Consider the following 57,671-nt stretch of genomic DNA (forward strand, 5'->3'; position numbering starts at 1 on the left):
GGTTGATTGCTTAATGTGTGTTTGGGGTGTTTTTTTATCAAAAGTTAGGGGTATAGCTCAGTTGGTAGAGCGGCGGTCTCCAAAACCGCAGGTCGCGGGTTCAAGCCCTGCTGCCCCTGCCATGTATGTGTTAAGTTTTGAGGTGATTTTTAGATTGCCTTCGTTTCTTTTTTGTATAGGGCTTGTTTTTTTGTTTATGAATCGGTATTGAATAAAGAGTAGAAAAGTTGCGTAAAGCTAAGGGGTAGCTTTTTGCGTTTTTTCTATATTTATTTGTTGTGTAAATTGCACAGAGTTAGAAAGAATATAGTGTAACTGATGGCGTCTAGAACCAATCCAATAACCTTTTTGAAGCAGGTTTGTGCAGAAACAGCTAAAGTGAAATGGCCTACGCGTCGTGAGACAATGATATCTACTGTTATGGTGTTGGTGATGACAGTAGTGGCGTCGGTTTTCTTTTTTGTTGTAGATCAGGTTATAAATTTTGGTGTGTGGGGGGGGATTGATCTCCTTAAATATCTTTTTGGTTGATGGTGCAAGGAAGTGTGACTGTGGCTACTCGTTGGTATATTGTTCAAGCGTATTCAAACTTTGAAAAGAAGGTAGTGGAAGCTATTAACAAGGAAGCGAAACAAAAAGGATTGGATCGTTTTATTGAAAAGATTTTTGTTCCAACAGAGCGAGTTGTTGAAGTTCGTCGTGGTCGTAGAGTTGATTCTGAGCGTAAATTTTTTCCTGGTTATGTTCTTATCCGTGCTGAGTTGACAGATGAGGTTTACCATCTCATTAAAAATACGCCTAAAGTGACAGGTTTTTTGGGTTCAGATGCGCGGCCTGTTCCTATTTCTGATGTGGAGGCTGAGCAGATTCTCCAACAGGTTCGGGAGGGCGTTGAGTCTCCGAAATCTTCTGTAATGTTTGAGGTTGGTGAGCAAGTTCGGGTGGCTGATGGACCTTTTGTATCATTTAATGGCATTGTTCAAGAGGTTGAAGAAGAACGCTCTCGTCTTAAGGTTGAAGTGCTAATTTTTGGGCGTTCGACGCCTGTTGATTTGGAATTCGGTCAGGTTGAGAAGCTCTGATTCGGTTTGAAGTGATTTTAAATCACTTTAATGATATTGTGGAAGGTGATTTTATGGCTTTTGCCGACATGATGAGCCGTACCACAAAACGGGAACGGGTGTTTAGCATGATGAATTGCTAGTATGTTCGTACCAGCAAAAGGCAGGTTATTATGGCAAAAAAAAGTATAGGTCAGTTAAAATTGCAAGTTCCAGCAGGGTCTGCTACTCCCTCTCCTCCAATTGGTCCCGCTCTTGGGCAGCGTGGTATTAATATCATGGAGTTCTGTAAAGCATTTAATGCGGCTACACAGGAGATGGAGAAGGGTGCACCGATACCTGTAGTCATCACTTATTATCAAGATAAATCTTTTACATTTTCTCTGAAGACCCCTCCAGTATCATTTTTCTTGAAGAAGGAAGCTAATTTGAAGTCTGGTTCAAAGGAGCCTGGTAAGGTATCTGTTGGGGGTATTTCTCGCGATAAAATTCGTTTGATTGCGGGAGCAAAGATGAAAGATCTTAATGCAAATGACATTGAAGCGGCGATGCGTATGGTTGAGGGTTCTGCTCGCTCTATGGGTTTAGAAGTGGTGGACTAATGTTATGGTAAGAGTAGTAAAGAGAATAAAGAAAATCCGTGAAGGTGTTGATTTCAATGAACTCCATGCCTTAACGAATGCTGTTTCGATGGTTAAAGAACGTGCGGTTGCTAAGTTTGATGAAACGATTGAAATTTCGATGAATTTAGGTGTTGATCCGCGTCATGCGGATCAGATGGTTCGCGGTGTTGCTCATTTGCCTAATGGAACAGGACGAAATGTTCGTGTTGCTGTTTTTGCGCGTGGTGAGAAGGCGGAGGAGGCTAGGGCTGCTGGTGCGGATATTGTAGGTGCTGAAGATTTGTTTGAGAGCATTAACGGTGGATCGATTGATTTTGATCGCTGTATCGCAACGCCAGACATGATGCCTCTTGTTGGCCGTCTTGGTAAGATTCTTGGTCCGCGGAGTTTGATGCCTAATCCGAAAGTTGGTACTGTGACGCTTGATGTTGCTGGTGCTGTTAGGGCGTCTAAAGGTGGTGCTGTTGAATTCCGTGTTGAAAAAGCCGGTATTGTACACGCTGGTATTGGTAAGGCTTCTTTTGGTGTTGAGAAGATAGTAGAAAATATAAAAGCTTTTGCTGATGCAGTCATTAAAGCCAAACCGCAGGGTGCAAAAGGTGAATATATTAAGCGTGTAGCAGTTTCTTCAACGATGGGAGTTGGAATCAAAATTGATCCTGCAACGGTTCGTCCAGAGTAGGTCGGTTGAACTTATGATTTTTCAAGGGTGTGTGAATATTGCAGTTGTATTTTGGGTGTCGGTTTTTTGTCGGCACCAGTTATCTGAGCTTTATTAAGCTCGGGTCATGCCGGAAGAGATTCCGGAATGTCCTGTCCGAGATTGTGGGTGATGCCTTTGGTGTCTTAATCAGAAGAAAACCTACATGAGACTGGGGTGAAGACTTTGAAAGTTAATAAAACTTGAAGAGTTTAGACCAGGGTTACTTTTGATCGTTTGTGCGTGAAGAAGGGGACAGGATCCTCGTCGATGGTGTGGAGAGTTTTCATACTATCAAAGGTAACCGATAGGTTTGTTTAAAATGAGCCTGTTAAATGGAGAAAAAGCGTGAATAGAGCGGAAAAACGCGAATTTGTCGCATGGCTTAATGAGGCTTTTCAAAAGTCTGGTTCTGTCGTTGTAGCACATTATTCCGGTTTGACAGTTTCACAGATGAACGATCTTCGTTCAAAGATGGGTGAAGCTGGTGGTGCTGTTAAGGTTGCCAAAAACCGTCTTGCTAAAATCGCTCTTCAGGGTACGGAATCTGAATCAATAGCAAATCTGTTTACTGGGCAGACGCTTATTGCGTATTCAGAAGATCCGATTACAGCACCAAAAGTTGCTGTTGATTTTGCAAAAACCAATGGAAAATTGGTGATTCTTGGTGGTGCAATGGGTGCAACAAGTTTGAATGTTGATGCTGTGAAGTCATTGGCTTCATTGCCTTCATTAAACGAGTTGCGAGCAAAGCTTGTGGGTATGATTTCTACCCCTGCAACCCGTATCGCTCAGGTCGCTAATGCACCTGCAGGTCAGGTTGCACGTGTTATTGGTGCATATGCTCAGAAGGGCGAGGCAGCTTAGGGCTGTTTTGTATTTATTTTGCGGAAAGGCTTTACTGCTTTTCTGTTTTTTAGATAAGTTTTAAACAATAATTTAAACTTTTCAATTGAAGGAATTTTAAAATGGCTGATCTAGCAAAGATCGTAGAAGACCTTTCTAACCTTACTGTTTTAGAAGCGGCAGAGCTTTCAAAGTTGCTTGAAGAAAAATGGGGTGTTTCGGCTGCTGCTCCTGTAGCAGTTGCTGCCGTTGGTGCTGTTGCTGCTCCAGCTGCTGAAGAGAAGACAGAATTTGATGTGGTTCTTGTTGATGGTGGTGCTCAGAAAATCAATGTCATTAAAGAGGTTCGTGCTCTTACGGGTCTTGGTCTTAAAGAAGCCAAGGATTTGGTTGAAGGCGCGCCTAAGCCTATTAAAGAAGGTGCTTCTAAAGATGAAGCAGAAAAAATTAAAACTCAACTTGAAGCAGCTGGTGCTAAAGTTGAGCTTAAGTAAGTTTGATTTTATCGGCGGATGTTTTCGTTCGCCGATTTTTCTCTTCTTAAAAGAGGAGGTGTGCTGATAAAACTCTTTTTCTAGCAGTTTCAATAACTGTAAGGAAGTGGGTTTATGTCGCAATTTTCTGACAATAGAGCCAAAAGAATGAATGGTTGATTGTTGAGTATATGGAAGTAAGTGATGCTTACTAATGGTATTAAATAAACTGGTCTGCATGTGCAGGTTAATGGCATAAAGCTTTCAAGGTTTAAACTGCCTTGAGTAGTAAAAGTCGAGGAGAGACGATGGCTCAAACTCAAACGATGATGTCTCAATTCAATGGTCGCAAGCGCGTACGTAAGTTTTGTGGTAAGATTCCTGAAGTGGCAGAAATGCCGAATCTTATTGAGGTTCAGAAGGCGTCATACGATCAATTCCTCATGGTTGAGGAGCCGAAAGGTGGACGTCCAGATAAAGGATTGCAAGCTGTTTTTAAGTCGGTGTTTCCTATTTCGGATTTTTCCGGTACGGCTATGCTCGAATTTGTTCGTTACGAATTTGATTTACCAAAATTTGATGTTGAGGAATGTCGTCAGCGCGATTTGACTTATGCAGCACCATTAAAGGTAATATTACGTTTAATTGTGTTTGATGTTGATGAAGATACCGGTTCAAAAGATATCAAAGATATTAAAGAACAAGGTGTTTATATGGGCGATATGCCCTTAATGACGAGTAATGGTACTTTTGTTATTAATGGTACTGAGCGTGTTATCGTTTCACAGATGCATCGTTCTCCAGGTGTCTTTTTTGATCATGATAAAGGAAAATCTCACTCATCTGGAAAGTTGCTTTTTGCTGCTCGTGTGATTCCCTATCGTGGTTCGTGGCTTGATATTGAATTTGATGCTAAAGATATTATTTACGTTCGTATTGATCGGCGACGTAAAATTCCGGTTACCAGTCTTTTGATGGCATTGGGTATGGATGCATCAGATATTTTGTCGACTTTTTATAATAAGGTTACTTATGTACGATCTGGGAATAGATGGCGTATTCCTTATTCAGTCGATCGCTTTAAGGGAATGAAGCTGGTTTCTGATCTTGTTGATGCAGATAGTGGTGAAGTGGTTCTTGAATCTGGTAAAAAGCTAACGGTTCGTCTTGCAAAGCTTTTGGCGGAAAAAGGTCTAAAAGCGATTAGAGTGAATGAAGATGATCTTTTGGGATCTTATCTAGCGGAAGATATCGTTAATTACCAAACAGGTGAGATTTATCTTGAAGCTGGTGATGAAATTGACGAAAAGACACTGCAGATTTTATTTGATGTTAATGCGGATCAAATTGATATTCTTGATATTGATCACATGAATATTGGTGCATATATTCGCAATACTTTAAAAGTGGATAAGAATGAAAGTCGACAGGATGCATTGTTTGATATTTATCGGGTGATGCGCCCAGGTGAGCCGCCGACAATGGATACAGCGGAAGCAATGTTTCATTCATTGTTTTTTGATCCAGAGCGTTATGATCTTTCAGCCGTTGGCCGTGTTAAAATGAATTTACGGATGGATTTTGATTGTCCAGATACAGTTCGTATTTTGCGTCAGGAAGACATTATTGGCGTTATTAAAATGCTCGTTGAATTGCGTGATGGTCGCGGTGAAATTGATGATATTGATAATCTTGGCAATCGTCGTGTTCGATCGGTTGGGGAATTGATGGAAAATCAGTATCGCATTGGTTTGCTTCGTATGGAGCGTGCAATAAAAGAACGCATGTCATCGGTGGAAATTGATACAGTTATGCCACAGGATTTGATTAATGCGAAGCCTGCAGCAGCAGCGGTTCGAGAGTTTTTTGGGTCTTCACAATTGTCGCAATTTATGGATCAAACCAATCCGCTGTCTGAGATTACTCATAAACGCCGTCTTTCTGCTCTTGGGCCGGGGGGGTTGACCCGTGAGCGCGCAGGCTTTGAAGTGCGCGATGTGCATCCTACGCATTATGGCCGTATTTGTCCGATTGAAACGCCGGAGGGTCCAAATATTGGTCTGATTAATTCGTTAGCGACATTCGCGCGGGTTAATAAATATGGTTTTATTGAAAGTCCATATCGCAAGATTATTGATAATAAAGTGACGACAGAAGTTATTTATCTTTCTGCTATGGAAGAATCTAAACATTATGTAGCTCAGGCCAATTCTTCATTAGATGAGGAGGGGCGTTTTACGGAAGAGTTTGTAGTTTGTCGTCACGCGGGTGAAGTTTTGATGGCGCCACGTGATCATGTGGATTTAATGGATGTTTCGCCAAAACAGTTAGTTTCAGTCGCTGCGGCTCTTATACCATTTTTGGAGAATGATGATGCAAACCGTGCGTTAATGGGATCAAATATGCAGCGTCAAGCGGTTCCACTTGTGCGTGCTGAGGCACCTTTTGTTGGAACGGGTATGGAAGCAATAGTTGCTCGCGATTCAGGTGCTGCTATTGTTGCAAAACGTGGTGGTGTTGTTGATCAGGTTGATGCGACCCGTATTGTTATTCGTGCGACAGAAGATTTGGATCCTTCGAAATCAGGTGTTGATATTTATCGTTTGCAAAAATTTCAGCGCTCTAATCAATCGACGTGTATCAATCAGCGTCCTCTTGTGCATGTTGGAGATCGGATAGATAAAGGCGATATCATTGCGGATGGTCCATCTACTGACCTTGGTGATTTAGCTCTTGGGCGGAATGTTCTTGTGGCGTTTATGCCGTGGAATGGTTACAACTACGAAGATTCTATTCTGCTTTCAGAGCGTATTGTTGCTGATGATGTGTTTACTTCGATTCATATTGAAGAATTTGAGGTTGCTGCACGTGATACGAAGCTTGGGCCAGAAGAAATTACCCGTGATATTCCTAATGTTGCGGAAGAGGCATTAAGGAATCTTGATGAAGCCGGTATTATTTATATCGGTGCTGAGGTTCAACCTGGTGATATTTTGGTTGGTAAGATTACGCCAAAAGGTGAAAGTCCAATGACGCCAGAAGAAAAGCTTTTGCGCGCAATTTTTGGTGAAAAGGCATCAGATGTTCGTGACACTTCTATGCGAATGCCTCCCGGAACTTTTGGTACTGTTGTTGAGGTTCGTGTTTTTAATCGTCATGGCGTGGAAAAAGATGAACGTGCTATGGCAATTGAACGTGAAGAAATTGAACGTTTAGCTAAAGATCGTGATGATGAGCAGTCAATTCTTGATCGAAATGTTTATGCACGACTTGCGGATATGTTGAAAGACAAATTTGCAGTAGACGGTCCAAAAGGGTTTTCAAAAGGTAAGAAGCTTGACCATTCAGTAATGAGTCATTATCCGCGGTCACAGTGGTGGCTATTTTCTGTTGATGATGAAAAGCTTCAGAATGAAATTGAGGCTCTGCACAAACAGTATAATGAATCGAAAGAGGCGTTGCAGCGTCGCTTTATGGATAAAGTTGAAAAAATTCAAAGGGGCGATGAGATGCCGCCCGGTGTCATGAAGATGGTCAAGGTTTTCGTAGCTGTAAAACGCAAAATTCAACCTGGCGATAAAATGGCAGGGCGTCATGGTAACAAAGGTGTTGTATCGCGTATTCTTCCAGTGGAAGATATGCCGTTTCTTGAAGATGGGACGCATGCTGATATCGTCTTGAATCCATTGGGCGTTCCGAGTCGTATGAATGTTGGTCAAATTCTTGAGACACACCTTGGATGGGCCTGCGCAGGTATGGGCAGAAAAATTGGCGATTTATTGGATTTGTATCAAGAGACTGGGGATATACTTCCTTTGCGGCAGCGTATCGAAAATCTTATTCCTGATAATGACCATAATGAACCAGTGCGTCAGTATGATAATGAAAGTCTTTTTAAATTGGCGCTTCAGATGAGGAAAGGTGTTTCGATTGCGACGCCTGTTTTCGATGGAGCTCATGAAGCCGATATCAACATGATGTTGGAAGATGCTGGTTTGGATAGTTCAGGGCAGGTTACGCTTTATGATGGTCGTACTGGTGAGCCTTTCGATCGTCCAGTGACGGTTGGCTATATTTATATGCTTAAATTGCACCACCTTGTTGATGATAAGATACATGCACGTTCGATTGGTCCTTATTCGCTTGTTACGCAGCAACCATTAGGTGGTAAAGCGCAATTTGGGGGGCAGCGTTTTGGTGAAATGGAGGTCTGGGCGCTTGAAGCATATGGTGCTGCATATACATTGCAAGAAATGCTAACAGTTAAATCAGATGATGTAGCTGGGCGAACGAAAGTCTATGAGGCGATTGTGCGCGGTGACGATACATTTGAGGCGGGTATACCTGAAAGTTTTAATGTGCTTGTTAAGGAAATGCGCTCTCTTGGTCTTAATGTTGAGCTTGGAGATGCTCGCTCACTTATTTCACAGCAATTATTAACTGATACAGCAGAATAATTAATTGAAGAGCACACTGTTTCCAGTGTGCTCTTATTGTCATGATAGGCGACAATAAAGAAGTTTCTATTGAGATAGCACTGCAGTTTTAAAAGTAGAGTTTTCGAGTAAAACTGCGGTATAAAAAAGAGCTATTACAATAGCTTTAGGAATCTTTGAAGGAGAACGGCATGAACCACGAGGTCATGAATCTTTTCAATACTCAGGTACCAGCGCAGACATTTGACTCTATTCGTATTTCAATTGCGAGTCCTGAGAAGATTCTGTCTTGGTCGTATGGTGAGATCAAAAAACCAGAGACGATTAACTATCGAACGTTTAAGCCAGAGCGTGATGGTCTTTTTTGTGCGCGTATATTTGGTCCTATTAAAGACTATGAATGCTTATGTGGCAAATATAAACGCATGAAATATAAGGGTATTATTTGTGAAAAATGCAATGTAGAGGTTACTCTTTCGCGTGTACGTCGTGAGCGTATGGGGCATATTGAACTTGCCGCACCAGTAGCGCATATTTGGTTTCTCAAATCGTTGCCCGGGCGTATTTCTACTCTTCTGGATTTAACTTTGAAGGATATCGAAAGAGTTCTGTATTTTGAAAATTATATTGTAACGGAACCGGGTTTAACATCTCTTAAGCTTCATCAGCTTTTGTCTGAAGAGGAGTATATGCTCGCTGTTGATGAGTTTGGGGAAGATCAATTTTCAGCTATGATTGGTGCTGAAGCTATTTATGAGCTTCTAGCTGGGATGGAGTTAGATAAAATAGCAGGTGGTTTGCGTGCTGAATTGGCTGAGACAACTTCGGAATTGAAACAGAAAAAACTGATTAAACGGCTCAAGATTGTTGAAAACTTTCTTGAATCTGGCAATAAGCCAGAATGGATGATCATGAAAACGATCCCAGTTATCCCGCCTGATCTGCGCCCATTGGTTCCACTTGATGGGGGGCGTTTTGCGACGTCAGATTTGAATGATCTTTATCGACGTGTTATAAACCGAAATAATCGTTTAAAACGACTGATAGAGTTGCGTGCTCCTGGAATTATTGTGCGCAATGAAAAGCGTATGGTGCAGGAGGCCGTTGATGCGCTATTTGACAATGGACGCCGTGGTCGTGTGATTACTGGAGCGAATAAGCGTCCACTAAAGTCACTTTCAGATATGCTTAAAGGTAAACAGGGGCGTTTTCGTCAGAACTTGCTTGGGAAACGTGTCGATTATTCGGGTCGTTCCGTTATTGTGACAGGTCCTGAATTAAAATTGCATCAATGTGGTCTTCCAAAAAAAATGGCTCTCGAATTATTTAAGCCATTCATTTATGCACGACTTGACGCGAAAGGGTATTCATCAACAGTCAAACAGGCAAAAAAGCTTGTTGAAAAGGAGCATCCAGAAGTTTGGGATATTTTAGATGAAGTCATTCGTGAGCATCCAGTTTTGTTGAATCGTGCACCAACCCTCCACCGCTTAGGAATTCAAGCTTTTGAGCCTGTGTTGATTGAAGGAAAAGCTATACAACTTCATCCCTTGGTGTGTACAGCTTTTAACGCGGATTTTGATGGCGATCAGATGGCGGTTCACGTACCGCTTTCTCTTGAGTCTCAACTTGAAGCCCGTGTTTTGATGATGTCTACTAATAATATTCTTCATCCAGCTAATGGTGCGCCAATCATTGTTCCATCACAAGATATGGTTCTTGGTCTTTATTATCTTTCGATTGTTTCTGAAAAGGAGCCAGGTGAAGGGATGGCTTTTGCTGATATGGGTGAACTCCATCACGCTTTGGAAAATAAGATTGTGACTCTTCATACGAAGATTAAAGGCCGTTTTAAAAATATTGATAAGGATGGTAAAGAAGTTGCAAAACTTTATGATACGACACCGGGTCGTTTAATTATTGGTGAGCTTTTACCAAAAAATCCCAATATTGCTTTTGATATTGTTAATCAGGAAATGACCAAAAAGAACATTTCTAAAATGATCGATCAAGTTTATCGGCATTGTGGACAAAAAGAAACAGTTATTTTCTGTGACCGTATTATGCAGCTTGGTTTTTCTCATGCTTGTCGTGCTGGGATTTCGTTTGGTAAAGATGATATGGTTATCCCCGATAGCAAGTCACGGTTGGTTGCAGAAACAGAAGCTTTGGCTAAAGAATATGAACAGCAATATAATGATGGTTTGATTACGCAGGGTGAAAAATATAACAAGGTCGTAGATGCTTGGGGTAAATGTACTGATCGCGTTGCAGATGAAATGATGAAGCGTATTCAGGCGGTTGAGTTTGATCCTAAAACAGGTCGTCAAAGACAAATGAATTCGATTTATATGATGTCTCATTCTGGAGCGCGTGGTTCTGCTAATCAGATGAGACAATTAGCGGGTATGCGTGGATTGATGGCAAAACCATCAGGTGAAATCATCGAAACGCCGATCATTTCTAACTTTAAAGAAGGCTTAACCGTTAATGAGTACTTTAACTCGACTCACGGTGCGCGTAAAGGACTTGCTGATACTGCTTTGAAAACTGCTAACTCTGGTTATTTAACACGACGTCTTGTCGATGTTGCGCAAGATGCTATTATTTCAGCCGTTGATTGTGGTACTGTGAAGGGTCTTACTATGCAGCCGATTGTTGATGCAGGACAGATTGTTGCATCACTTGGTCAGAGGATTCTTGGTCGTACGGCACTCGTTGATATTTTACATCCAGTTTCTGGTGAAGTTATCCTTGAGGGTGGTGCGATGATCGAAGAGGCTGATGTCGTTAAAATTGAGGAAGCTGGTATTCAGTCTGTTCAGATACGCTCTGCTTTAACATGTGAAACGCGCTTTGGTGTTTGCGCTAAGTGTTATGGTCGTGATTTGGCGCGTGGAACGCCAGTCAACCAGGGGGAGGCTGTGGGCGTTATTGCTGCTCAGTCAATTGGTGAACCTGGAACTCAGCTCACTATGCGTACTTTCCACTTAGGTGGAACAGCACAGGTTGTCGATTCTTCCTATTTAGAAGCGTCTTATGAGGGTACAGTAGAAATTCGTAATCGCAATGTGGTTCGCAATTCTGAAGGTCATTTGGTAGTTATGGGTCGTAATGTGGCTGTTCTTATCAAGGATGAGTCTGGCAAAGAGCGCGTTGTGCATCGTATTAGCTATGGTGCACGTATCTTTGTTGATGATGGCGATATGGTAAAATGTGGTCAGCGTATTGCGGAATGGGATCCTTATACACGTCCAATTTTGACTGAGGTTGATGGTTATGTTGGTTTTGAAGATATGATTGATGGTTTATCAGTTACTGAGACAGCTGATGAATCTACAGGTATTACAAAACGTTTGGTGATCGATTGGCGTGCTAATCCACGGGGAGCTGATCTAAAACCAGCGATTGTTATTCACACAGACAAAGAGGGTGAGACCGTTGCCAAGTTGTACAAAGGCAGTGAAGCGCGTTACATGATGTCTGTGGATACTATTCTTTCCGTTGAGCCCGGTGCTTACGTTAAGGCGGGTGATGTTATTGCGCGCTTGCCAATGGAGAGCGCTAAGACCAAAGATATTACGGGCGGTTTGCCGCGTGTTGCTGAGCTTTTTGAAGCACGGCGTCCAAAGGATCATGCTATTATTGCTGAGATTAATGGTACAGTTCGATTTGGTCGTGGTTACAAGAATAAGCGCCGTATCATCATTGAACCGCATGATGAAACTCTCGAGCCAGTAGAATATCTCATTCCGAAAGGTAAGATGTTCCACTTTCAAGAGGGCGATCAGATTGAAAAAGGGGATTATATCCTTGATGGTAATCCAGCACCTCATGATATTTTGGCGATTAAAGGTGTTGAAGCTTTAGCTTCTTATCTTGTTAATGAAATTCAGGAAGTTTATCGTTTGCAGGGTGTTTTGATTAATGATAAGCACATTGAAGTGATTGTTCGTCAGATGTTACAGAAGGTTGAAATTACTGAATCTGGGGATTCTGGTTATATTCCAGGTGACAATGTTGATCGCATTGAATTGGATGAAACGAATGATAATTTAATTGCAGAAGGTAAAAAACCTGCATCCGGTAATCCTATACTTCTGGGGATTACAAAGGCATCACTTCAGACGCCATCCTTTATCTCGGCCGCATCATTTCAGGAAACGACTCGGGTGCTTACTGAAGCAGCAGTTTCCGGAAAGATTGATACTTTGCAAGGGCTTAAGGAGAATGTTATTGTTGGCCGGCTTATTCCAGCGGGTACAGGTGGTACAATTGCTCAAATACGTCGTATTGCAACAATTCGTGACGATTTGATTTTGGATGAGCAACGCAAATCTAGCAATAATGAAACGGCTAAGGCGATGTTAGCGGATATGACAGCCGATGTAGCTGTTGAATAACTTTAATATACATTGAAAAGAAATATAAAAACGTCTAAAGAATATTTGGGCGTTTTTTTTAGTTTTGGAATGCAGAAATAGAAAATTTTTTCTGATAAGTAATTATAAAGCCTATAAAGGCGATTATCGCTTTAAGTAATTTTTGTAATTAGTTCTATTCGATAAAGAGCCAAAAGTATTCCAAAATGGTCCAGAAAATAATGAGTTTTCAGGTGGGTAATCTTTATTCGTTTTTAGCCAATGGCTATTGATAGAATCTATGCTCATTAAAGATCATGAAATGATCTTTTGTTTATACAAGAAATGTAAGTTTTACTAAGCGATCAAAGAAGTTTCATATAATATTTTTAAGACGGATGAAATTCTTAGTCTGATAAATAAGGTGATATTTATCTTTAAGTTTCTGGGGTGGTTATTTAGTATTTTAAGAATAGGTAGTGATAATAATGATATGATTGTAGGAAATAATTCTTAAATTTAAAAAAAGAAAAAATATAAAATTGCGTAAACATTTTTAAAATGTCATCAATGATTATAATAAGAAAATTATATTAACATAATTTTTTGAAAAAGATTTATCTTATTAAAGATAAATATATTTTATAATGTTTCTTTTTCTATAAAGAGAAAGTAAAAATAATGGCAGATTCTACCATTGATATTTTTCAATCTATTCTATCAAGAAAGTCTATTCGAGCTTTTACTGATCAACAGGTTGAGCAGAAAACGATCGAGGAAATCTTAAAATTTGCAGCGCGGGCACCATCTGGAACAAATCTTCAGCCTTGGCAAGTGATTGTTTTGACAGGAGAAGTATTGCAGAAAGTAGGGCAGGAACTTTCACAACTTACGCTATTAGGTGTACAAGGAAAGCGTGAACACTCTTATTATCCACGTCAGTGGCGCGAACCTTATCTTTCTCGGCGTCGAAAAATTGGTTTAGATCTTTATAAGAGTCTTGGAATTCAGAAAGGCGAACAGGATAAAATGCTTCGCCAAAAGGCGCGAAATTTTTTATTTTATGGCGCACCTGTTGGCCTTTTGTTCACGATGGATAACGATATGGAAATTGGTAGCTGGCTTGATTTGGGCATGTTTATGCAAACCTTTATGTTAGCTGCGCGTGGATTTGGATTAGATACGTGTCCCCAAGCTGCTTTTGCGGATTATCATGAGCAAATACGGACGCTTTTATCCGTACCTTCTGAACGGCATATTATCTGTGGTATGGCACTTGGTTATCGTGATATGTCTGCTCCAGAAAATAATTTTGAGACTGAACGAGAACCAATTAAAAATTTTGTGCGTTTTGTGAAGTCATGCTCCTAAACTATTTTTGTCATTTGCGTGTACATTTTCAAAAATTCGAAGCATTATAAAAAATATTTTAGTGGGAATCTATCATTTTTATTGGATTTTGTATTGTATATTGATACTTAATGCAAGTAGCTAAAGTAAAGATCATCGTGGATTATTGTTGGTACTTAAAAGGTTGAGCATGGAAGAGACTACAGAAAGAAACTGTTGGGTAGTGGCAAGACGAGCTACATTCGTATTTATTGCTGTTATTTTTTTAGCTTATCTTGTGGTATGATTTTAAGCGAGACAAAGACAATGCAACATTATACTCGAGATCAATTGAGTTTTGGGGTGAGTGGTGTTTTTATCTGTCTTTGAACTTTTTAAAATAGGTATTGGTCCCTCCAGTTCGCATACAATGGGTCCGATGACGGCTGCTAATATGTTTTTGCAAGAGATTTTAACGCAAAATTCTTTTTTGCAGTCTTCTAGGAGGATTTCTCATATCCGTGTTTATCTTCATGGTTCATTGGCTTTTACAGGAGTTGGCCATGCTACGGATCGTGCTGTTGTGTTAGGACTTTTGGGAGAAAAAGCTTCCACTGTTGATCCTGATCGCATGGAATTTTTTTTAGAACAGGTTGAACGAGAGAAAAAAGTGCAACCAGAAGGACATCCCGCTTATCAGTTTGATCTACAAAATGATCTTGTTTTCGAACGAAAACAAGCTTTGCCTGGTCATGCGAATGGTCTCGCTTTTGAGGGGCTTGACGCTGATGGAAATGTTCTCTTGCGGCGGGTTTATTATTCCATCGGTGGCGGTTTTGTTGTAACTGAGGATGAATTAAACTGTGTGGATTATAACACAAAATTGGAGATATCTCAGGTACCATATCCATTTGATTCTGCAAATGAAATGTTATCAATGGCAGCAAATTCAGGCCTTTCGATTGCTGAAATGAAGCGTATTAATGAAGAAACAAAGATGGAGCGTGCGACTCTTAACACTGGGCTTGATGAAATTTTTTTGGCTATGACTAATTGCATTGATAGAGGACTTTCACAAGAAGGTGAATTACCGGGAGGATTGTGTATTCCAAGACGTGCTAAAAAGTTGCATGATAAGCTTTTGGAAGATCGGAAAAAAAATCGCAACCATCCACTTTGGGCAAATGATTGGCTTTCTGTATATGCCATGGCCGTGAATGAGGAAAATGCAGCTGGTGGTCGTGTTGTCACTGCACCAACGAATGGTGCAGCTGGTGTTGTGCCTGCCGTTTTACGTTATTATCTCAAATTTAATGATGGTTCAGATCGGGAAGGAATACATAATTTTTTGTTGACGGCAGCAGCCATTGGTGGTGTCATTAAACACAATGCTTCTATTTCTGGTGCGGAAGTCGGTTGTCAAGGCGAAGTTGGAGCAGCATCTTCTATGGCTGCTGCAGGATTGACTGCAGCATTAGGCGGAACGCCTGCTCAAATTGAAAATGCTGCAGAAATTGCTCTTGAGCATCATTTGGGAATGACATGCGATCCAGTTGCGGGTCTTGTGCAGGTTCCTTGTATTGAACGTAACGCAATGGGTGCTGTTAAGGCTGTAACGGCTTCTTCTCTCGCTTTACATGCTAATGGGACTCATTTTGTTTCCCTCGATGCTTGTATTGAAACGATGCGTCAGACGGGGCATGATATGAGTGAACGCTATAAAGAGACAAGTAAAGCTGGTCTTGCACTTAACGCGATATCTTGTTAGGTTATAGTAATAATGCCCTATATCGAGTAAAATTTATATTGAAGTTTGCCAATAGAAGCGTTATCTTCTCAAGTTATTCTGCGTGTTGGTGAAGCCGAGAAAAAATGAACAAAAACGCATAATGTATTATATATTTATGAAGAGATTCATGCGTTATTGGAAAAGAAGTCTTTTTCAAGAAGTGTTTATGATAATATCCAATGCGGGCAGAAACATGAGGTAGGTATTTGCTATTTTATTATGACAAATGATATAATAAGGCACGCTTTGATATTAAATTCCAACTTGGCTCAATTTTCAATATATTTCTTAAGGGTGATTCTATTTAAAATCTGAAATACATTATCAACGGAAGATCAAAATTCGTGATAAATTTTTCTAAATTAAAAACAAAAACTCATCTGCTTGGGGTTTCTTTAAGAACTATGTCATGAGTAAATGTTATTTATTCATAAATTTTTTTTGTAAAAAGTGATTATAGATTAGATATTTGTAGCTCCCAGACGAATTTTAACGGGTACACTGCCAGTTTGGCTTGCAACACGTAAATGAATGCGTACAAAAGGCACAGTTGATCGGCGATTTCGAGTTGCTTGGCACATAAAAAGGCTAAAAAGTGAATGCGCACTTAGCATGGTTGGGGTGTGTTTCAAATTAGCAAGTTTGGTTGCTGCATCGTGAAGAGAACGTAATGAAAGTAAAGAAGCTTTCTTTAATAATTCTTCCTGTTCAGGTGATGTAGCAATAACATCATGTGTCATGGTATTGTCCTTAACGCAGAATCGAAGATTTTTTAATAAGCTATAGTATAGCAGTTAAAATTTGCTTTCTTTAAACTAGAACAAGCATGAGATGCAGCTTTTTTTGATTGAAAGCCAATAAACCGAGCACGGTAGTAACGATTTCCATTTTTTTCAAATAGTTGCATATGTGGTGATGCATGTTGTAAAGCTGAACGTGCTGCATTTTTTGCTTTTAAAAGTGTATCTTTTGCTTGTCTTTTATTAGGGAGCGAACCAATTTGAATAGCCCACCCACTGTTTGTTGATAAAGAGGCTGCGATGATTTTATCAGATTCAACAGACGTAACTTTGTTAGGGTTAGGGATTGGTATAATTGCTTGGTTTACAGCTGCTATTGCGGTATTAAAATTATTAGGCTGTTCTGCAAGTGCTGTTAAAAGAGTAGAAATTTCATCGTCAAAATTTGCTGAATCTGCTTTAGCGATAGGTATAGGAACAGCTGCACCAGTGGGTAAATTGTAGACTGCGTTAGCGATTAAACGTTCAGGAGCTTTTTTACGACTTGCTTTTGGTAAATACTGATTTAATAAGCTAGCCATATGGATATCCCGTTCGGTAGACGATTTTCCCCCCATAACAACAGCAACGATAGAGCGTCCTTCTACACGCATTGATGTAGCTAAATTAGATCCTGATATTTGTGTGTAACCTGTTTTAATTCCATCAACACCTTTCATTGTTCTGACTAATTTATTGTGGCTGTTAATTGTTTGTCCGCGGAAAATGAAGCTTGTTGTTTTAAACAGTTTATATTTTTGCGGAAAATGTTGGCGTAGGGCTAATGCCAAAATGGCTATATCTTGCGCTGTAGAATAATTTTGTAGATCTGGAAGACCTGAAGCGTTAGAAAAACGAGTATTTTTCATGCCAAGTTGACGAGCTTTTACCGTCATCATTCGAGCAAAGTTTTGTTCACTTCCGCCGAGATATTCAGCAATAGCAACAGCAACATCATTTGCTGATCTTGTTATAAGAGCTTTGGCAGCTGCTTCTGCAGGAATTGTGTTACCTGCTTGAATACCGATTTTTGTTGGTGGGCGTGTTGCTGCGTAGCTTGAGATAGGGATTGGCATATTGGGCGTCACACGACGTGCTTGCATAGCTTCAAAGAAGAGGTACAACGTCATCATTTTTGTTAGAGAAGCTGGATAACGTTTCATAGTTGCGTTAGCTTGGAATAAAGTTTTTCCTGTATTTGCATCTATAACAACAGCCGCGTATTTATCTGGGTAAACTCCTTTAGGGGCTGCAGTTCCCAAAGAGCAAGAAAGAGCTAAAACAATAAGAGTAATAGCCATTTTTTCACACAAATGCGCAATTTTTCGACAGTTCATATACACTTGAATATCCTATTTACACGAAATGTCCGTCAATATCTCTCTCGTTACGGTTGCTTTAAGTAGTTTAGACGAATGATGTTACTAATTTGTTTATAAAATCATGTTGTGAGCAGCTATATTTGATTTAAATTAAGCGTCAAAGAAGTTTTCTTATTCCACATACAATCAACTATTGCAATGATTATGAAAGAACTTAAGATTAATGAAAAGAATATTGCATGGAAAGTTATAATGATGCAAAAGTTGGTTACGAGTTCTATACCCCATATATGCATAATGAAAATAGCAAGAATTGGGCTAAAGAGAGGCATGACGATGCGCTTATTATTCCCAAAGTTAAAAAGCTTAAGTTATATTGTGTTCTTTTACTGAACAATGATTATACGCCTAGGATTTTGTTGCTTTTGTTTTAAAAGAGCTTTTTTTAAAAAAATCGAAGAAGCGATGCAAATTATGTTAAATGTTTATCAGAATGAGGTAGGTGAATGTGGTGTTTATATTTAATGAAGTAGCTGAGCTGAAAATTTTACAAGTTATGGAGTGTGCACGCAAAAATGAACATCCGTTACAATGTGTGTGGAGTAGAAATGAGGAATTATGCCATCTTTTACGCCTAGTCTTGAAAAGGTTTTGCATCGTGCATTAACAATTGCTACTCAAGCGCAGCATGAATATGCGACATTAGAGCATCTTTTACTTGCCTTGTTGGATGATGCCGATGCAAGTTCAGTGATTCATGCCTGTCAGGTAGATTTGGAAGAATTACGAGAGCGTTTAACCAATTATATCCAATCAGAATTAAATACACAAATTAGAACTGGTGAGGATACGAAACCGACAGCGTTTTTTCAGCGTGTTATTCAACGTGCAATAATTTATGCTCAATCAGCTGGAAAAGACGAAGTATCAGGAGCAAACATTCTTGTTGCGATTTTTTCTGAACGTGAAAGTTATGCAGCATATTTCCTTCAAGAGATGGGGATGACACGCTATGACGCTGTGCGGTTCATTTCACACGGTATCGTACGTGATGATGAGTTATCTCAGTTTCTGGAAGATCTTGAAGAGCAATTAGGTCAACATGTTTCAAATCATAGTGAACGTGTGACAAGTGCGCTTGCTGCTTATTGTGTTGATCTGAATAGCAAGGCACGTAGTGGAAAAATTGATGTATTAATTGGCCGCGATGTGGAAATTTCACGTGTGGTACAGATTTTATGTCGGAGGTCAAAAAATAATCCACTTTTGGTTGGAGATCCTGGGGTTGGAAAAACAGCTATAATTGAAGGTTTGGCTAAACGCATTGTTGATGGGCAGGTTCCAGAAGTTTTATCAAATGCAATAATATTTTCTCTTGATATGGGAGCACTTGTCGCTGGAACCCGCTACCGTGGTGATTTTGAAGAGCGGCTGAAGCAAGTTATTAAAGAATTTGAGCAATATCCTGATGCTGTTTTATTTATTGATGAAATTCATACATTGATTGGAGCGGGGGCTACATCGGGTGGCAATATGGATGCAGCGAATCTTTTAAAACCTGCGTTTTCATCAGGAGCTATTCGGTGTATTGGTTCAACGAGTTATAGAGAATATCGCAAGATTTTTGAACAAGATCATGCTTTGGAACGCCGTTTTCAGAAGATTGATATTAATGAGCCATCTGTTGCCGATGCGATTAAAATTTTAAAAGGATTGAAACCTTATTTTGAAGATTTTCATCAAATTAAATATACTGATGAAGCAATAAAGGCATCAGTAGAGTTATCTTCGCGTTATATTGCCGCCCGCCGGTTGCCGGATAAGGCAATTGATGTTGTGGATGAAAGTGGTGCAGCGCAGATGCTATTGCCCAAAAAACAGCGAAAAAAGAGCATAGGTGTCAAAGAAATCGAAGCTACCATTGCAACTATGGCAAGGATTCCTTCAAAAACAGTCTCTGGCGATGACAAAAAGATGCTTGGCAATCTGGAGAAAGAGCTCAAGCGTGTTGTATATGGGCAAGATCAAGCTATTGCAGCATTGGCATCGTCGATTAAACTCGCACGAGCAGGATTGCGTGAATCAGATAAGCCAATAGGGAGTTATTTATTTTCGGGACCAACTGGTGTTGGAAAAACTGAAGTAGCAAAACAACTCGCATCTTCTTTGGGTATTGAACTGCTCCGTTTTGATATGTCAGAATATATGGAACGACATACGGTGGCGCGTTTGATAGGGGCTCCTCCAGGTTATGTAGGCTTTGATCAGGGTGGTCTTCTCACAGATGCTGTTGATCAAAAGCCTCATTCGATTGTGTTATTAGATGAGATTGAGAAAGCTCACCCAGAGTTGTTTAATATTTTATTACAGGTGATGGATTACGGTAAATTAACCGATCATAATGGCAAGAAAATTGATTTCTGCAATACCATTTTAATTATGACAACCAATGCTGGTGCTGCAGATGCAGCAAAGCCGGCGATGGGCTTTGGTAGAATGCATCGCAATAGTGAAGATATAGAAGTAATTAATCGGTTATTTACACCAGAATTCCGTAATCGGTTAGATGCTATCATTCCGTTTGCGCATTTGTCTCAGTTAATAATCCGTCAGATTGTACAAAAGTTTATTTTTCAGCTTGAAGCACAACTGATTGATCAAGGAATCAGTTTTGAATTAAGCACTTCCGCGATGGTATGGCTTGCCAAAAAAGGATATGATTTTCAGATGGGGGCACGTCCATTAGGGCGTTTAATACAAGAACAGATTAAAAAGCCGTTAGCTGATGAAATTTTATTTGGAAAGTTGCGTAATGGTGGCATGGTTCGTGTATTGATGCACGAACCAAATGGGGAAAGAGAGGGGTTGCAGTTAGAAATATCATCTTCCAATATGTCTCCTCGTTCAAAGGAGAGTAAAGATAAGAGTTGTATAAAAAAATCTACGAGGAAAAAAACATCTGCTTCTTAAGAGAGTTCTAAAGAGCCTCTCGGATTCTTTTTGCATTTTCTTCGAGGATTTCCATAGGCGCAATAACATCATTATGAGCAGTAAGTTCTATCCCTTCCATACGAGGTATAATATGGAAATGGAGGTGGTAAACAGTTTGTTTGCTCGCTGCTTCATTCAATTGCATAATTGTTATACCATCTGCTTGAAAGGCTTTTTTAACAGCATTGGCGAGCTTTTGGACGGCTTTAATAACAGGAAACAATGTTTCGGTATTTGCATCCAATAAATTTCTAGAAGCCTTTCGGGGAATAACGAGCGTATGCCCCGGTGCTTGTGGCATAATATCCATAAATGCAATGACATCGTCGTCTTCGTAGACGCGAACAGAAGGAATTTCATTGCGAATCAATTTAGCAAAGATATTATTGTTATCATAAGCTTGTTTCATAAAGTATTCTCTTTTAGCAGTGCTCGTTGAGGAACAGAAACGATATACAATTCTCAACCTTAGAGCAGATAATGTAAATCTGCTTGAAACATTAGCCAAACAAAGCGTTTTTAACATTTCATTTTTGTTTTGTCTAGGCTATGGTGTTTATGAAGTATTAGATTTCTATAATGGCTTCAACTTCTACAGGAACATTCATAGGAAGAGCGGCGACACCAATAGCAGAGCGGGCATGCTTGCCGATTTCACCGAGGATGTTGATAAATAAATCAGAAGCTCCATTGGCAATGAGAGGAATATCAGTAAAGTTAGGATCTACGGCAACAAAAGTGGTAATTTTTATCACTCGCTTTATTTTATTTAAATCGCCAATGGCTGCTTTTGTTTGAGCCAGAATATTGAGAGCACACATTTCAGCTGACTTTTTTGCTTGTTCGGTGCTAACGGTTGCACCAACCTTTCCAATTGCTACGGGTTTTCCGTTGGAAAGCGGTAGCTGACCAGAGATAAAAAGTTGGTTACCATGTATTGATGTAGTCATATAATTTGCAATGGGTTGAGAGGCATCAGGAATAGTGATTCCTAGTTTTTTAAGACGCTTTTCTATTGAGTCGGTCATATTTTATCTCCAGTTATTTTATAATCTATTTTATAAACGATTTTCTCATTAGAGGAAATGTTTAGTTAATAGGGCGCAATCCTTTCTTGTCTTTGTGTATTGTGTATTGTGTATTTTTTATATTATATGTTTTGTATTTTTGTATCGTACGTTTTCTGTATGATGATCTACAATGGGATAGAAATTAGATGGTAGGGATAATCAAGCCATTATTTATAATGGGTTTGTATGGTGCTCTTTTTTGTGTTGCAGAAGCTGAGGAGTCTATTTTGGTGACACCTCATCGAGCGGTTTATGATTTACAGCTTGGTTACGCTGCTGATGAAACAGAAATTTTGAAGATTTCTGGGCGAATGGTTTATGAACTCACCGGTTCAGCATGTAAAGGATATGTTACGCGTTTTCGCCTTGTTTCGCGCGTTTATACTGAAAATATGCCGGTGCGTTTGATGGATCGCCAAATAATTCATTCTGAAGCAGGTGATGGTAGCGCATTTCGGTTTAGCATTGCAGAAAAAATGGGACAGGATGTTTTGAATGATGTTGCAGGAATTGCTGAACGTACTGAAAATGGAATTACAGTTAAATTAGAAAAGCCAAAAATTGATGTATATAAGTTTGCAGTTGCTGACTTTCCAATTATGAAACTAAAAAATATTATTCGACAAGCAAAATCACATCATCGATTTTACTATTCGGCTATCTTTGATGGAATAGATATGGTGAAAGAAAGTGTTGTGATTGGGGAAAAGAAGGTGCAAAGATTTGATAATATAAAGAAATTTGAAAAATTAGATGGGGAAAGTTATTGGCCTGTTACAATTTCTTATTTTGATGATACAAAAAATACGGATGGTTTGCCCATTCGCCGTATCAGTTTTCTTTTATATGAAAATGGTATCACGCACGATCTTCTTTTTGATTATGGAAGTTTTTCAGTGCGCGCAAAATTGAATAAACTTGAATTTTTCGATATTGAAAAGAATCTTGATCATTGCCAGTAGTAAAAATGATATGCAGAAAATCACTTGAAAAAAAATCAAATCTCAGTATGCTAGCCTCACATTCCACACGCGAGATTTGGGTGTTTTCGAGAAGATTTTGTAAACATCCGCCGGTAGTAGGTTTTCTTGCTTTTTTTCGCGGAGGTTTAACCGGAAAGGATAAAACTTATGGCATTACCAGATTTCACTATGCGCCAGCTTTTAGAAGCGGGTGTTCATTTTGGTCACCAGACACATCGCTGGAACCCAAAGATGGCTCCGTATATTTACGGTCATCGTAATAATATTCATATTATTGATCTTGCTCAGACTGTTCCTCTTTTGCATCAAGCACTGAAACTTGTTTCGGATACGGTTGCACGTGGTGGTCGTGTTCTATTTGTTGGTACCAAACGTCAGGCATCTGATATTATTGCCGATGCAGCTAGTCGCTCAGCGCAATATTATGTCAATGCGCGCTGGCTTGGCGGTATGCTGACCAATTGGAAAACAATTTCGAATTCGATACATCGTTTGCGTAAGCTTGACAATCTTCTTGCTGCTGAAGCGCAGGGTTTTACTAAAAAAGAGCGTTTGAATCTTGAACGTGATCGTGAGAAACTCCATCGCGCGCTTGGCGGTATTAAGGATATGGGATCTATTCCAGATCTTATGTTTATAATTGATACGAATAAGGAAAGTATTGCTATTCAAGAAGCGAAACGTTTAGGTATTCCAGTTGTCGCTGTTATTGATACGAATTGCGATCCTGATGGTATTGATTATCCGATCCCAGGTAATGATGATGCTTCGCGCGCGGTTTCTCTTTACTGTGATCTTGTTGCTCGTGCGGCTCTTGATGGTATTGCTCGTCAGAGAGGTGCTATGGGCATTGATTTGGGGGCTCAGGCTGATATTGTTGTTGATCCCGTTTTGGAACAGGTTGATATCGCCGTTGATCCCATTTTAGAGGATGTAGTTCCGGTTTCTAAATAATGATTTGAAAACACCTGTTCAGGTGCTTAATTTTTAATGAAAAGGTTATGGCGTGCACAGTTTTCTATGCACGCTTTTGTTGTTGTAAAATAAATAGAGGCAAATATGAGTATTACTGCTGCACAAGTGAAAGAACTTAGGGAATTATCGGGCGCTGGTATGATGGATTGCAAGGCAGCTCTAGCGGAAACAAATGGCGATATGGAGGCTGCGGTTGATTGGCTTCGTAAAAAGGGGATAGCTAAAGCAGATAAAAAGGCTGGACGTACAGCAGCTGAGGGGTTGGTTGGTGTTGTATCAAATGGTTTAAATGCTGTTTTGGTTGAAGTTAATTCTGAAACAGATTTTGTTGCACGTAATGATGAATTTCAGGCTATTGTACGCAATGTGGCGACTGTTGCTTTGGATATAGAAAGTAGTATTGAATCTGTTCTTTCCTCTCGTTATCCGGGTTCTGAAAAGACTGTAGATGAAACAATTAAGGATGCGATTGGTACAATTGGCGAGAATATGACGCTTCGTCGTTTGGCTAAATTATCTGTTAAGGATGGTGTTGTTGCTACTTATATCCATAATGGTGTGGCTGAAGGCCTTGGTAAGCTCGGGGTTTTGGTTGCTGTTGAAACTACCGGAAATAAGGAAGCGGCAGTTGCTTTTGGTCGTCAAGTTGCAATGCATGTTGCTGCAACCAATCCATTAGCATTGATAGCAGAGGAGGTTGATGCTGGCGCTGTTGAACGTGAAAAAGCGATTTTTTCAGAACAGGCACGTCAGTCTGGAAAACCTGAAAATATTGTTGAAAAGATGGTGGAAGGCCGCATGCGTAAGTTCTACGAAGAAGTTGTTCTGTTATCTCAGGCTTTTGTAATGAATCCTGATATTACTGTTGAATCTGCTTTGAGAGATGCTGAAAAAGCGATTGGTGCGCCGGCAAAAATTACTGGCTTCATTCGTTTTGCATTAGGCGAAGGTGTGGAAAAGGAAGAGACTAATTTTGCTGCAGAAGTTGCTGCTGCAGTAAAATGTTGATTATGTTGTGAATTGTTGAACAGAAATTCAAGTCTGCACAACTAATACGAAAAAAATTATAACTATTTGAAGGGCATCACGTGACAAGGTGGTGCCCTTAGTGTATCGAAGACAGAAATGAGTGTGCTCTTTGGAGATGATTAATGACATTAGCTCTTCGATATAAACGTATTCTATTAAAAGTGTCTGGTGAGGCGCTTATGGGGGGACAAAGTTTTGGAATTGATGTTTCAGTTGCAGACCGTATTGCTGCTGATATTGCTGAAGTGCGGGCAATAGGCGTTGAAGTCGCTATTGTTATAGGTGGAGGCAATATTTTTCGTGGGGTTGCTGTTGCTTCATATGGTGGAGACCGTGTGACTGGCGATCACATGGGAATGCTTGCAACTGCTATTAATTCTTTGGCATTGCGAACATCATTGACAAAATTAGGAGTTGAAACGGTTGTATTATCTGCGATTGCTATGCCACAAATTTGCGAGAGTTTTTCACAGCGTAAAGCGATAAGTTATATGAACCAGGGAAAAGTTGTTATTTTTGCAGGTGGTACAGGTAATCCATTTTTTACAACTGATTCTGCTGCTACTTTACGGGCAGCTGAGATTGGTGCGGATGTTTTATTAAAAGGAACGCAAGTAGATGGTATTTATTCAGCGGATCCAAAGGTAGATCCTACGGCTAGGCGTTTTGATCAATTAACGCATGTCGAGGTTTTGCAGCTAGGCTTGTCTATTATGGATACAACAGCGGTAACTTTAGCGCGTGAAAACAATGTTCCAATAATTGTATATTCTATTCATGAAAAGGGAGGTTTAGCTAAAATATTGAATGGAACGGGGCGGTTTACGATAGTATCGGAATAAGGTAATCTTCAAGGTGCAACAAAGGAGACAGAAATATGAATGTTACATCGATTATGGATGATCTGAAGCGTCGTATGGATGGTGCTATTTCGGCTTTTAAGCACGAGTTAAGTGGTTTGCGAACTGGGCGAGCATCAGCCAGTTTATTAGAGCCGTTGACAATTGAGGCTTATGGTTCGGTTGTGTCTATAAATCAGGTTGCTAATATTTCTGTTCCAGAACCGCGAATGCTTTCAGTTTCTGTTTGGGATAAAACGATGGTAGGAGCTGTTGAACGAGCTATTCGTGATTCTGGTCTTGGTTTAAATCCTATCAGAGATGGTATGAATTTGCGTATTCCTTTACCTGAATTGAATGAAGAACGCCGTAAGGAACTGGTAAAGATTGCGCATCAATATGCGGAGCAAGCGCGTATTGCTACTCGCCATGTTCGTCGTGATGGTATGGATAATTTGAAGAAGTTAGAAAAAGAGGGCGAAATAAGTCAGGATGAGTCCCATAGCTTGTCTGAGAAGGTTCAAAAACTCACGGATGAAACTATTGCGCATATTGATAAGATTTTGGTTATGAAAGAAGCTGAAATTATGCAAGTTTAAGATTTTTTCTTGTTTTTTTGACAAAAAAATCTCATTTGCACCACATTATCGTTATTATGGATGAAGATTGATGATGGGCGCAGGTATGGTTCTAGCTCGTGTAGTTGAGCGTAAAGTTGGAATAAATGCGCTTCGGTGATTATATTATACAGAGAAGATTGGTTTAGAGTGGTGGGTGATTTTTGATTTTTGTCTCAAAATTGGACAAGGTTACCTACTAAAGTAAACCATTTGACGGGATTGTTAAAAGCTTTCGTTAAATATGATTTTTTGAGTTACGTAACAAGAATGTCTGTATTCACATTATTGACGATGGATCAAGTAGTTCTGGAGATATTTTAGAGGAGTTTATCAATAGAATAATGATAAATATTAATAATGGTCTTAGTCTTATTATTGCTTCTAGTCATGGTAGGTACAAGAGGGTAAACTGGGTAGTGCATTGTTGTGTGCAATTGGTTTTAATTTATAAGCAGATTAACTGATAGTTTAGCACAAATTGCTTTGATATTAAGCGCGTATCGAGTCCTAATTTAATTATTCGCACAAGTGGAGAATAGTGTTTTTTTTTATTTTATAGCAGGTGATAAATTTTGAATTGTATTTTTCTGTTTTTGCTCTGCTTTTTATAGATAAGTTTTTGAAGCGTTAAAGACTGATTATCGGTTTCGTGGGTGTCGCTTTAGTTTATTGAAGTCTGTGATAATTCTAAATGAGACACACAAAATATGAAGGTAAAACAATGTCGTGTTTTTCTTCTCTATTTTTTATTTTTTGGAGATGCCTTTGTCTAATCTTATTTCTCGCACTCTGACAGCCTTTGTTTTTGGCGCTATTACTTTGTATTTAACATGGGTTGGAGGCATTTTGTTTTTTTTGTTTGCATGGGGAATTGGTGGTTTTATTCTGTATGAGTGGGTTAGTATCACAAAAGAAAAGTGGCGTTTTTTACAAAAAATATTGGCTGGTATTTTTTATTTAATTTTTGGTTTGTTTTTGGTATCGGGCATATCAGCTTTATTGATTTTTGGTCTTTTGATTGTTTTTGCGGTTTTATTGGGTATGTTGTCTGTTAGAAATATTGGTTGGGTTTCTTTCGGTTTTTTATATGCTTCTTTTCCAGTTGTGGCTTTGTCTTTCTTGCGGGGTTATGAAATATTAGGATTCTGGGTGGTTATTTTTTTATTTACGATCGTGTGGGGAACAGATGTTGCTGCATACTTTAGTGGGCGCGCGCTTGGTGGTCGTAAATTAGCGCCCAGATTTTCTCCTAATAAAACGTGGTCAGGAGCGTTTGGTGGTACTGTTGCGGGAATTTTGGGTGGTATACTGGTTGCTCTTTTAGTTTTTGATATAAGTTCCACACTTTTTTTTGTGCTATTGCTTGCTTTTATTTTATCGGTGATTTCGCAGATAGGCGATCTAGGACAATCATGTTTAAAAAGGCGATTTTCTGTTAAAGATTCCGGTTATTTATTACCTGGACATGGTGGATTTATGGATCGGATGGATGGATTGGTCGCTGCCGCTTTCCTTCTTTATTTAATTGGTGCGATTATATCTGGTGTGAATACACCTTTTAATTTTTTTACTATGCTTTAATCTAGGGGGGGAGGAAATATTTTGGAGCTTTTGAATTACATACTTGGCATAGGTGATTTATTTTTGAGAGGTTTGAGTATTGTTTTTATTATTGTGATTATTATCTTTGTTCACGAAATGGGGCATTATCTTGTTGGGAGATGGTGTGGTATTCAAGCATCAGTTTTTTCACTTGGATTTGGGCCACAAATATTGAGTTATGTAGATAAGCGTGGTACACGGTGGCGTTTAGCGCTGTTTCTTCTAGGGGGATATGTAAGATTCAGTGAGGATGAGAGTGGTGCAGGTGTTCCATCCTCGCGATCAATTTTGCTGATGTCTGGTTCCTTTGCGAATGCTCATGCTTGGAAAAGAGCGATAACTGTATTTGCTGGTCCTTTATTCAATGTTCTTTTTACCGTTGTTGTTTTGACATTTTTTTTCTTTTCTTATGGGCGTGTTGCTATTGAACCCGTTGTTGGTTCTTTGGTAGAAGATTCTCCTGCTATTCAGGCAGGATTAGTACGAGGTGATCGCTTTGTTGAAATGGATAGTAAACCTGTTACAAGTTTTGAAGATTTGATGGCTTATGTCACTTTTCGTGGCGGAAATCCCATAAAGTTTAAAATGGAGCGTATGGGGGAGATATTTAATACGGTCATCACGCCCGCGGTGATTGAGCGGGATGATGGGTTTGGCAATCGGATTCTAAGTGGTATGATTGGTGTGGGTGCACCGGTTGATCCTAATAATCCCATGCGTTTAGATCGTACTTATGCAAAATATATTAGCTATAATTTTTGGGAGGCGATAGAAGAAGCATCAGAACGCACAACATTTGTTATAACTCAAACAATTTTGTTTATTGGTCGTTTAATGAAAGGGCGAGAAGATCATTGTCAGTTAAGTGGCCCTTCTAAGACCGTTAAAATTGCTTGGCATGTTAGTGAATCGGGTTTTATCTCACTGTTGAATTTTATGGCTCTTCTTTCGATTGGCGTTGGACTCGTTAATCTTCTGCCAATTCCACCACTTGATGGTGGATATTTATTATTTTATATTATTGAAGCTGCAGTAGGAAGACCAGTGCCAGATAAAATTCGGGAGGTTATTCTACATATGGGCCTTTTTGTTGTTCTCATATTTATGATTTTTGTGTTATTTAATGATTATTTTTGTTGGTTTCGCTAATAAATCATGGAAAACATTTTGCAAATTAGATAATAATATGAGAATTCAAATTGGGAAGAGTCGTTTACTATATTCGCAGAATTTTGTGGTGTTGTACGCTATAATTAGTAATTAATATGAAGAGAAAATGGCAGTCTCATTTGAATAAAGTTGTTATGGCGGTTAACTTTTTGAGACATAGCGTCCAGAGAAATTAAATAAGGTAAAAAGCCAATGACTACGAGTTCAAAATTTTTAAATGCAGTATCTGTATTGGTATTAGCCGTGACTGTAAATGTTTCAACAGCAGCTGTTATGTCAATTGCGGTGGTTGGAGAGGCTCAGGCATCTGTTGTTCGTTCTATTGAGATTCAGGGTAATAAGTTTATAAATTCTCGTGTAATTCGAGATAATGTAGCTATTAAGCCTGGAAAGAGTTTTAATCGTAGCGATATTGATGCAGCAGTGAAAAATCTTTTTGGATTGGGTTTGTTTTATGATGTTAAAATAAATCAGGTAGGCAATAAGTTGATCGTAGCAGTCAAGGAGTATGAGGTCGTTAATCAAGTATTATTCAAAGGGAATAAATCTCTCAAAGATCATGATATTAAGCGTTTCATTTCTTTGAAAGAAAATGAACCTTTCAATTCTGCTAAGCTTTCAGCTGATATAAATATAATACGTGAAGCTTATAAAACTGTTGGCCGAAATAACGTTGTTATAACAACTCAGACTGTTGATTTAGGAAAAGGACGGGTCAATGTAGTCTTCAACATCTCTGAAGGTCAGAGGATGCAGATTACTGATATTACCTTTGAGGGGAATAATGCATTTGGGGCGCGCCGTTTACGCGATGTGATTGTAACAAAGCCTTCAGGAATATTTTCATTATTGATGAGAGGTGACGTTTATACTGAAGAACGTTTAGCTGTTGATGAAGAGGTTTTACGTCGTTTTTACTATAACCATGGTTATGCAGATTTTCGAATTATTTCATCTAAAGCAATTTTTGATGAAAGTAGGAATGCGTATAAAATCAGTTTCGTTTTTGATGAGGGAGCGCACTATAAAATTGGTGATGTTCGGGTTGAAAGCGATATTGATGGAGTGGATATTCAGTCTATAAAAAAGGCACTTAAAACGCATCCGGGTGATGTTTATAGTGCAAGAGAAATTGAGGAATCTGTTGCGATTATTAATAGTAAAATTTCTGATTCTGGATATGCTTTTGCTAAGGTTGAGCCGCGAGGAAATCGTGATTTCAAGAATCATACAATTTCGCTTGTTTATAACATTGAGCGAGGGCCTCGAGCTTATGTTCAGCGGATTGAAATACGCGGGAATACAAAGACTCGTGATGATGTTATTCGCCGTGAAATTGATTTGAATGAAGGTGATGCTTACAATCAGACATTAGTGCAGCGAGCAAAAAGTCGACTAGAGGGTTTGGGCTTTTTCCGAGGAGTTAATATTTCCATGGTTCCCACTGATCAGCCTGATCAGGTCATATTGGTTATAGATGTAGTGGAAGCGCCAACAGGAGATCTTTCTCTTTCTGGAGGTTATACAACAGGTGGTACGAGTCCTGGTATGTCATTTGAAGCGTCTGTTACTGAACATAATCTTGGAGGACGTGGTCAATATGTCCGTTTGGGAGTGGGTGCTGGGCAAGGAAATTCCCGTAATTATAATTTTTCTTTTGTTAATCCTTATTTATTTGGTTATCGTTTATCTTCTGGTATTGATATTTTTCGCAATACCTATCGTGTTGACGATGCGTATGATGTGAGGCAAACAGGCGGTTCCCTTCGATTTGGAATGCCAATTAGTGACAACGTATCCGCTAATGTGGCTTATTCTTATGTGCATGAAGAGTATGATTTTGGTGGGAATTATGACTTAACTGATGATGGAGTCAGGAAAGAATTATACGATAAATATTCTGGTGCGATTGTTCAGGCTGCAGAGCATCGTCCGTGGATACGTTCGTCAGTTAGTTTTGGTTTGACTTATAATTCTATCGACAATATGAGAAATCCGCATAATGGTTTATACGCTCGCGTTGTTCAAGAATTTGCGGGGCTTGGTGGACATGCACAGTTCTTGAAAACAACTGGTAAGGCGATGATGTACAAGACGCTTTCTGATAGAATGGATCTTGTGGGCTTATTGTCTATTGGTGGTGGTTATATCCACGGATTAGGTAATGAAGGTCTCCGTATCTTTGATATGTTTAAAAGTAACCTTGATATGATACGAGGGTTTAGATACAATGGGATAGGTCCACGTCAGCTTTCCAATAAAGGTGAAGTATATTTTGTAGGTGGTACAACATATACGAATGCAACTGCTGAAGTGCAGTTTCCTATACCAATAATACCTGATCATTTAGGTTTCCGTGGAGCTTTTTTTGCAGATGCTGCAACGCTTTCTGGTAATGATTATAAGCCTGTTTTGAAGGATGAACCGCCGATTACAAATATTGGCAGTTCGTGGCGTACGTCTGCGGGTGCAAGCTTGCTATGGGATTCACCATTTGGTCCGTTACGTTTGGATTATGCTTGGCCGATACATAAACAAGAAGGTGATCAAGTACAGCAATTCAATTTTGGTATTTCTACTAAATTCTAATTTGAACTTTTTCAAAAAGGGATTTTTAATAAAGGGTTGAATTTATGCTGAGAGGCGTATTTTGATAACAAGTGTACTTTTCTTTGCGCCTATTGGCAATTAGCGCTTGATAATGTTGCAGAATTAACGAGAGAAAAAATTCTTAATCCGGAATTTTCAGAGATTATAAATACTCTTTCTTCTGTTGAAAGCGTTGAGGAAAGAGTCTTTATTCTCGTGGATAAGGGAATTTTTATGCTTGATTTTAAAATTCTGTAATTGCTATTTTTTCGTTTATGATGCTGTTTTAAAGATTTATATTAGCCTTGGTGGTGATATTTATGCTGCCGCATAATTTTGCTCAAATCGGGCGCATTTTTATTTCCGTCTTCTGTTAAGTTATTGCCTTTGGTTGACCAAAAAGAAATTTCATCGCATAGCGTGTATTCATCCAAGCGATAAACTTGAATATAATGTGTGTATTGAAGCAGGTGCTATTATTGGTAGAGACGTTGAAATTGGTGTAGTTACTTTTATTTCATAGGCTGGTGTTATCGCTAAAATTGCTGGGCTTGAGTGTGAATGCTTTATTGCTTCTAGGATTATAATTCAATATTCTTTAATAGGCGGTAGGATTCATCTTTACTCCGTATTTTTATCGGAGAGAGTGGTTTTTGTTACGTTTATAGCGTTTTTAGAGTTGAAAAAATCTACAGTTTTGTCGTGTAAATTATCCAAAAAAGATGATGTAGAAATTAGCGCGAATATAACGATTGATTGCGGAGCATTTGAAGGTATAATTATTGCCGAAAGGAAAAAAATTGATAATTTGCTACAGATCACTCATAATATGAGAAATCGTCGTTATTATCTTATTGTTACTTAATGCGGAAATGTCGAAGTTTTGGATCCTATCAAATAGGCAAATGTGTTCAGATTTCCGCGGGTAGTGGTGTTATGAATAATATTCCAGATGTTGAAAAATGGGACGGCAGTTTAGTACGACCATTGAAGAGTGGTTTCGTGAAGTCGCGGTTCTGTATGATATTAGCAAGGTGAAAGGGAGAAACATTAATATGATCAGCACCATGGAAACGAAAAGTTTAGAAGCTGTAGATATTGATAAATTGTTATCAGTATTACCGCACCGTTATCCATTTTTATTGATTGATCGTATCGTTGAAATTGACGGTGAGCAAAAAGCTGTAGGTATTAAGAATGTAACAATTAATGAACCACATTTTATGGGTCATTTTCCTACAAAGCCGGTTATGCCTGGCGTTTTGATTTTAGAAGCTATGGCACAAACAGCGGGTACAATTTCACTTTTAAGATTGGGTGATAAGAAAGCAAATTTAGTCTATCTGATGACTGTTGATAATGCGAAATTTCGCAAGCCAGTTGTGCCTGGTGATCAGTTAAGAATTCATGTTCAGCTATTAAAAAAGCGTTCTAGTGTTAGACGTTTTTTGTGTATTGCAGAGGTAGAAGGTGTCCGTGTTGCTGAGGCAGAGGTTTCTGCTATGATTGCCGAATCAGAATAAATGATGAAATAGGAATTTAGAAATTGTCTGACATATAAACTCATCCAACTTTCTTTGTGGAGAAGAGGGGGGGATAAAGTTTAATGCATCAGTAGAATTACTTTGTCACATTTGTTTGGAAGCTGTTGTTGATGATAGATGCAATTTTGGATACTGATTTGCGCAATAATAAATATGAGGGGAGCTATATAACTCTGTCTATTAATAAAAGCTGTCTGATACAAGAAGTATAATAATGCATAGAGGTTCTGTGCTTCAATGTCGGTATGACAATTATTGTAATATTGTAACGATAATTTCCAATTTTTTATTGTATGCAGATCGTATATAATGGTCATTTAATGATAAGCCTTCTTGTTCCAGAATATTTTGATGAATTTTGGCGCTCTAATACATTTGCAAGGCAAAAGCCATTTTTGCATAATCATTTGATAATCCAATTTTTGAGGTTTTTGATATGATGGAAAAGAAAGTGACAACCAAATTGCCAGAAGGCCGTAATGGTTGTTTGAACGATCGCAAATTCTTTCAAAAAATATCAAGTCACTCGGAATTATAGATAAAATAATATCGATAATTAATGTTTAATTTTAGCAAGGAAATCGCGAGCGCGTTGACTTTTAGGATTTGTAAAAAATATATCAGATGTCGTATCTTCGATAATTTTTCCATTTTCTAGAAAGAGTATTCTTTTTGAAACTTCGCGAGCAAAACCCATTTCATGGGTAACACAGAGCATTGTGATCCCTGTATTTGCTAGTTGAACTATAACATCCAAAACTTCTCCTACACTTTCTGGGTCAAGAGCTGATGTTGGTTCATCAAAAAGCATCACTTCAGGTTCCATACAAAGTGCGCGTGCAATAGCAACACGTTGTTGTTGTCCTCCAGAGAGTTGTAGAGGATATTTTTCAGAGTATTTTTCGATACCCACATGAGCAAGATAACGAATTGCTCGTTCTTGTGCTTGTTGTTTGGAAAGCCCTTGGACTGTTATAGGTGCTAAAATACAATTTTCCATAACAGTCATATGTGGAAATAAATTAAAGTTTTGAAAAACCATTCCTATTTTGCGGAGAACATTTTGTTGCTGTTTTATAGGGGCAGTGTAAATATCAACATTATGAACGCAGATTGAACCTTCTTGTGCTTGTTCTAATTGATTGATGCAACGAATTAAGGTCGATTTTCCTGATCCTGAAGGGCCACAAATAACAATGCGCTCACCAGCGTTTATGTTGAAATTAATATCATGTAATACTCGAGAACTCCCATACCATTTATTTAAATTCCTAATAGAGATAACCAGGTTTTTAGTCGTATCGATAGACTTATTATGTATATTTTCAGGATTCATTTTGTTGTATTTCTTTCATGAATGAATAAGTCGATTAATTTAATATTTCAGTTTTATAAAGATTTTTGTGATTGTTTTAGTTTACCGTAAATATCGAGTGAGGCGGTACTCTATAAGAATAACAAAACGATGAACGAGTTCAACGATAAGAAGATACAGAATAGCTGCCCAAACGTAAACTTGGAAATCGAAAGTACGTGAGTAGGTTGCTTTGGCAACACCCATTAAATCATAGACAGTTACGAGTGAAGCAAGAGCACTGGATTTAATCATTAAAATAAACTCATTTCCTAATGGGCGTATTGCCATAATCATTGCTTGTGGAAGAATAATTTTGAAAAATGTGACAGTTTTACTTAACCCTAAAGCTTTTGATGCCTCATGTTGTCCCGCTGCTACTGATAGAAAGCTTCCTCTAAAGATTTCAGACTGATAGGCAGCAGAGTTGAGAGAACAAATGAAAAGACAACAGTACCATGCGTTTTGAAAAAACCACCATAAACCAACTTTTTGCCAGAATTCAGCCATTGATCCTAGGCCATAGTAAAAAAGAAATAGTTGCGTCAATAAAGGAGAGCCGCGAAAAAAATAGACATAAGTGCGTGCAAAATAGTGCAAGAGCTTATTGTTTGATAAACGCGCAAGCGTAATAATTATGCCAAGAAAACAACCTATAAAGGAAGAAATAAAGGCAAGCTCAAGAGTTACAATAAGGCCATTAATGAATTTTGGCCCGTAATTGCTTAAGAGTGTCGGGTTAAAAAGAAAATAGAGCCATTCAGGAATCATTTAACCAATGCCTTTTGATATTCTATTTGAGTACGTGATTCTAGGTGGCGAAAAATTGTGGAAAAAAAGGCTGAAAGTAATAGATAGAGCAAGCATGCAACAAGATAAAATAGTAAAGGCTTACTCGTTGCTGCAGCTGCTAAACTAGTTTGTCGCATAATATCGACAAGTGAAATGGTTGAAACAAGAGATGTATCTTTGAGCAAAGTAAGCCAATTGTTGGTGAGTCCTGGTAGAGCATTGCGAAGCAACTGAGGAAAAACAATACGAAAAAATGTATTTGATCGTGAAAGTCCCAGAGCTTTAGCTGCTTCATATTGGCCTTTATCAAAGATTTTGAATGCTCCGAGCCAAACTTCGCAAGAAAAGGCGGCAAAAACCATACTGAGCGCAAGAATACCAGCAGTAAAGGAACTTATGTTAAATATCATTTTGATATTAAAACATTCAAGTACAGTTTGAATAAGACTTTGTAGCCCATAATAAACCAGAAATAAGGTCAAGAGCTCCGGTAGACTGCGGAATACTGATGAAAACGAGCTTGCTATAGCTCTAACTATCTTGACATTAGATTGCATCATTACTGCGTTTAGAAGCCCTAAAGGAAGCCCCAGGAGCATACAGCAAAAAGCCAATGACAATGTCGTCCCTGCACTCAACAATATGACTACACCCCATCCACCATTGCCAAATGATAGCAATGCTAAATTTTCAATCATCTCAGAGTTCCTAATAAAGATTTAGATAATTGTTGTTTAGAAATAAATAGCGTGTTCAATTTTTAGCCCTTATTAAGTATCAATTGAATACTTAATAAATATCAATTTCAAAATATTTTTTTCTAATTCTATCATATGTTCCATCTTCACGTATTTTTTTGATGGCTTCATTAAATTTTTCTCTAAGATCATTATCACTTTTACGTATCCCAATTGCGACAGGGAATTTTGTTCCTTCAAGGGTTCCTAGAAGTCGGCAACAGTCTTTTCCTTCGTTTTTAAGCCAGTTTAATGTTTGTATTTGATCAAGGATAATAGCATCAAGGCGATGGCTTAAAAGATCGTGATTTACTTCTATTGTGGTGGGATAGAATTTAATGTTTACTCCTTTAGAAGCATAGTTGTCTTCGGCATATAAAGCTTGTGTCGTATTTGATTGTACGCCAAGTGTTTTACCTTTAAATGCTTCTACAGAGATTTCTTGAATTTTAGAATTTTTAGGAACAATTGCAGCTAACGCTGTGCTATAATAAGCGTCCGTGAAGTCAATTTTTTTTAATCGTTCTGGTGTAGGAGTAAGAGATGCAATGATAGCATCATATTTGTTTACAAGAAGACCGGGAATGATGCCATCAAAATCCTGATTTGTGACTATGCATTCAACTTCCATTTTCTCACAAAGTGCGTAAGATATATCAATATCAAAACCGCGGAGTTTATTGGTTGAGTCAACATAACTGAATGGAGGATAGGAACCTTCACTTGCAATTTTCAGCGTTTTAGCATGGAGCGATTGAGCAAATAATGTTACACTTGCTATGAGCGTTACTGCTAATAATTTCATTACGTTCTCCTGTTGGGGATACAAGAAGATGTTGAGCTATCATATATTTTTATCATCTGTAAACTTTTTTAAGAAAAATGCAAAAATATGTTAGTATTTTTTTTATGCTCATTAAACATTATTATTACAAAATTATTACAAAAATTTTTTACTCGTTTTAAGTACCAATATGATAGAATACAGGTCGGAAATCAATATCTTATTGATTGTATTAAAGATTTTTTGTCTAAGATATTTCATATCCATTATTTTGTTTACGCAAATCTATAATTTTTTGAGAAAAGCGCTATCAAATTTAATAATAAAAAAGCTGAAATCTTAGGGTTAAAAAGTAAATTTTTAGAATAAAAGTATTATAGAGCGCTTGTATATTTTGAGGAAAGAGCAGAAGGAATAAGTTTGCGGAGAAATGTAGATGTGCTGCTGTTTTTTAGGAAAAACAGTGTATTTAAATTGCAAGTAACTTGAAGAAGAGTGCTTATATACGTTTATAAGAGTAATGCAATATTATTTTGCCATACTTAGGTTATTTGCATAGACTAAAAAATTCAGCGGCATGCTTCACATTGTTTTACAATGATATGGTTTATAATATTTGCATGGATAAGAGGAAGGCATTTCGCATATAATGCTCTGTATATTTTTTGCAAAAAATTATCAGTAATTTTTGCAAGAGTAATAAAGTCTCAAATTTTTGAGACTTTATTAATGCATCCTATAATGGATCATTTTATTTTAGATTATACGGTCATCTATAGGAATATATTCACGCGCAGCAGCACCTGTATAAAGTTGGCGTGGTCGACCAATTTTTTGCGCTGGATCTTCAATCATCTCTTTCCATTGTGCAACCCAGCCAATAGTGCGTGCTAACGCAAAAAGAACGGTAAACATTTCAGTTGGGAACCCTAAAGCTTTTAATGTAATGCCAGAATAGAAATCGACATTAGGATAGAGCTTTTTTTCAATAAAATATGCATCATTTAGGGCAATTCTTTCAAGCTCCATGGCGATATCAAGAAGTGGATCATCTTGAATATTGAGTTCTTTTAGAACTTCATGGCAGGTTTGTTGCATAATTTTTGCACGTGGATCATAATTTTTATAGACACGGTGTCCAAAACCCATAAGACGGAAAGGATCATTTTTGTTTTTTGCACGTGCAATAAATTCAGAAATTTTCTCAATGGAACCTATTTCTTGTAACATTTTTAGACATGCTTCATTGGCGCCACCATGGTTTGGTCCCCAAAGACATGCAACACCAGCTGCAATACATGCAAATGGATTTGCTCCTGATGAGCCAGCAAGACGCACAGTTGATGTGGATGCATTTTGTTCATGATCTGCATGGAGAGTGAAGATGCGATCCATAGCTCGGGAAAGTACAGGATTAATTTTGTATTCTTCGCAAGGAACAGAAAAACACATGTGGAGAAAATTTTCCGCGTAGCTGAGATCATTTCGTGGGTAAACGAATGCTTGTCCAATGCTGTATTTATAAGCCATAGCGGCAAGAGTTGGCATTTTGGAGATGAGACGAATAGAAGCAATCATTCTCTGTTGGGGATCTGTAATATCAATGGAGTCGTGATAAAATGCAGACATTGATCCAAGGCAAGCAATCATAATGGCCATAGGATGAGAGTTGCGACAGAAGCTGTGAAAAAATTGTGAGAATTGTTCATGCACCATTGTGTGCTTCATAATACGGCGGTCAAAATCGATCTTTTCCTGTTTGGTTGGCAGTTCACCGTAAAGTAAAAGGTAGCAGACTTCGAGAAAATCGCCTTTTTCAGCCAGCGTATCTATAGAATAACCACGATGAAGCAATATTCCCTTGTCGCCGTCAATATAAGTGATTTTTGATTCACAAGCAGCAGTTGAGGTAAAGCCGGGGTCATAAGTAAAAGTATCCATTTTTTTATAGAGAGAAGTAATTTCAATTACGTCAGGACCAATAGTTCCTTTTCGCACAGGCAATTCTATCTTTTTATTATTCACGGTGATGTACGCTTGTTGCTCAGACATTCAATATTCCTTTCAGATCTCTCACCTATAAAATTGAAATGAAGTTTTATCAGCTGGGCTGATGTATAGTTAAAGCTCTTCCTCCCTGTATTAGGAGTAGGTTTACCCTAAAAATCAGCTGATGCAATCTAAAAATATTTTTCATTTACAGTCCGATAGAATATATATTTGAGTATTTTAAGTTAAAAATATTTCAATTCATATAAAAATATTTATATTTTTAAATATGCATTGTTCTAGAAACTATCTATACATATGTAATTAGTATGTTGTGAGAGTAATTTGATCATGAATACGATTAAGAGATTCATCTCGTCCTAATAAAGTAAGAACATCAAAAACTCCGGGAGATGTTGTTTGTCCAGTGAGAGCTACTCGAAGTGGTTGGGCGACAGATCCGAATTTGAGTTCCTGTGTTTGTGTATAATTTCGCAGAGTTTCATCCAACGTTTTTGCATCCCAATTTGGGCATGCTTTTAAAGCGAAGTAAACACCTTTTAGAATGGCCTTACCTCTTTCATCTAAGAATGTTTTTGCTTTGTCATCAAAAGATAATGGTCTCTGTGCAAAGATAAATTTTGCACCATCAATGAGTTCAATCAGTGTTTTCGAACGTTCTTTCAAACTTGGTATTGCAGCTAGAAATTGAGCACGGTGCTGTTCATTAAGTTTTTTAGTTATTTCCAATCCGCCTTCAATATCTGGCAAAATATTAAGAGCAGCCTCAAAAAGATTTTGGTCGTTACTCGTGCGTATATAGTATCCGTTGATGGCATTTAGTTTTTTGAAATCAAAACGAGCAGCACCTTTGTTGATATTGTCTATATCAAACCAAGAAATCATATCTTCGATAGAGATGAGTTCGTCATTTCCATGACTCCAACCTAGGCGAACAAGATAATTACGCAAAGCATCAGGTAGATATCCCATTGTTCGATAAGCATCAACACCTAATGCACCATGTCGCTTTGATAATTTTGCACCGTTTTCACCATGGATAAGAGGAATATGCGCCATAACGGGGATATCCCATTCCATTGCATTGAAGATAATGGTTTGGCGCGCTGCATTTGTGAGATGATCATCCCCGCGAATAATATGTGTTATTCCCATATCATGATCATCAACAACCACTGCATGCATATAAGTGGGGGTACCGTCAGAACGTAAAATAATAAAGTCATCCAGATTTTTGTTTGGAAAGCGAATATCGCCCTGAACGCGGTCATGTACAATGGTTTCTCCATCTTGTGGCGCTTTAATACGAATGACAGGTTTAATTCCTTTGGGAGCTTCAGAAGCATTACGGTCACGCCAACGCCCATCATAACATGGAGGGCGTCCTTCTGCGCGGGCCTTTTCACGCATTTCAGCCAATTCTTCAGGAGAGGCGTAGCAATAGTAAGCTTTGCCATTTTTTACCAATTGTTCAGCGACCTGACGATGACGTTCTGCTCTTTTGAATTGCGAAATAGGTTCCCCATCATAGCTCAGTCCCATCCAATGTAAGCCATCTAAAATGGCTTGAACAGCTACTTCCGTTGAGCGTTCTCGATCTGTATCTTCGATACGTAGAAGCATTTTGCCACCGGTATGTTTGGCATAAAGCCAATTAAAGAGAGCGGTGCGAGCACTGCCAATATGAAGGAAACCAGTGGGAGAGGGTGCAAAACGGGTAACGACGGGCACGGGTATTATCCTCTAAGTTAAGATGTTATTTATGAAATTTTATTGGAAGTTTATGTTAGCATAGGTGAGAGGGTGTGCAATAGCTGCATTGCAAGTAAAGTGGGGATTGGCGAATGTCAAATTATAAAGTTAATGTTCGTACATCAATAGGAAGTTGGTTAAAACGGAAAAATTTAGGCCTGATGCGCCAAGGTAATCCCTCTATTATTGATGCCACCAATAATAGAAACTATAACGAAAAAAACATTTCTCTCTTCACTCCTTTAAAAGGGACAGTAATTGTTTTCTGGGAATGGCTGATAGATTGCATAAGAAAGGAAATTTCTTTTGGACTGCTTTTTTTATTGATTTTAGTTTTTTTTGCCACGGGCATTATTTTTTATTTTAGTTTAGATCAAGAACCAAGTTGGAATCAATTTTTTGTAACAGCGAGTATTTTTTTTGGAATATTGTGTGCGTTCCGCCGTTATCGAGGAATAAGATTCATAGCGGGTTTTTTATTATGTGTTGTATTGGGCGCATTGGCAGCAAAAATAGAAACATGGCATTTGTCTACATCAATGTTGGATAGCGATGTTTTCACGACATTAACAGGGCGTATTGTTTCTATTGAAACAATGGAAAAAGGAGGATTTCGTTTAAATGTAGATGTTCTTAAAACAGAAAAGCCAGCTTTGGATCATGGGCCTGATCGTGTTCGTCTAGTGGCAAAACATTTACCAAATGGATTGGTTGCAGGTGATGGGTTATATGGAAAGGTAGGGCTTCGTGCATTATCTGGCTCAGTTTATCCAGGGAGTTATGATTTTAGTTTTCATAATTATTTTAAAGGAATTGGTGCTCAGGGAATGTATTTAGGCAAACCAGTTAAGATATCAGTTCCACAGCCTGATACGATATTGGGTATAGCCTCACAGAAAATTGAAAATTTACGGATGAAAATGACACAAAGAATTCTTACGGGGATTGGAGGGAAAGCGGGTGATGTTTCTGCTGCTTTAATAACCGGAGAGCGAAGTGGTATTTCAAATGATACCAATGAGGCGTTGCGTAAATCTGGATTAGCACATGTCTTATCAATATCAGGTTTGCATATGGTTTTGCTTAGCGGTATGGTTTTCATTGTTATTCGTAGTTTTTTTGCACTTTTTCCAGTTGTTTCATCCTATTATTCCGCTAAAAAATTTGCTGCCATTGTAGCATTAATAATTACGGCTTTTTATTTAGTGTTATCTGGTGCAGCTATAGCTGCACAAAGAAGTTTTGTGATGATTGCAGTGATGTTGTTTGCTATATTATGCAATCGTTCTTCTTTAACAATGCGCAACTTCGCTATTGCGGGTTTAATAACGTTGGCTATTCGTCCACATGAAATATTGAACCCCGGTTTTCAAATGTCCTTTTCTGCAACTGCGGCTTTGATCGCTGCTTTTGGCTGGTGGAATGAAAAGCGATCTCTTGATATAGGAAAAACAACACCGTCTTATGTTGGAGGTGGAGTGTTGCGTTTTGCTTTCTTATCAGTTGCTTCAACTTGCGCATCGTCGCTGGTAGCAGGCTCTGCCAGTGGAATTTACGCTGCGTATCATTTTTCTAATGTAGCATCTCTCGGCATTGTGAGTAACGTTTTAGCTTTGCCTATTATCTCAATTGTCATTATGCCATTTGGGTTGATGGCAGCATTTGCAATGCTTTTTGGGCTAGAGTGGTTGCCGCTACAGATTATGGGTTTTAGTGTCAATCTTGTGATTAAAATTGCTCATACTATAACGGCTATCTCTCCTGTTTTAAATCCTGGATTTATGCCGTTATCTGCATTAGTTTTATTAAGCATAGGTTTAGTAGGCTTGACTTTTTTTATAACGCCTATCCGATATTTTTTTAGTATCTTTATTTTTTTGGGTATTTTTGTGTGTGTTACGCATTCACCTGTACAATTAATCATAGCAGATAATATGAGTCTCGTAGGCGTTATCAATGAGAAAAAATTATATATTGATCGTTTTTATGCTTCTAAGTTTACGACATCCATATGGAAAAAATCATTGAGCATAGACCAGACCATTAAACCCTCAAAAAGTGGCCCTCCATTGAATGAACAATTTGTTTGTGACGATAATGTTTGTAAAGCTTTATTAGAAAATGGATTAAAGGTTGCTGTTTTACGCGGGGATACAGATCAATGTATAAAATCTGATATTATGATTAGAACATCTGCAGCTCGTTATGAAAGATGTAACGAAACTGCACCGATAACATTCACACCTCAACAACTGTTGTCACGAGGAAGTGTCATGATGACTAAAAATAAAAAAGTTATTTGGTCATCTCAAGGTTTCCATAGACCATGGAACATGCATAAACAAAGTTCGCAAAAGTTATAACTCATGACACTAAGATGATATAATCCAACGCGCTAGAAAATACAGTTATATTCTATAAAAAAATAACTGTATTCTAAGTTTTTAAAATCCAAAGCCCTATATTTTTAAAATATATTCATACGGTAGCTAAATTTTATGAATAAGATGTATAACACAATTTTACTTTGAATCAGAAATATCTGCATTAAGCTGGCTATATCTTTCTTCTCCAATTGTGTTAAGAAGTTGTAGCTGGGTTTCAAGGAAATCAATGTGATTTTCTTCATCTTCGAGTAGCTCATCAAACAATTTCTTTGACACGTGATCTGAAAGTTTAGCGCAAATCTCACGGGATTTTAGGTACAGTTCCCGAGCATCATATTCACTCGCAAGATCGCATTCTAGAATCTCTCTCAGGTTTTGCCCAATGCGCAATGGCGCAAGAGTTTGGAGATTAGGACGCCCTTCTAGAAAAATAATGCGCTTAACAATTTTATCCACGTGCAGCATTTCTTCTAGAGATTCTTTATGCTCTATTTTAGCTAATTTTGCATAACCCCAGTTTTCTATTAGGCAAGAATGCAGCAAATATTGATTAACGGCGCTAAGTTCAAGTGCAAGGGCTGCGTTGAATTGCTCAATAATTGTTGGATGGCCTTTCATAGTATTTGATCTCTCCATATTCTTTAATGCGTAAACATAATCAAAATTAAGAGGTAATCTGCCATTTTTTTAGGCTACACCTAAGCATTTGCCTCACTATTCCTCTCAGTTTATCAATTTTATCGAAAATAATCAATTGTTAACAATTTCTTCTAGGAAAAAACAGACGATTTTTGGGGAAACTTACAAACTTAATAATTTTGTAGGATCATTTAGCATAAATTTTTATTATTAAGGATCAGAGCTAAAACTACTTATCAAGTATGGAAATATAAATAAATTTTACAAAGAGGTATAATTTTTAATCATTGTACTTTATAATCGATGTTTTTTGTGCTTGAAGATGGTGAATAAATTTTGTGGTGAATTGAAAATTTTTTGATCAATCAATTCATAATTAATATTACTTGATTGATAAAAGGATAAAGTGATTCATGAATGTTCATGAACTAAAAAAGATGTCTGCTGCTAAAGCGCTTGAGTTTGTTCAAGATGATATGCGGCTGGGTATAGGTAGTGGTTCTACAGTCAATGAATTTATTCGCCTTCTTGGTGAACGTGTCGCAAGTGGTTTACGTGTCATTGGTGTTGCTACTTCACATTATTCTGAGCAGTTATGTTGCAAGTTTGGAGTTCCTATCACTACTTTAGAACAGATGCCTGAACTCGATCTTTCTATTGATGGAGCTGATGAAATTGGTCCCCAAATGGCCTTAATTAAAGGGGGGGGGGGAGCATTATTGCGTGAAAAAATTGTGGCCGCAGCATCTCGTTCTATGCTTATTATTGCTGATGAAACGAAGATGGTCAAAACACTTGGTGCTTTTGCTTTGCCAATTGAGGTTGATTCGTTTGGTATAAGTGCTACGCGTAGAGCCATTGAAAGAGTGGCTTATAGCCTAGGGCTTTCGGGAGAAATTTCATTGCGAATGAATGGTAAAAATCCCTTTGAAACGGATGGTGGGCATTTTATTTTTGATGCATCTTGGGGGTGCATTTTGCAGCCAAGATTATTGTCTAGTGCATTGTTGGAAGTTCCGGGTGTTATTGAGCACGGTCTTTTTTTGGGATTAGCTTCACGCTCAATTATAGCGATGGCTGATGGTCAAATAAAAGTTTTAGAACTTTAAATTATTGTAAATAATTATAAGAGTTGTGAATTTTGAATAAAATATAAATTTAGGTTACAACAATTATGGGAGTAATTATTGAATGAGAGGGATTTTTTCTTTTCAGAAATTTGTGATATTATTAGGTTCCGTTGCTGTTTTAGTTGTGCATATTGGAATGGCTCATGCACAAGATGTAAGCGATCAACATCTAGAAGCAGCTAAAAGAGTGATTGACGCCATCCACGCAACCGATCAATTTGATAATTTTTTACCTATGGTTGCGCGTGATCTCAAAAATGAATTAACTGGTGATGATCCAAATTTGGCAGCAGATATTGCTGAGATTGTTGACAAACAAGTACTCGCTTTTACTAAACGGCGCTCTGGCTTAGAAAAAGAAGTTGCTCGTGTGTACGCAGAACATTTTAGCCAGACAGAACTGGAAACAATAACAATATTTTATAGTTCTGATGTTGGTAAAAAATTTTTGAAGGAAGTTCCAAGTGTTGCTCGAGATGTTTATTCTGTATTTGATGTATGGAAATCGGCTGTGATGCAGGATCTTATGAAAAATATAGAAAAAGAGATGTCTAAGACACTTAAATTGAACAAATCTGCTACTCCTATACCATCTGGCTCTCGAGCGTATTCGAAATAAGCTGCTTAATTCAATAAAATAGCCTGATTATTATTGTCATGTAAATAAAAGATTCTTTCTTGTTTTTTTAATGGTGGTTTTCTGCCATTTTTTTAAGAGAGATTAGTTTTTTAGTAGTGTAGTGTTTATCCAAAAACAATAATTTTTGAAACTAAGCAAGAATTTTTATTGAGTGATGAATAATAATGGCTTGTACGATGCTGAATATGTGCGAAGGGGGGCTTTAGTGTCTTTTGACTTTGATTTATTTGTTATTGGGAGTGGTTCCGGCGGAGTACGTTCTGCTCGTCTTGCTGGTGGTCTCGGTAAGCGTGTAGCTATAGCGGAAGAGTATCGTATAGGGGGTACTTGTGTTATTCGCGGTTGTGTGCCTAAAAAACTGTTTGTTTATGCGTCACAATATGCACGAGAGTTCAGTAAGAGTATAGGTTTTGGGTGGAAATACACTGATCCAGTGTTTAGTTGGGAAAGATTAGTTGCGGCTAAAGATAAAGAAATATTAAGATTGGAGGGACTTTATCGCAACACATTGAAAAATAATAATGTTCATGTGTATGAAAGTCGTGCTGTCTTTGTGGATGAGCATACCTTAGAGCTTTCTGCAACAGGTGAACGAGTAAAAGCAGAAAAAATTTTGATTGCGACGGGAGCAAAAACTGCACAAAATATTGCGATAGAAGGAATCGATTTATGTCTTACTTCCAATGAAATTTTTGATCTTAAAGAATTACCAAAATCAATAGTCATTGTTGGTGGTGGTTATATTGGTGTTGAATTTGCGAATATTTTTCATGAATTAGGTGTAAAAACAACGTTAATCCATCGTGGTGATTTAATTCTTCGTAATTTTGATTATGATTTGCGAAAATTACTTAGTGATGCAATGGTTGAAAAGGGAATTTCCATTGTATACAGTACAACGGTTTCTCAAGTTAAAACTCAAGGTTATGGCTATGATGTTATTTTATCGAATGGACAAACTGTCAGTGTTGATAAGGTCATGCTGGCTACGGGACGTGTGCCAAACACAGCAGGTTTAGGACTTGAGCGGGCAGGTGTTCAATTGAATGAAGCTGGCGCAATTATTGTTGATAAAACAATGACAACGAATATACCTCATATTTGGGCTGTTGGTGATGTAACAGGAAATATTCAACTAACGCCTTTAGCAATCCATGAGGCAATGTGTTTCGTTAAGACTGCATTTAAGAATATTCCAACTGTACCCGATCGTGATTTGATTGCGACGGCTGTCTTTTCACAGCCTGAGATTGGAACGGTTGGTCTTTCAGAAGAAGAAGCAATACATCGTCATAAGCATCTTGAAATTTATCGTACTCTATTTCGTCCTATGCGGAATACTCTTTCTGGTGGTTCGGAAAAAATGTTTATAAAACTTGTTGTTGATGGTGAAAGCCGTGTCGTTGTTGGTGCTCATATTTTAGGAGAGGGCGCTGGAGAGATGGCACAGCTTATAGGGATCGCGCTCAAAGGAAAATTGACGAAAGATATATTTGATGAAACTATGGCTGTACATCCGACTGCTGCAGAGGAATTGGTAACGATGTATGAGCCGAGTTACATATATAAAAATGGAAAGAAACAGGAAAGATAAATGGCGGATGTGATAATAAAAAACAAGATTTTCTCTATTATAAGCTGCGTGGATAAGCTGCTCTAGAGAGAATACGATGATGCGAAAATGGACGCCTGACTCGTGGAGAGAAAGGCCAATTGAACAAGTCCCAGCTTACCCAGATCAGTCTATGTTAGCGAGTGTTGAAGGAAAGCTGCGCAAGTATCCTCCACTTGTTTTTGCTGGTGAAGTGCGTGATTTGAAAAATGCATTAACAGCAGTTACAGAGGGGCAGGCGTTTTTGTTGCAAGGTGGTGATTGCGCAGAAAGCTTTGCGGAACACGAAGCTGATAATATCCGAGATTTTTTTCGTGTATTTTTGCAAATGGCAATAGTTTTAACATTTGGTAGTTTTAAACCAGTTGTTAAAGTTGGTCGTATTGCTGGTCAGTTTGCAAAACCTCGTTCCTCTGAGGTTGAAAGTAAGGGGAATGAAGAATTGCCTGCTTATAGAGGCGATATTATTAATGGTATTGAATTTAATAAAGATTCTCGTATTCCTGATCCACGACGGATGTTTATGGCTTATCGCCAGTCTGCAGCGACACTTAATTTGCTGCGTGCTTTTTCACAGGGAGGCTATGCTAATTTAGAAAATATCCATAAATGGATGCTGGGTTTCATTTCCAATAGCCCACAAGGTGAACGTTATGTGTTATTAGCAAAGCGTATTTCTGAAACCATAGATTTTATGCGTTCTATAGGAATTACAGCTAAAACGCATTCTTCATTACGTGAGACATCTTTCTATACAAGTCACGAGGCGCTTTTGCTTGGTTATGAAGAGGCTTTGACACGAGTTGATTCAACTTCTGGGGATTGGTATGCAACATCTGGTCATATGTTATGGATTGGTGATCGTACGCGTCAGCCTGATCATGCGCATGTTGAATATTGTCGCGGTATTCAAAATCCTATCGGATTGAAATGTAGCCCTTTCATGGATCCTGAAGAGCTTTTGCGACTCATTGATATTCTTAATCCTGAAAATGAACCGGGGCGGATTATCCTTATTGTTCGTTTTGGTTATGATAAGATTAAGCATTGTCTTCCTAGACTAATCCGCGTAGTTGAGCGTGAGAAGCGTAAAGTTGTATGGTCTTGTGATCCAATGCATGGCAATACAGTTATTGCAAATGGTTATAAAACGCGCCCCTTTGAATATATCTTGAAAGAAGTTGAACATTTTTTTTCGATACATCGAGATGAGGGAACTTATCCAGGTGGTATCCATATTGAGATGACAGGCCGTAATGTGACTGAATGCACAGGTGGAGCGCACGCTATTTCAGTAGAAGATCTTTCTGATCGTTATCATACCCATTGTGATCCGCGCCTGAATGCAGATCAGTCGTTGGAATTAGCTTTTCTTGTTGCTGAGCTTCTTAAGAAGAATCGTGATTCTGAACTGTGAGCTGTTATTCGTAAGATGTTTAAGAAGCAGATCACATAGCATGATTGTTTTATGGTGTTGATAGAGCCAGATACTTTGGGGAAAAGAAATATTTTGATGATTGAAATTGAACTATGGTCACGCTAAATTGGTGTAATGGGACAAAGGCTTATAGATAATGATTTTCGAATTGTAGTTGTTCAATTAAATCCTATTGTCGGTGACATTGAAGGAAACTTTGCTCTTGCAATAACGGCATATCAGAAGGCTCAAGAATTGAGTGCTGACCTTGTCCTGTTCACTGAGCTTTTTATAAGTTCTTACCCGCCGGAAGATCTTGTCCTGAAACCTGCTTTTATAAAAGCATGTGAAGATGCTGTTAAAAAATTAGCGAAGGTGACAAAAAAGGGACCAGGGATTGTTATTGGTGTTCCGCTAAGGCGTGGTGATGCCATTTATAATGGAGTCGTTCTTCTTGATGATGGGCAAATTATTGCTGAACGCTTAAAGTTTGATTTACCAAATTATTTTGAATTTGATGAAAAGCGTGTGTTTTCTGCTGGGCCATATCCTGAGCCTATTGTTTATTGTGGGGTGATATTAGGGATTGTAATTTGTGAGGATATTTGGAATGATTCCTCTATCTGTGCAGAACTTAAAAATAAGGGAGCTGAAATTATTCTTGTTTTGAATGGGTCTCCTTATTATCGTAATAAAACAGAAAAACGCGCAGATGTTGTTCGTGTACAAGCTATTCAATCCGGAGTACCAATTATTTATGCTAATCCAATTGGTGGGCAGGATGAATTGGTTTTTGATGGAGGTTCTTTTGCACTTAATGGACAAGGTAAAATGGCATTTCAAATGAAGCATTTTGAAAGTCATATTGCTTTGAGTCATTGGCAACAAAAATCTACGGGATGGCAGTGTATCTCTGGTCCTAATGAAGAACTTCTCAATGGATTGGCTGCTGATTATTGCGCTTGTGTTTTAGGTTTAAGAGATTACGTTAATAAAAACTGCTTTAAAGATGTTATTCTTGGTCTTTCAGGAGGAATTGATTCAGCTCTTTGTACAGCTATGGCAGTGGATGCTTTGGGGGCTGAAAGGGTGCGCACTGTAATGATGCCTTATCATTATACGTCACAGGAATCACTAAAGGATGCTGAGGATTGTGCGCGTCTTTTAGGGTGTCGTTATGAAGTGATACCAATTTTTCAACCTCTTGAGGGTTTTTTGAATGCACTGGCATCTGTTTTTTCGGAGCTGCAATCTGATGTGACAGAAGAGAATCTTCAAAGTCGTGTACGCGGAACTATTTTAATGGCTCTTTCGAATAAGTTTGGGTCAATGGTTGTCACAACAGGTAATAAGTCTGAAATGGCAGTTGGCTATGCAACACTTTATGGTGATATGAACGGGGGGTTTAATCCTATTAAAGATGTTTATAAAATGCAGGTTTACGAATTAGCTGAATGGCGTAATAAAAATCATTTGCGGAATTTATTGGGAGCAGAAGGAATTGTTATTCCACACAATATTATAGCAAAAGCGCCTTCTGCAGAATTGCGGGATAATCAAAAAGATGAGGATTCTCTTCCTCCTTATCCTGTTTTAGATGATATCTTGCAATCTCTTGTAGAAGATGACATGAGTGTTTGTGATATTGTTAAACGTGGTCATGTCCGTGAGATGGTTGAGAAAATTGAGAATCTTCTTTATTTAGCTGAATATAAAAGACAGCAATCCGCGCCTGGTGTAAAAATTAGTCAGAAGAATTTTGGGCGCAGTCGTCGTTACCCTATTACCAACCGTTTTCGCGATAAAAGTTAAGTATTGATTAATGATAAAAGTTCGTTTTGCACCCTCCCCAACAGGTTATATTCATATTGGCAATACCCGTATTGCACTCTTTAATTGGTTTTACGCGCAGGTAAATAAGGGGGCATTTATACTGCGCTATGATGATACAGATATTGAACGTTCTCAACAAGAGTATATTGATGGTATAGCTGTTGATCTTGAATGGCTTGGTATTCAACCGGATGAAATATATTATCAATCTAAACGATTTAGTCGGTATGATGAAGTTGCGGAAACGCTAAAACAGCGTGGTCTTCTTTATCCTTGTTATGAGACGGTAGAAGAATTGGATCGGCGTCGCAAAATCCAGCTTTCGCGCAAACTTCCCCCTGTTTATGACCGTAACGCGTTAAAATTAACACAAGAAGAGAAGAGAGCGTTTGAAGCTCAAGGTCGCAAACCCCATTGGCGTTTTCTTTTGCCTAATTTTGACAGTGATCCATTGCAGGCCAAGCGAACAGAAATTTATTGGGATGATATGGTAAAGGGAAAGCAGACGATTGATTTGTCTTCTATTTCAGATCCTGTTTTAATTCGTGAAGATGGGAGCTATCTATACACGTTACCTTCCGTGATTGATGATATAGATATGGCCATTACACATATCATTCGTGGTGATGATCATATTACCAATACAGGTGCTCAGGTTGCTATTTTTAAAGCTCTTAATGCAAAACTGCCAATTTTTGGCCATATTAATTTATTGACTACGGTTTCAGGAGAAGGGCTTTCAAAAAGGAATAGTGATCTTTCCATTTGCTCTTTACGGAAAGATGGTTTTGAATCCATGGCTGTGCAGTGTCTTGCTGTTTTGATTGGGACATCGCAAAATGTGCAAGCCTATCCTAATCAAGCGGCTCTTTTAGAGCATTTTAATCTTCAAGATACATCAAAATCGGCTGCAAAGTTTGATACTGCTGATCTGCTGACGCTGAATGCTTGTCTTGTTCATGAATTAACTTATGAAGAAGTAAAGACGCGGCTTGAAAAGCTTTCTATCTGTGGGGAAAAAGCAGAGTATTTTTGGAATGCAATAAAAGGTAATATTGATAAGGTGAATGATGCAGTTTTGTGGTGGACAATTATTCATGATGACCAGAACTTTGATATCGTTACTCTTGAAGATCGTGTTTTTGTACAACAATCTGCTGATTTATTGCCTGAAGGTGTATTGAATGATGAAAGTTGGAAAATTTGGACAACGGCATTAAAAGAAAAAACAGGTCGTAAAGGAAAGGCTTTATTTATGCCACTGCGTCAGGCACTCACTGGAATGGAATATGGCCCTGAAATGGGAAAACTTTTGCCGCTTTTCGGGCGTGAGAAGATAATACATAGATTGACCGTTTGAAATGAATGAAAGCAACAAGATTGACAAAGCTATTTTCTTTAAATCTTGTTGTGTTTCAAATTGTTAAATTTTTGGTTTAAGTACGTGTTTTTATAAGCATAAATGCTGGGATATCATCGCCAAACCCTAGGGGAGCGCTATTTTTGTTATGCTGATATTTATTTGGTGAATTATCTTTATTGTTTATAGTTTTGGCATAAGTGGATGTATTTTTTTTCAGTTGTTTTTTTGTTTGAGTAACACGCTCTTTTTGGGTGGTTTGCTTGGAATATTTTGTGGATTTTTGCTCTAAAATGGGATCTTTTGTTTGGTCATTTGTTGTTAAAGTAGATAAATCTCCATTGAGCCATTCAATTTTTTCTTTGCTTATTTCCTCAATAGCATTGATATATTTTTGGTCTTCTTTTGTAACAATTGTAAAAGCCTTACCGCTTCGTTTTGCGCGTCCTGTGCGACCAATTCGGTGAATATAATCTTCAGCATGTATTGGTACGTCATAGTTAAAAACGTGGCTTACATCGGGAATATCAAGCCCACGAGCTGCAACATCAGATGCAACAAGAAGAGTGATTTTATTCTCTTTGAAATTGGCCAGCATGCTCATACGCGAATGTTGATCCATGTCACCATGAAGTGCACCGACACTGAAATTATGCTTGATGAGTGAGCGGAAAAGTTCAGAAATATCTTTTTTTCGATTGCAGAAAATAATAGCGTTTTTAAGCTTTTCACCTTCATTGTGGATAAGTTCTCGCAAAACAGCTCTTTTGTCCCATGGTTTGCTTCCAGATTTAACGAGCCGTTGCATGATCGTTTTGGCTGCTGAAGATGCTTTTGTAATTTCAACATATACGGGAGAATGTAGAAACTGCTCTGTCAATTTTGTGATTTCAGGTGCCATTGTTGCTGAAAAAAACAAAGTTTGGCGGGTAAAGGGGGTCAGTTTACAGATACGTTCAATATCGGGGATAAAACCCATGTCTAACATACGATCAGCTTCATCAATGACAAGAATTTCAACACCCATTAAAAGTAATTTACCGCGTTCGAAATGATCAAGAAGACGTCCGGGGGTTGCTATAAGCACATCGGCGCCTCGTTCAAGCTTGCGATCTTGGTGTTCAAAAGAAACACCTCCAATTAAAAGTGCAACGTTTAAGCGATGATTTATTCCGTATTTATCGAAATTTTCTCCGACTTGTGCAGCAAGTTCTCGCGTTGGCTCCAATATGAGAGTACGCGGCATTCTTGCTCTTGCACGCCCCTTTTCGAGTAATGTGAGCATAGGTAAGACGAATGAAGCTGTTTTACCAGTGCCTGTTTGAGCAATTCCTAGCACATCTTTTTTTTGAAGTATGTGGGGGATCGTCTCATTTTGAATAGGCGTTGGAGTTGTATATCCCACTGATTCTACAGCTTGAATAACCTTTGTAGAAAGGCCTAAATGGTCGAAACTGTTCAAAGGTGGTATCATTCCTTCTATCAATTATTATTGCAATTTTAACCTGCTTTCTAGACTATAAGCAAGGATAAATGTTTCAAATTATTGAGAAGGGTTAAGACGCATTGACAAAAAAGTCAACCGTAACCGCTCTATATATACATAGAAAGCAATGGTAAAAATCATTAATAGCGAAATTGTTCTGATAAGATTCGTTCATCCCATGAATGGTTTGGATCAAAAAGAATAGAGGCTGTTATTTCTGTGGCTGATGAAATGGTAACCGAGAGAACAGATTTTACCTCAACATTATCGGCAGCAGCATTCACGGGACGTTTATCAGCTTCAAGCATATCAAAGCGCACGGTTACTGTATTTTGAAGCAATGCTCCATGCCAGCATCGAGGATGAAAAGGGCTCACAGGGGTGAGTGCCATAAGAGGTGCCATGAGTGGAAGAATGGGACCTTGTGCCGATAAGTTATAGGCAGTAGATCCGGCTGGGGTGGCAACGAGAATACCATCACAACTTAATTGTTCCATACGTACTTTGTCATCAACACTGATACGAATTTTAGCGGCTTGATAGGATTGGCGGAATAAGGATACTTCATTAATTGCAAGAGCTTCAATATATCCTTGATTTTCAGCATTCGCAATCATACGCAGGGGATGAATTTCTTTTTTATGTGCAGCAGCAATGCGTGTCGGCAAATTCTGTTCATGAAATTCATTCATAAGAAATCCTACAGATCCTCGATTCATTCCATAAACAGGTTTTCCAGTATTCATAACGTTTCGCATTGCTTGTAACATTGTTCCATCGCCACCGAGCGCGACAACAACATCGGTTTCTTCAAGAGAAGAATGACCATAAATAGAAATTAATTTACGGGTTGTTTTGAAAGCTTCTTCAGTTTCAGCGGAAATAAAATGAAAGCGTTTCGGGGGTGTCATCATTAAGAGTTATCCGATCTTCACGACTTAATTTTTAGTGTATTTGTGAGAATTAGAAGATTTTATATAAAAGCTATTTTTGTAAAAAGAAGAATTTTGCATGAAAAATAATTTGTTAAAGAAGAGTATCTTTGCAATATAGCATAAAAAGGTTGTATAATTATATATTTAAAGAGAAAGGAATATTCTTTATTTTTTTCTTAGAACGGAATTCACTATTGAAGCTGAATGTATGATCGGTTAAAAGGTCGAAACTAACTTAAATGCTCAATTTTAAGCACCCGTAGCTCAGTTGGATAGAGCGCTGCCCTCCGAAGGCAGAGGTCTCAGGTTCGAATCCTGTCGGGTGCGCCATTATATTTCAAAAAATATAATATAATCAATAATTTGTTTATTTAAATCATTTTCAGTCTATCCACTAGTTTACCTTTCGTTGCATGATTAAAACAGTCATGTGCTGCAAAAGTGTTTCATCATTTGTATCAATTGTGTTGTTTTATAACGTCTGTTTTGAAGATTTTTTTGTTAGCGATTTCTTATGCTTCTTTGCTTGACAGATTGTTTGCAGCTTTGTCTTATTTTAATTTTTAAGTCTATCTTATTCTTAAAGTGTAAAAGAAAAAATCTTGTTTAGACTCCTCCATAATTTTTAATGAATGATACTATTGAGTCGTTAATGCACGTGCATAGTAAATTCCACTATTTTATTATTAAATGAAGCAGGTTTTTAAAGCTTGATTCTGTTCATAAATATTCAGTTAATCAAATATGTTAGGCGCCAATATTTATATATGTCAGTTTACAAAACAATTTTCATCCCTATGAATGCTCCAGAGTATGATTCAGGTTACATTTTACGAATCTGTTTCAATTTGTAAGCTTGTTCTAAGTCGCTAGCTCATTTAAATGCTGGTTTTATTTACTCGCTTATTCACAGGTTGTGAAGGTATAGGACTTATCGGATGCATTAGATAAAAACACTTTGTAAGAATCTTATTTTAAAAAGTTATCTTTTCATTAAAATGCTCATACTTTCTAAGGGGCTTTTGCCTTGAATGATTTTTTGAACTTCTGTAGCAATAGGGGTATAGATACCTTCTCTTTGAGCAATTTGAGTAATTGCCTGACAAGTTTTAATACCTTCAGCCACTTCGCCTAAATCGTTTAAAATCTTCTCCAAAAGCTTATTTTGAGCAAGTTCAAATCCAACGCGATAGTTTCTAGAAAGAAGGGAATTCGCTGTTAGAAATAGATCGCCCGCACCAGAAAGTCCTAGGAAAGTTTGCATTTTTGCGCCAAAATATTCCCCAAAGTGGCACATTTCAACAAGTCCACGCGATAAAAGAGAGGCTTTAGCATTCTGACCCAATTTCAGCCCATCGCAGATTCCTCCTGCTATGGCGATGACATTTTTATACGCACCTGCTATTTCTCCACCGATTATATCGTTTTCAATGTAGGGTTTGATAAAGGTAGGCATCCTACTTGCAAATTCTTGAGCAAGAGTTGAATTGCACGAATGAATCACTAAGGCACATGGAAGCTCTAAAATAATTTCTTTTGCAAAACTTGGGCCTGCCAAAAAACAGAGATTTTCTGGAGCAATGAAATTCTTGGCGATTTTGCTTACAAATGCCTTTGTCTCTTCCTCGATTCCTTTACTTGCGATGAGTATTTTTGATTTTTGGCTCAGACGTACGCGAATAAACCATTCTCTTAAAGCTTGAACACTGATAGTGATAATGAAAAGTTGAGAATCTAAACTCTCTTCCAAAGAACATTGCGAAATAATGGGCTGAGAATTTTTATTCAAAGCTTTATTTAAAGGTTCTAGAGCAGAGGCGATGTTGCGTCTTGAAACAATTCGAACTTCGTTTTTTTGCGCAAAAGCAAAAGCAAGAGCTTTTCCCCAGGCACCACCGCCAAAAATTGTTATTTTCATCTCACTCCCTTAATTATTTTAGAAATTATTATATCTTCCAATGGCCGTTAATTTCTGTTTCTCTAGTTCTATAGAGAATATTGAAGCATATCATATTAAAGCACTTTATAGATATTTTTTACAGAGATATACGAAGTTATAGATTAAAGGACGTCTTAATACCAAAAGAAAGTGATGAAGATATGAAATGACTTAAGCTAAGCTTATGGGCACAGAGCTTTTGTAATGAAGCGAGGCAAAATTGGTTTGTCTCACTTGCAACAACTTTTGACTATGAATAAAAATCAATATGTCCAGTATTTGTTGTGTTATCCGGAGGCTTTTATTTATGTTATGCAAACATAATTATTTCTCTTATAGAAAGCGAGAAAAAATTTTTAGCTTAATGTAATATTGCCAGTTTATCGCTTTAAATTATTGTTAGCTACCACTTTAAACATTGGGATGAAGCTGCGATAGCAATAAGAAAATCTAAAGCGATCATTGTTTTTTGCTAGAAGCATTTATACTATTCATGAGAATTAGAAATCGTCTGTTGATTTTGTTATATAAATTCGGTGCATTGCTTTAGCAATGGATTGGTTCCTCAGAAGCCACATTATTGATGTTTTTTACATTATTGATGTTTTTTATCAGGAATCCACTGGTAACGCCATTAAAATATACGATCCAGATGAATGCCTCAAAGGAAGAATCTATGTACAGGAGATTTTAAATTCTCGTGGTATACTTATAACAAAGTACATAGTATTGATATACTATAAAGAATCTGCGGTGCTTATTAGAAAATTGAGTTTCATCAATTAATACATGCTTTATAGAGCAGAAATATCTTTTTCTGATTATCGTAAATCAATTAACGATATTGCATTACGCTTTAGATTAATTAAGAAAGAATATTATGACTATTATACTCAATCCAGGTAAGGTAACGCTTAGCGAACTTGAAGCTGTTTATTGGGATGGTGAAGTAAGCAAACTTCATGACAATACGCATTCGGCTATCAAGAAGGGGGCAGATCGGATTGCTGAAATTGCAGCTGGCAATCAACCAGTTTACGGCATTAATACTGGTTTTGGCAAATTGGCTTCAATAAAAATTGATGTAAACAATGTGGCTGTTTTGCAAAGAAATCTTATTGTATCGCATTGTTGTGGTGTGGGGGAACCTTTAGCTGAGAATATTGTACGTTTAATGATGACATTGAAGCTAATTTCGCTTGGGCGAGGGGTTTCTGGTGTTCGTTTGGAATTGGTGCATTTATTGGAGAATATGCTTGAACATGGGGTTATTCCTGTTATTCCTGAGAAAGGATCAGTTGGAGCATCAGGTGATCTTGCACCTCTTGCCCATATGGCAGCTGTGATGATAGGTGAAGGGGAAGCATTCTTTCAAAATGCGCGTATGAGCGGGGCAGCTGCTTTAGAAAAAGCGGGATTATCGCCTATTATTTTAGAGGCAAAAGAAGGCTTAGCTCTTATTAATGGAACCCAAACGTCAACAGCACTTGCACTTGCCGGCCTTTTTCGTGGTTATCGAGCATTGTGTGGTGGACTTCTTGCCAGTGCAATGTCTACGGATGCCATTATGGGGTCTACAGCGCCCTTTCATCCTGATATTCATATTTTGCGCGGTCATCATGGACAGATTGTTGTGTCGCAAACATTAGAGAAGCTCATGGAAGGTTCAGGAATTCGAACTGCGCATTTACGTGATGATGTCCGTGTACAGGATCCTTATTGTATACGTTGTC

Annotated in this window: 42 protein-coding genes, 2 tRNA genes and 1 pseudogene (1 of these 45 running past the window's edge); 31 read left to right on the forward strand and 14 right to left on the reverse strand. The window is 38.2% G+C overall.

Going from position 1 to position 57,671, the window contains the following annotated elements:
• The first annotated feature begins 46 nt into the window (after positions 1 to 46).
• The 11 genes from NPX98_RS04655 to NPX98_RS04705 all read left to right on the forward strand — a co-directional run bounded on the left by NPX98_RS04655 (position 47) and on the right by NPX98_RS04705 (position 15,597).
• Positions 47 to 122: transfer RNA gene (locus NPX98_RS04655), tRNA-Trp, on the forward strand.
• A gap of 196 nt (positions 123 to 318) precedes the next feature.
• Complete coding sequence (secE, locus tag NPX98_RS04660) at positions 319 to 531, forward strand: preprotein translocase subunit SecE (RefSeq protein ID WP_269022987.1); 213 nt, start codon at positions 319 to 321, stop codon at positions 529 to 531.
• A gap of 20 nt (positions 532 to 551) precedes the next feature.
• Positions 552 to 1,082 carry a transcription termination/antitermination protein NusG gene (nusG, locus tag NPX98_RS04665; RefSeq protein ID WP_269023158.1) on the forward strand — a complete coding sequence of 177 codons (531 nt, stop codon included), beginning with the start codon at positions 552 to 554 and terminating at the stop codon, positions 1,080 to 1,082.
• A gap of 152 nt (positions 1,083 to 1,234) precedes the next feature.
• Positions 1,235 to 1,663, forward strand: a complete 429-nt coding sequence (rplK, locus tag NPX98_RS04670) for a 50S ribosomal protein L11 (protein ID WP_269022989.1) — start codon at positions 1,235 to 1,237, stop codon at positions 1,661 to 1,663.
• Between the two features lie 4 nt (positions 1,664 to 1,667).
• The gene (rplA, locus tag NPX98_RS04675; RefSeq protein WP_269022990.1) at positions 1,668 to 2,366 is read left to right on the forward strand and encodes a 50S ribosomal protein L1; all 699 of its coding nucleotides are present in this window, start codon (positions 1,668 to 1,670) and stop codon (positions 2,364 to 2,366) included.
• Between the two features lie 366 nt (positions 2,367 to 2,732).
• Positions 2,733 to 3,251 (forward strand): 50S ribosomal protein L10, encoded by a 519-nt coding sequence (rplJ, locus tag NPX98_RS04680; RefSeq protein ID WP_269022992.1) that lies wholly within the window; start codon positions 2,733 to 2,735, stop codon positions 3,249 to 3,251.
• Positions 3,252 to 3,352: 101 nt separating this feature from the next.
• Complete coding sequence (gene rplL / locus NPX98_RS04685; protein ID WP_269022994.1) at positions 3,353 to 3,724, forward strand: 50S ribosomal protein L7/L12; 372 nt, start codon at positions 3,353 to 3,355, stop codon at positions 3,722 to 3,724.
• 287 nt (positions 3,725 to 4,011) lie between these two features.
• Positions 4,012 to 8,160 carry a DNA-directed RNA polymerase subunit beta gene (rpoB, locus tag NPX98_RS04690; protein ID WP_269022996.1) on the forward strand — a complete coding sequence of 1,383 codons (4,149 nt, stop codon included), beginning with the start codon at positions 4,012 to 4,014 and terminating at the stop codon, positions 8,158 to 8,160.
• Between the two features lie 170 nt (positions 8,161 to 8,330).
• Entirely contained in the window at positions 8,331 to 12,542 is a 4,212-nt protein-coding gene (rpoC, locus tag NPX98_RS04695) for a DNA-directed RNA polymerase subunit beta' (protein WP_269022998.1), read from the forward strand.
• 639 nt (positions 12,543 to 13,181) lie between these two features.
• Complete coding sequence (locus NPX98_RS04700) at positions 13,182 to 13,871, forward strand: nitroreductase (protein WP_269022999.1); 690 nt, start codon at positions 13,182 to 13,184, stop codon at positions 13,869 to 13,871.
• Between the two features lie 328 nt (positions 13,872 to 14,199).
• The gene (locus NPX98_RS04705) at positions 14,200 to 15,597 is read left to right on the forward strand and encodes an L-serine ammonia-lyase (RefSeq protein WP_269023000.1); all 1,398 of its coding nucleotides are present in this window, start codon (positions 14,200 to 14,202) and stop codon (positions 15,595 to 15,597) included.
• A gap of 482 nt (positions 15,598 to 16,079) precedes the next feature.
• Here the strand turns inward: NPX98_RS04705 and NPX98_RS04710 are convergent, their stop codons facing one another.
• Positions 16,080 to 16,358: a hypothetical protein gene (locus NPX98_RS04710; protein ID WP_269023001.1), complete on the reverse strand. Its 279-nt coding sequence runs from the start codon at positions 16,356 to 16,358 to the stop codon at positions 16,080 to 16,082.
• A gap of 32 nt (positions 16,359 to 16,390) precedes the next feature.
• The gene (locus NPX98_RS04715; protein WP_269023002.1) at positions 16,391 to 17,740 is read right to left on the reverse strand and encodes a D-alanyl-D-alanine carboxypeptidase; all 1,350 of its coding nucleotides are present in this window, start codon (positions 17,738 to 17,740) and stop codon (positions 16,391 to 16,393) included.
• 231 nt (positions 17,741 to 17,971) lie between these two features.
• Between NPX98_RS04715 and NPX98_RS06635 the strand changes: the two are divergent.
• Both NPX98_RS06635 and clpA read left to right on the forward strand, forming a co-directional pair.
• Positions 17,972 to 18,386, forward strand: a pseudogene (locus tag NPX98_RS06635) (ATP-dependent Clp protease adaptor ClpS).
• Positions 18,338 to 20,689 (forward strand): ATP-dependent Clp protease ATP-binding subunit ClpA, encoded by a 2,352-nt coding sequence (gene clpA / locus NPX98_RS04725; protein ID WP_269023003.1) that lies wholly within the window; start codon positions 18,338 to 18,340, stop codon positions 20,687 to 20,689. Before NPX98_RS06635 ends, clpA begins: the two are co-directional and overlap by 49 nt.
• A 7-nt stretch (positions 20,690 to 20,696) precedes the next feature.
• Here clpA and NPX98_RS04730 read toward each other — a convergent pair whose 3' ends face one another.
• A complete protein-coding gene (locus NPX98_RS04730; RefSeq protein ID WP_269023004.1) occupies positions 20,697 to 21,119 on the reverse strand; it encodes an HIT family protein in 423 nt (140 codons plus the stop codon).
• A 157-nt stretch (positions 21,120 to 21,276) separates the two neighbouring features.
• A complete protein-coding gene (locus tag NPX98_RS04735; protein WP_269023005.1) occupies positions 21,277 to 21,738 on the reverse strand; it encodes a RidA family protein in 462 nt (153 codons plus the stop codon).
• Between the two features lie 197 nt (positions 21,739 to 21,935).
• Here NPX98_RS04735 and NPX98_RS04740 point away from each other — a divergent pair, with 197 nt between their 5' ends.
• From NPX98_RS04740 to fabZ, 9 genes are all read left to right on the forward strand, one after another.
• A complete protein-coding gene (locus NPX98_RS04740; protein ID WP_269023159.1) occupies positions 21,936 to 22,742 on the forward strand; it encodes an EipB family protein in 807 nt (268 codons plus the stop codon).
• 168 nt (positions 22,743 to 22,910) lie between these two features.
• The gene (rpsB, locus tag NPX98_RS04745) at positions 22,911 to 23,717 is read left to right on the forward strand and encodes a 30S ribosomal protein S2 (RefSeq protein WP_269023006.1); all 807 of its coding nucleotides are present in this window, start codon (positions 22,911 to 22,913) and stop codon (positions 23,715 to 23,717) included.
• 105 nt (positions 23,718 to 23,822) lie between these two features.
• Positions 23,823 to 24,746, forward strand: a complete 924-nt coding sequence (gene tsf, locus NPX98_RS04750) for a translation elongation factor Ts (RefSeq protein ID WP_269023007.1) — start codon at positions 23,823 to 23,825, stop codon at positions 24,744 to 24,746.
• 143 nt (positions 24,747 to 24,889) lie between these two features.
• Complete coding sequence (gene pyrH, locus NPX98_RS04755; protein WP_269023009.1) at positions 24,890 to 25,609, forward strand: UMP kinase; 720 nt, start codon at positions 24,890 to 24,892, stop codon at positions 25,607 to 25,609.
• 35 nt (positions 25,610 to 25,644) lie between these two features.
• Positions 25,645 to 26,205 carry a ribosome recycling factor gene (gene frr / locus NPX98_RS04760; protein ID WP_269023010.1) on the forward strand — a complete coding sequence of 187 codons (561 nt, stop codon included), beginning with the start codon at positions 25,645 to 25,647 and terminating at the stop codon, positions 26,203 to 26,205.
• Between the two features lie 786 nt (positions 26,206 to 26,991).
• Entirely contained in the window at positions 26,992 to 27,807 is an 816-nt protein-coding gene (locus tag NPX98_RS04765; RefSeq protein ID WP_269023012.1) for a phosphatidate cytidylyltransferase, read from the forward strand.
• Between the two features lie 21 nt (positions 27,808 to 27,828).
• The gene (rseP, locus tag NPX98_RS04770; protein ID WP_269023014.1) at positions 27,829 to 28,977 is read left to right on the forward strand and encodes an RIP metalloprotease RseP; all 1,149 of its coding nucleotides are present in this window, start codon (positions 27,829 to 27,831) and stop codon (positions 28,975 to 28,977) included.
• A gap of 213 nt (positions 28,978 to 29,190) precedes the next feature.
• Entirely contained in the window at positions 29,191 to 31,587 is a 2,397-nt protein-coding gene (bamA, locus tag NPX98_RS04775; protein ID WP_269023016.1) for an outer membrane protein assembly factor BamA, read from the forward strand.
• Positions 31,588 to 32,642: 1,055 nt separating this feature from the next.
• Positions 32,643 to 33,110 (forward strand): 3-hydroxyacyl-ACP dehydratase FabZ, encoded by a 468-nt coding sequence (gene fabZ, locus NPX98_RS04785; protein WP_269023160.1) that lies wholly within the window; start codon positions 32,643 to 32,645, stop codon positions 33,108 to 33,110.
• 577 nt (positions 33,111 to 33,687) lie between these two features.
• On the opposite strand, the gene NPX98_RS04790 is transcribed toward fabZ, so the two are convergent.
• The 6 genes from NPX98_RS04790 to gltX (NPX98_RS04815) all read right to left on the reverse strand — a co-directional run bounded on the left by NPX98_RS04790 (position 33,688) and on the right by gltX (NPX98_RS04815) (position 40,539).
• Positions 33,688 to 34,467 (reverse strand): amino acid ABC transporter ATP-binding protein, encoded by a 780-nt coding sequence (locus NPX98_RS04790; RefSeq protein ID WP_269023018.1) that lies wholly within the window; start codon positions 34,465 to 34,467, stop codon positions 33,688 to 33,690.
• A gap of 81 nt (positions 34,468 to 34,548) precedes the next feature.
• A complete protein-coding gene (locus NPX98_RS04795; protein WP_269023020.1) occupies positions 34,549 to 35,256 on the reverse strand; it encodes an ABC transporter permease in 708 nt (235 codons plus the stop codon).
• The gene (locus tag NPX98_RS04800) at positions 35,253 to 35,975 is read right to left on the reverse strand and encodes an ABC transporter permease (RefSeq protein ID WP_269023022.1); all 723 of its coding nucleotides are present in this window, start codon (positions 35,973 to 35,975) and stop codon (positions 35,253 to 35,255) included. The genes NPX98_RS04795 and NPX98_RS04800 overlap by 4 nt, the downstream gene beginning before the upstream one ends.
• A 91-nt stretch (positions 35,976 to 36,066) precedes the next feature.
• Positions 36,067 to 36,819 (reverse strand): transporter substrate-binding domain-containing protein, encoded by a 753-nt coding sequence (locus tag NPX98_RS04805; protein WP_269023024.1) that lies wholly within the window; start codon positions 36,817 to 36,819, stop codon positions 36,067 to 36,069.
• A 735-nt stretch (positions 36,820 to 37,554) separates the two neighbouring features.
• Complete coding sequence (gene gltA, locus NPX98_RS04810) at positions 37,555 to 38,850, reverse strand: citrate synthase (RefSeq protein WP_269023025.1); 1,296 nt, start codon at positions 38,848 to 38,850, stop codon at positions 37,555 to 37,557.
• Positions 38,851 to 39,111: 261 nt separating this feature from the next.
• Positions 39,112 to 40,539: a glutamate--tRNA ligase gene (gltX, locus tag NPX98_RS04815; protein WP_269023026.1), complete on the reverse strand. Its 1,428-nt coding sequence runs from the start codon at positions 40,537 to 40,539 to the stop codon at positions 39,112 to 39,114.
• 113 nt (positions 40,540 to 40,652) lie between these two features.
• Here gltX (NPX98_RS04815) and NPX98_RS04820 point away from each other — a divergent pair, with 113 nt between their 5' ends.
• Positions 40,653 to 42,923, forward strand: coding sequence for a ComEC/Rec2 family competence protein (locus NPX98_RS04820; protein ID WP_269023027.1), 2,271 nt, complete (start codon positions 40,653 to 40,655; stop codon positions 42,921 to 42,923).
• Between the two features lie 159 nt (positions 42,924 to 43,082).
• Here the strand turns inward: NPX98_RS04820 and bfr are convergent, their stop codons facing one another.
• Entirely contained in the window at positions 43,083 to 43,565 is a 483-nt protein-coding gene (gene bfr / locus NPX98_RS04825) for a bacterioferritin (RefSeq protein WP_269023028.1), read from the reverse strand.
• 434 nt (positions 43,566 to 43,999) lie between these two features.
• Between bfr and rpiA the strand changes: the two genes are divergently transcribed.
• The 6 genes from rpiA to gltX (NPX98_RS04855) all read left to right on the forward strand — a co-directional run bounded on the left by rpiA (position 44,000) and on the right by gltX (NPX98_RS04855) (position 51,578).
• Entirely contained in the window at positions 44,000 to 44,695 is a 696-nt protein-coding gene (gene rpiA / locus NPX98_RS04830; RefSeq protein WP_269023029.1) for a ribose-5-phosphate isomerase RpiA, read from the forward strand.
• Between the two features lie 82 nt (positions 44,696 to 44,777).
• On the forward strand, positions 44,778 to 45,335 hold the full coding sequence (locus tag NPX98_RS04835; RefSeq protein ID WP_269023030.1) for a DUF2059 domain-containing protein: 558 nt from the start codon (positions 44,778 to 44,780) through the stop codon (positions 45,333 to 45,335).
• Between the two features lie 175 nt (positions 45,336 to 45,510).
• Positions 45,511 to 46,950, forward strand: coding sequence for a glutathione-disulfide reductase (gene gor, locus NPX98_RS04840; RefSeq protein ID WP_269023031.1), 1,440 nt, complete (start codon positions 45,511 to 45,513; stop codon positions 46,948 to 46,950).
• 76 nt (positions 46,951 to 47,026) lie between these two features.
• Positions 47,027 to 48,385 carry a class II 3-deoxy-7-phosphoheptulonate synthase gene (locus NPX98_RS04845; protein ID WP_269023032.1) on the forward strand — a complete coding sequence of 453 codons (1,359 nt, stop codon included), beginning with the start codon at positions 47,027 to 47,029 and terminating at the stop codon, positions 48,383 to 48,385.
• A 135-nt stretch (positions 48,386 to 48,520) separates the two neighbouring features.
• Complete coding sequence (locus tag NPX98_RS04850; RefSeq protein ID WP_269023033.1) at positions 48,521 to 50,197, forward strand: NAD+ synthase; 1,677 nt, start codon at positions 48,521 to 48,523, stop codon at positions 50,195 to 50,197.
• A 10-nt stretch (positions 50,198 to 50,207) separates the two neighbouring features.
• On the forward strand, positions 50,208 to 51,578 hold the full coding sequence (gene gltX / locus NPX98_RS04855) for a glutamate--tRNA ligase (RefSeq protein ID WP_269023034.1): 1,371 nt from the start codon (positions 50,208 to 50,210) through the stop codon (positions 51,576 to 51,578).
• A gap of 76 nt (positions 51,579 to 51,654) precedes the next feature.
• Here gltX (NPX98_RS04855) and NPX98_RS04860 read toward each other — a convergent pair whose 3' ends face one another.
• Both NPX98_RS04860 and NPX98_RS04865 read right to left on the reverse strand, forming a co-directional pair.
• Positions 51,655 to 53,052: a DEAD/DEAH box helicase gene (locus NPX98_RS04860; RefSeq protein WP_269023035.1), complete on the reverse strand. Its 1,398-nt coding sequence runs from the start codon at positions 53,050 to 53,052 to the stop codon at positions 51,655 to 51,657.
• Between the two features lie 152 nt (positions 53,053 to 53,204).
• Positions 53,205 to 53,978, reverse strand: a complete 774-nt coding sequence (locus NPX98_RS04865) for an NAD kinase (protein ID WP_269023036.1) — start codon at positions 53,976 to 53,978, stop codon at positions 53,205 to 53,207.
• A gap of 274 nt (positions 53,979 to 54,252) precedes the next feature.
• Here NPX98_RS04865 and NPX98_RS04870 point away from each other — a divergent pair.
• Positions 54,253 to 54,329: transfer RNA gene (locus NPX98_RS04870), tRNA-Arg, on the forward strand.
• Between the two features lie 652 nt (positions 54,330 to 54,981).
• Here the strand turns inward: NPX98_RS04870 and NPX98_RS04875 are convergent.
• Positions 54,982 to 55,917 carry an NAD(P)H-dependent glycerol-3-phosphate dehydrogenase gene (locus NPX98_RS04875; RefSeq protein WP_269023037.1) on the reverse strand — a complete coding sequence of 312 codons (936 nt, stop codon included), beginning with the start codon at positions 55,915 to 55,917 and terminating at the stop codon, positions 54,982 to 54,984.
• A 901-nt stretch (positions 55,918 to 56,818) separates the two neighbouring features.
• Here NPX98_RS04875 and hutH point away from each other — a divergent pair.
• On the forward strand, positions 56,819 to 57,671 hold the 5' portion of the coding sequence (hutH, locus tag NPX98_RS04880) for a histidine ammonia-lyase (RefSeq protein ID WP_269023038.1). Its footprint extends 686 nt past the window's final position; the window shows 853 of its 1,539 coding nt (coding positions 1–853); its start codon is at positions 56,819 to 56,821; its stop codon lies off the right edge, out of view.

Source organism: Bartonella sp. A05 (assembly GCF_026930145.1).
Classification (GTDB): Bacteria; Pseudomonadota; Alphaproteobacteria; order Rhizobiales; family Rhizobiaceae; genus Bartonella.

Bases quoted from the DNA above. Each gene is read 5' to 3' on its own strand.
- secE (WP_269022987.1), top strand. From the start codon at position 319: ATGGCGTCTAGAACCAATCCAATAACCTTTTTGAAGCAGGTTTGTGCA.
- rplK (WP_269022989.1), top strand. From the start codon at position 1,235: ATGGCAAAAAAAAGTATAGGTCAGTTAAAATTGCAAGTTCCAGCAGGG.
- rplA (WP_269022990.1), top strand. From the start codon at position 1,668: ATGGTAAGAGTAGTAAAGAGAATAAAGAAAATCCGTGAAGGTGTTGAT.
- rplL (WP_269022994.1), top strand. From the start codon at position 3,353: ATGGCTGATCTAGCAAAGATCGTAGAAGACCTTTCTAACCTTACTGTT.
- rpoB (WP_269022996.1), top strand. From the start codon at position 4,012: ATGGCTCAAACTCAAACGATGATGTCTCAATTCAATGGTCGCAAGCGC.
- rpoC (WP_269022998.1), top strand. From the start codon at position 8,331: ATGAACCACGAGGTCATGAATCTTTTCAATACTCAGGTACCAGCGCAG.
- NPX98_RS04700 (WP_269022999.1), top strand. From the start codon at position 13,182: ATGGCAGATTCTACCATTGATATTTTTCAATCTATTCTATCAAGAAAG.
- NPX98_RS04710 (WP_269023001.1), bottom strand. From the start codon at position 16,358: ATGACACATGATGTTATTGCTACATCACCTGAACAGGAAGAATTATTA.
- clpA (WP_269023003.1), top strand. From the start codon at position 18,338: ATGCCATCTTTTACGCCTAGTCTTGAAAAGGTTTTGCATCGTGCATTA.
- NPX98_RS04730 (WP_269023004.1), bottom strand. From the start codon at position 21,119: ATGAAACAAGCTTATGATAACAATAATATCTTTGCTAAATTGATTCGC.
- NPX98_RS04735 (WP_269023005.1), bottom strand. From the start codon at position 21,738: ATGACCGACTCAATAGAAAAGCGTCTTAAAAAACTAGGAATCACTATT.
- rpsB (WP_269023006.1), top strand. From the start codon at position 22,911: ATGGCATTACCAGATTTCACTATGCGCCAGCTTTTAGAAGCGGGTGTT.
- tsf (WP_269023007.1), top strand. From the start codon at position 23,823: ATGAGTATTACTGCTGCACAAGTGAAAGAACTTAGGGAATTATCGGGC.
- pyrH (WP_269023009.1), top strand. From the start codon at position 24,890: ATGACATTAGCTCTTCGATATAAACGTATTCTATTAAAAGTGTCTGGT.
- frr (WP_269023010.1), top strand. From the start codon at position 25,645: ATGAATGTTACATCGATTATGGATGATCTGAAGCGTCGTATGGATGGT.
- bamA (WP_269023016.1), top strand. From the start codon at position 29,191: ATGACTACGAGTTCAAAATTTTTAAATGCAGTATCTGTATTGGTATTA.
- fabZ (WP_269023160.1), top strand. From the start codon at position 32,643: ATGATCAGCACCATGGAAACGAAAAGTTTAGAAGCTGTAGATATTGAT.
- NPX98_RS04790 (WP_269023018.1), bottom strand. From the start codon at position 34,467: ATGAATCCTGAAAATATACATAATAAGTCTATCGATACGACTAAAAAC.
- NPX98_RS04795 (WP_269023020.1), bottom strand. From the start codon at position 35,256: ATGATTCCTGAATGGCTCTATTTTCTTTTTAACCCGACACTCTTAAGC.
- NPX98_RS04800 (WP_269023022.1), bottom strand. From the start codon at position 35,975: ATGATTGAAAATTTAGCATTGCTATCATTTGGCAATGGTGGATGGGGT.
- NPX98_RS04805 (WP_269023024.1), bottom strand. From the start codon at position 36,819: ATGAAATTATTAGCAGTAACGCTCATAGCAAGTGTAACATTATTTGCT.
- gltA (WP_269023025.1), bottom strand. From the start codon at position 38,850: ATGTCTGAGCAACAAGCGTACATCACCGTGAATAATAAAAAGATAGAA.
- NPX98_RS04820 (WP_269023027.1), top strand. From the start codon at position 40,653: ATGTCAAATTATAAAGTTAATGTTCGTACATCAATAGGAAGTTGGTTA.
- bfr (WP_269023028.1), bottom strand. From the start codon at position 43,565: ATGAAAGGCCATCCAACAATTATTGAGCAATTCAACGCAGCCCTTGCA.
- rpiA (WP_269023029.1), top strand. From the start codon at position 44,000: ATGAATGTTCATGAACTAAAAAAGATGTCTGCTGCTAAAGCGCTTGAG.
- NPX98_RS04835 (WP_269023030.1), top strand. From the start codon at position 44,778: ATGAGAGGGATTTTTTCTTTTCAGAAATTTGTGATATTATTAGGTTCC.
- gor (WP_269023031.1), top strand. From the start codon at position 45,511: ATGAATAATAATGGCTTGTACGATGCTGAATATGTGCGAAGGGGGGCT.
- NPX98_RS04845 (WP_269023032.1), top strand. From the start codon at position 47,027: ATGATGCGAAAATGGACGCCTGACTCGTGGAGAGAAAGGCCAATTGAA.
- NPX98_RS04850 (WP_269023033.1), top strand. From the start codon at position 48,521: ATGGGACAAAGGCTTATAGATAATGATTTTCGAATTGTAGTTGTTCAA.
- gltX (WP_269023034.1), top strand. From the start codon at position 50,208: ATGATAAAAGTTCGTTTTGCACCCTCCCCAACAGGTTATATTCATATT.
- NPX98_RS04860 (WP_269023035.1), bottom strand. From the start codon at position 53,052: ATGATACCACCTTTGAACAGTTTCGACCATTTAGGCCTTTCTACAAAG.
- NPX98_RS04865 (WP_269023036.1), bottom strand. From the start codon at position 53,978: ATGATGACACCCCCGAAACGCTTTCATTTTATTTCCGCTGAAACTGAA.
- NPX98_RS04875 (WP_269023037.1), bottom strand. From the start codon at position 55,917: ATGAAAATAACAATTTTTGGCGGTGGTGCCTGGGGAAAAGCTCTTGCT.